We start from the raw sequence: 51273 nt of genomic DNA, 5'->3' as shown, positions 1-51273 counted from the left end.
CATTGTCACAAACGTGACGTTTTTAAAACATTGACGAGATATCATGTATCTCATTTATTTCGCTTGGCTTTTTGTTCAGTTTTCAAAGAACTTTTTGCTGTCACTAATGACAACTTCATAAATTCTACACTACATAACTCATTAAGTCAATAGTATATTTTATTTTGTTTCATGTGCTGTTTTTACGGTGTTTCCTCAGCGACAAGATTTATTATATCAATATATTTATTGTAATGCAATAGTTATTTTGAAAAGATTTTAATTGAGTATATCTGCAATATAAAGAGAAGACTGTGTACTTAAATTTATAATTTCTTCTGAGTTATTCAACTTGACCATTGGCCGTGTTAATTGCTGTTGATCAATAAAAATGATCTCACCTATTTCCCCATTATTAAGTCGAGCACTTGTCCCAATTAAATACTTTAATAATTCTTTTGTTAATGCTTGAATGACACTAGGTTGAAATCTTCCAAATTGCTCTTGATTTAACTCTTCAATTACTTTGAAAGGTGATTGTTTTGTGCGGTAATATCTTTCTGACACCATCGCATGATACACATCGGCTACTGCCACCATTTGACTGAAAGCATGTATTTTCTCAGCCTGAACTGCCATTGGATAACCTGTACCATCTTCTCGTTCATGATGCTGAAGTACAGCTAATAAAACAGCATCGGATACTCCCTTTAATCCTTTAAGCATTTTATAACTATTAATTGGGTGTTTTTTTACTTCCTCATATTCAGCTTGTAATAGAGGCCCATTTTTTGTAATCAATTGTTGAGGGAGTTTGGACATTCCAGCATCAGACATTAGTCCAGCTAATCCAACTTGGATCCATTCAGCTCTTGAAAATTGTAAGCTTTTTGCTATAAGCGCGGAAAAAATCCCAACAAATACAGCATGGTGATATTGATAGTTTTCTTTTGTGGAATAATGGTGAAGTTTTAATATATCTCCCTGATGATCCATTGCCTTTTCTAATAACGGTAAATACATTTTTCGTAACTGTACTATATCCACAGTTAACCCTGATTGCCAACCTTGAAAATATTTTTTATACGTTTGTACAGCTGAAAGATACATGTCTATAAAAGTATCTTCTTTTTCAAGTACCGGTTGAATATCTTCTTCTATTATTTCTTTTGGAGTAAATCTCTCACCAGTTACTAATTTATTCTCTACATCCACAACATCAACTAAAAATCGATTGATAATTGCTAGCAATTCAGTGGTCAGCACCGTATTTTTTTTCATAAATGGTTGGTTGGTTTGTAAAAATAGATCACTGGCAATGATACATCCTTCTTCTAATTGATTCCTCTTAACCTTCATAGTGTCCCCTCTATTTCCCAATACTGTTAATTCTATTATACGTTACTTTTATCAGGGTAATAAAGGGTTTTTTTTGAAAAACGACCGTTTTTATAGGACTTAAAAACTATAAGTTGGTACATCGATACACTCCTTTTATACCACGAAACTAATTACAATAGTATTGGTAATACTCATTAAAGAAAGGCGCAAGTGCCTGTTCAATGACGTACGGACTCGAACCCGCGATATGAAATAAAGGAAAAACGATGAACTCTAGTACGCAAAGGAGGTCAGCGAAGTTTCGCTAGTTGCTGGGTGCTGGCGCTCGACATCTTCAAATATAATGCTTGCTAAAAAAAATAAAAGGACCTTCCGACAAGAAAGGCCCTTTTACTATATTGTAACTTAAATAGAAGTAATCTCGGACTCTAATTATTCATTAGTGTCGTCTCGTTCTTCCACTTCTGGTTCTATTTCTGGTTCTAATTCATGATCTACTGCTGAAGGTTCTTCGCTGCTAACCGTATCAGCGTTAGTGTTCTCTTCTTCACCTTCACCGTCGTCTTCTCGTTCTTCAATGTCTTCATCATCAATATCTACTCGAGCAACCGTTGCTACTTCGCCATCGTCACCGACGCGGATTAGGGTTACACCTTGTGTATTTCTGCCCATTTGTGATATTTCACTTACATGCAGGCGAATGATAACGCCAGCTGTTGTAATAATCATAAGATCATGATCATTAGAAACAACGGTTAATGAAACAACTGGTCCATTTTTATCGGTGATGTTACATGTTTTAATACCTTTACCACCACGATGTTGAATACGGTAATCATCGATCGTCGTTCGCTTACCATACCCTTTTTCGGTAACAATTAATACGTCATGGTTGGCTTCTATAATATCCATTCCAACTACGCGATCATCATCAGATAAAGTAATTCCTTTAACACCCGTAGCTGTTCGGCCCATTAAACGAACATCATCTTCGTGGAAGCGAATAGCTAAACCGCTCTTTGTTCCAATGATAATCTCTTGATTTCCATCGGTTAAGCGTACCCCTAGCAATTCATCTTCTTCACGTAAATTAATAGCAAACAATCCGCCTCTGCGAATATTTGCAAAGTAAGATAATGGTGATCGTTTACATATTCCTTCTTTCGTCATAAAGAAAAGATTATGTTTATCATCAAACTCTTCGATTGGAATGACTGTACTAATGTACTCTTCTTTCTCAATTTGTAAAAGATTGATAATTGGAATTCCTTTTGCCGTTCTTCCCAGCTCAGGAATTTCATACCCCTTTAGACGATAAACTTTCCCTTTATTTGTAAAGAAGAGAATCGTATGATGTGAATTTGTCGTAAATAGATGTTGAACAAAGTCATCATCATTGGTGCCCATTCCTTGGATTCCTTTCCCGCCGCGTTTTTGGCTGCGGTAAGTCGAAATCGGCAAACGTTTAATATAGCCATTATGAGTCAACGTTATAACGATATTTTGGCGAGGAATGAGATCTTCATCTTCAAATGATTCTTCCCCAATGGAAATAATCGTACGACGCTCATCATTGAATTTTTCTCGAACTTCTTTTAGTTCTTCACGGATAATTTCTAATACTTTTTCTTCATCCGCTAAAATAGCTCTTAATTCTGCAATACGTTGAACGAGTTCAGCGTATTCAGCTTCGATTTTATCTCGCTCTAATCCTGTTAAACGTTGTAATCGCATATCCAAGATCGCTTGAGCTTGTTCGTAACTTAATTCAAATCGCTCCATTAATCCGTTTCTTGCAATTTCAGTCGTTTGTGAACTACGGATTAATGAAATAATTTCATCAATATGGTCTAAAGCAATACGCAGTCCTTCAAGGATATGGGCTCTTGCTTCTGCTTTTCTTAACTCAAACGCTGTGCGGCGGCGAATGACCACTTTTTGGTGCTCTAAGTAATGGTACAAGCACTCTTTTAGGTTTAACACTTTAGGTTGCCCGTCTACTAGCGCTAATAAGTTAATCCCATAACTTGTCTGAAGTGCTGTTTGCTTAAACAAATTATTTAATAACACATTCGCATTCGCATCACGACGAACTTCAATGACAATTCGCATCCCTGTACGGTCTGACTCATCACGTAGATCAGTAATGCCATCAATCTTTTTATCTCGTACAAGTTCTGCAATCTTTTCAATCAGCTTTGCTTTATTCACTTGGTACGGGATCTCTGTTACGATTATTCGCTGCTTACCATTTTGCATTTCCTCAATATGAGACTTAGCTCTTAGTGTGATAGAGCCTCTACCCGTTTGATAAGCCTTTCTAATTCCTGAAATCCCAACAATTTCTGCTCCTGTCGGGAAATCTGGACCAGGTATAAAATCCATTAATTCAGCAACACTAATTTCAGGATTATGGCTTAACTCCAACACACCATCAATTACTTCACCTAATTGATGAGGTGGAATATTCGTTGCCATTCCTACAGCAATACCTGAAGTACCATTGACTAAAAGATTTGGAAAACGCGATGGTAACACAATCGGTTCTCTTTCTGAACCATCATAGTTATCTTGGTAATCAATTGTATCCTTGTTGATATCTCGGATAAGCTCCATCGAAATTTTCGACATTCTTGCTTCTGTATAACGCATCGCTGCTGCTGCATCGCCATCAACCGATCCAAAGTTCCCATGACCATCAATAAGCATATAGCGATAACTAAAATTTTGCGCCATCCGTACCATCGTTTCATAAACCGCTGAGTCGCCGTGAGGGTGGTACTTACCAATAACCTCACCAACGATACGAGCTGATTTCTTATAGGCTTTATCAGATGTCATGCCAAGCTCATTCATAGCATATAAAATTCGTCTATGAACAGGCTTTAAGCCATCCCGAACATCAGGTAACGCACGGCTGACAATAACACTCATTGCGTAATCTAAGAAAGATGATTTCATCTCTTGGCTAATATTTATTTCTTTAACTCTTGAACGGTCTTGTTCTTCCATTTAGAAACCTCCAATATATCCGTTGCGAGCAAGGTTGAATACTATATATCTAAATTCTTAACATATTGAGCATTTTCTTGGATAAAATCTCGTCGTGGCTCTACCTTGTCTCCCATCAAGATTTCAAACACTTCATCGGCTTTCATTGCATCCTCTAATGTTACTTGCAAAACAGTCCTTGTCGATGGATCCATCGTTGTTTCCCACAATTGTTCAGGATTCATTTCTCCTAAACCTTTATAGCGCTGAATACCAGGTTTTGCTTTATCTGGGATTTCACTTAGAATTGCATCTAATTCTTTATCATTGTACGCATATTGTATATCGCGGCCTTGTTGTACTTTGTATAGCGGTGGTTGCGCAATATAGATATAGCCTTTTTCAATAATCGGACGCATATAACGATAGAAAAACGTTAAAATTAAGGTACGGATATGGGCACCATCAACATCGGCATCTGTCATAATAATGATCTTATGGTAACGTGCTTTTTCAATGTTAAAATCATCACCAATTCCTGTGCCTAGAGCCGTAATAATCGCACGAATTTCATTATTTGCTAGTATTTTATCCAGCCGGGCTTTTTCGACATTAATAATTTTTCCGCGTAATGGTAAAATAGCCTGGAAGTGACGATCACGACCTTGCTTTGCTGATCCACCCGCAGAATCACCCTCAACGATATAAATCTCACTAATTGTAGCATCTTTAGAGGAACAGTCAGCTAGTTTACCTGGTAATGAACTTACCTCTAACGCACTCTTTCTTCTTGTCAGCTCTCTAGCTTTTTTGGCTGCTTCACGTGCTCTTGAAGCCATTAACCCTTTTTCAACAATCTTCCTAGCTACCGTTGGGTTTTCAGATAAGAAACGAGCAAAGTGCTCAGAAAATAATGAATCAGTAATCGTTCTAGCTTCACTGTTTCCTAGCTTCGTCTTTGTTTGCCCTTCAAATTGTGGGTCAGGGATTTTCACTGAAATAATCGCAGTTAATCCTTCACGTACATCTTCACCTGTTAGGTTCGGATCATTTTCTTTAAATAAATTTTGCTTTCTAGCATAGTCATTAATTACACGCGTAAGTCCGGTTTTAAACCCAGATTCATGGGTTCCACCTTCATGTGTACTAATGTTATTAGCAAAAGAATAAATGTTACTTGTATAACCATCATTATACTGAACAGCAATCTCAACATTTAGTCCATCTTTTTCCCCTTCAATAAAAATCGGTTCTCCATGAAGAGTTTCTTTCGTTCGATTAAGGTGTTCTACAAACGAAGCAATTCCACCTTCATAGTGGAACTTTGCGGACTTTCCTTCAGGTCGATTGTCTGTAATTTCAAGCGTTAAACCACGATTTAAAAAGGCTAACTCTCGGACTCTTGTCGCTAACGTATCATACTCATAAACCGTTGTTTCTCTAAAAATTTCAATATCTGGCTTAAAATGAACCTTTGTTCCATGTTTTTCTGTCTCACCAATTACTTGGAGATCTCCTTGTGGAACACCACGTTCAAATCGTTGGTGATGTATTTTACCATCTCGAGAAACCGTTACCTCTAACCATGACGAAAGAGCATTTACAACCGAAGCACCTACACCGTGTAATCCACCAGATACTTTGTATCCACCGCCCCCAAACTTTCCGCCCGCATGAAGTACTGTCATAATAACTTCAACTGCAGGTCTACCCATCTTCTCATGAATACCAACAGGAATACCACGCCCGTTATCTACGACCGTAATACTATTGTCGTCTTCAATCGCGATTGAAATCGTGTCACAATAGCCAGCCATTGCTTCATCAATACTATTATCAACGATTTCCCATACTAAATGGTGTAAGCCTCGTACACTGGTAGAACCAATATACATCCCTGGACGTTTTCTAACAGCTTCTAAACCTTCTAACACCTGTATTTGACTTTCATCGTATGAATGTTGTTGTTCAATCGTCAATCTCTTCACCTTCACTTCTATCAGTGGTCTCCACTGTCAATTTTTATGTCGTCAATCAAGAAAAGCGTGAGTGCCCGTTCAAGCAGCAAAGGGGCTACAAATCCCCCTCAATGTTATACTTCTTATCTTTTTAAAGAACTAATCAGTATAACTTTCAAGCTCAGACACCACATGAGCTCTTCGTTTTAATGTCACAGATGAAATCGGAGAATAATAAACCTTTTCATGCGTAATGACAATCGACTTAATGATTTCTTCTGAAATCTGGACAACATAATTTGCTTTAAAATGGGCATTAATAAACTCTTTTGTTATTCCTGATGACTCTTTCATATCACTATTTAATATAGCTACAACATCTTTAGAGCGAATAACCGTATCTCCACCTAAATGAATAAACAAAAGACCACCTCAGTTCTTTTTCTCGACTTGACCTTGATTAACAAAGTACGTTGTCGCTTGTTTTAAAGTTTGATGATCAATTCCGTCTACACTTGTTGTTGTAACAAATGTTTGGACTTTTCCTTGGATTGTATTTAATAAATGCGATTGCCGGTAATCATCTAATTCTGAAAGAACATCATCTAATAGAAGAATAGGATACTCACCCACTTTAGAATAAATCAGTTCGATCTCTGCTAACTTTACTGACAAAGCTGTCGTCCGTTGTTGTCCTTGAGAACCATATGTTTGAACATCCATGTCATTTACTAAAAATCCGATATCATCCCGATGCGGGCCAACAAGGGTTGTTCCCCTTTGAATTTCTCTTTCCTTTACTTTTTCAAATCCGTTATAGAGTTCCTCTTCTATTTTCGACAATTCCATCTTTTCTGATACGTTAATAGATGGTTTATATTGGAGTTTTAACAACTCTTTTCCTCGACTGATCTCTTTATGGATAGCTTCTGCCCAATTTTGAAGCAACTCAATAAACTCAAATCGTTTTGCAATCACCCTAACGGCTTCCGCGACGAGCTGTGCAGTAATCACATCTAGCATCACTTTATTGCCTTTATTCTTTTGTAGTTCTTTGAGGAGGTGATTTCGTTGTTGAAGGATTTTTTGATATTTACCTAAGTGAAAAAGATAAAGTGGATTAATTTGACCTATTTCCATATCAATAAAACGTCTCCTCACTTGAGGAGCACCTTTTACTAGATTTAAGTCTTCCGGGGCAAACATCACTACATTTGCTGCACCAATGTATTCACTTAATTTTCGTTGTTCTAAACTATTTATTTTTACTTTTTTACCTTTTGAGGAAATAATGACTTCTAACGATAGCGGACCATTTCGTCTTTGAAGCTTCCCATCTATTTTTGCGAATTCTTCATTCCAATGAATTAATTCTTTATCACGAGCGGTTCGATGTGATTTGGCCATCGCAAGTACATAGATGGCTTCAATTAAATTCGTTTTTCCCTGCGCATTTTCACCAAGGATGACGTTTACTTGATCTTCAAATGTCAGGTTTACTTTTTCATAATTCCGGTAATTAGTTACCTCAAGTTCTTTAATGTGCAAAGGGTGATCCCCCTTAAGATCCGTTCACTATCTTAAAAGTACCTACTGTTGAAATGGTAATTTCATCGTTAGGATATAATTTTTTTCCGCGACGGTTTTCTAATTCATTATTTACAACAACTTCATGCTCGGATAAAAACCATTTGGCCATACCACCTGTATCAATGACCCCGACTTCTTTAAGCAGTTGACCTAAAGTAATATATTCAGAATTAATTACTACTTCTTCTGGCATAGAGAACCCTCACTTTCTAGTACAAAGATAAAACAGCAATCTTTTCGGCAATTGCTGTTATTCATCCGTTTCACCTTTTTTATTCCATCGATAATTAAGTTCTTATCTCTATTGTACTAAACTATTACTAGAACGCCAATAGCTGTGCCCTAACTTAGTAAAATCCCTTTATTCTAAACGTTTCCTTTTGTTTCTAAAAAGCTGCAGGCCATTGGCTTGCAGCTATACATGATTAGTAAGTACGAACGGGAGAGAATAGATGAAGTGCTAAATCATGTTCTGTTGGTCGAACAACGAAAGGACTCATGGCTCCAGTAAATACAATATGAATTTCATCGCTATCGACAACCTTCAGGGCATCAATGACATTTTTACCGTTAAAAGAAATTCTTAGATCCTCACCACTTAAATCACTACTCTTAATTTTCTCAGTAACTTTTCCGATTTCAGGCGTAATTGAAGTAATTTCAATTTCACCTTCTTCTAGTGTCTTTAAGTTAATCACATTATTTTTTCCTTCTCTTGAAAGTAATAATGCTCTCTCCAATGTTTGTAAAAATGGTTTGGTTTTAATTTTAAATTCCGTCTTTGAATGTGTCGGGATCATATTTTTAGTTACTGGATATTTGCCATCTAGCAATCTTGAGAAAAACAATAAATTATTTAAACGAAATAATACTTGGCTTTCAGTAACAACAACATCAATCAGTTGGTCCGTTTCCTCTAAAACTTTACTTAATTCACTTAAGCTTTTTCCTGGAATCACAACATTTTCAAAATGCAGCTCAGTATTATTCGTTTCGATCTTAGCTTTTCTCATCGCTAATCGGTGACTATCTGTTGCAGTACAGGTTAACTCTTCGTTCTCCACTGTCAAGTTTACACCTGTCAACACTGGACGTGTTTCCTGAGTGGACACCGCGAATCCTGTTTGTCGAATTATGTTTTTTAATAAGTCTTGCGGTAAACGAAAAACATGGTGTTCTTCGACTTGTGGTAAGCGCGGGTATTCTTCTGGATCAAGTCCGTTTAAATTAAAAACGGCTGAACCGGAACGGATCGTCGTTGCAAACTGATCTTGAACGGAAACTTCAATTTGACCTTCAGGTAGTTTTTTTACGATTTCCGCAAAGTATTTCGCTTGAAGTACGATACTTCCTTCTTCTAAAACTTCTACTAGAACTTTGTCATTTTCTTCTGTAGGAATAAAGCTCTCAATTGAAATATCAGAATCGCTCCCTGTTAATGTTACACCTTCTTTTGTTGCAACAATCTTAATTCCAGTAAGAATGGGAATCGTCGTTCGAGAAGAAACAGCTTTTGACACATGCTGGACACTATGTACGAAACGATCTCTATTAATTACAAATTGCATGTTTGATCACCTTTTAATTAATTATTTTTTATTTAAAAAAGTAATAGTAATAGTAATAGGTCTTGTGGATTTGTGGATAAGTCGAAAATAGTCGAAAGATAAAGCCTATACACATGTGGATAATGTGTGCATAGGCTAGGTTGAGTTATTCACATAAATCACAAATTTAATTTCTTAGTTGTTCGACAATGTCTTGAACTTTTTGTTGCAGCTCGTGATCGGTCGTTAACAATTTTGATATCTTTTCGTGAGCGTGAATGACCGTTGTGTGGTCGCGGCCCCCAAATTCACTTCCGATTTTAGGTAAAGATGCATCTGTCATTTCTCGAGATAAATACATAGCAATTTGACGTGGAAATGCTACAGATTTTGTTCGTTTTTTTGCTTTAAAATCATCTAATTTGACACTATAGTGTTCTCCAACTGCTTTTTGAATATCAACGATTGTCAGCACTTTCGGTTTTGAATTAGGAATAATATCTTTAAGTGCATCTGCTGCTAGGTCTGCATTCATATCTTGATTAATGAGCGACGAATAAGCAACAACGCGAATGAGAGCACCTTCTAATTCACGAATGTTTGTGTCAATTTGGTTTGCGATATATAACATAACTTCATTTGGGATATCTAAGTTCTCAGCTTTTGCTTTCTTTCTTAAAATAGCGATTCTCGTTTCTAAATCTGGTGGAGTAATATCAGTGATCAATCCCCACTCAAATCGAGAACGTAACCGGTCTTCTAACGTTGGAATTTCTTTAGGTGGACGGTCACTTGAAATGACAATTTGTTTGCTTTCCTCATGCAGAGCATTAAATGTATGGAAAAATTCTTCTTGTGTTTGTTCTTTTCCAGCTAAAAACTGAATATCATCTATTAAGAGCACGTCAACATTACGGTATTTATTACGAAAATGGACAGCTTTATTGTCACGGATTGCATTAATAAACTCATTCGTGAATTTCTCTGATGATAAATAAACTACTTTTGCATTCGGATTATGATCAATAACATAGTGACCGATCGCATGCATTAAGTGTGTTTTTCCAAGTCCAACTCCACCATAAATAAACAAAGGATTATAAGCTTTTGCTGGAGCTTCGGCAACGGCTAGTGATGCAGCATGAGCAAAACGATTTCCAGATCCAATAACAAAAGTATCGAATGTGTATTTTGGATTTAACATACTTTTTGGGATGTCACCGTTAGCTGGAAGCGGATCTTTCGGTAACTTCTTCACTTCTTGTTCAATTAAAAAGTCATCCTCTAATTGGTTTTTGGGAATAATAAATTTAACATTTAAATTAGATCCAGTAATATCTTCTAACGTCTCAGAAATAATACTCGAATAACGATTTTCTAACCAATCTCTCGCAAACTCATTAGGCGCAGTAATAATAATCGTATCACTCTCAATACTGTTTGCTTTTGTAGCTTTTAACCATGTTTCGAAGCTTGGTTTACTTACTTTCACTTCCATTGCAGCAAGAGCTCGGTCCCATAAGTCGTTTATGTTCTCCAATTATTGCTCCCTCCTTTTCTCTTAGGGATTAATTTCCGTACATAGAAATAATTAAATAAAAACTTGGCTTATATCCAAGTTTTTATAGGATAGTAGCTTTCTTCTACCTTTCTGTACAACGATTGTATAATGCAGTTTTTTATAAATGTATAAGTATGCAATACACATAATGTGTGGAGAAATGTATAATATAGTAGAAAAGCGTCGTAATATAAATTATAAACATCGTGTGGACAAGACTATAAACAACTTCTAATAACTGTCCACAGGTTTATTCACAGGTTGTGGATAAAGTTACTGTTAAAAGAATCTATCCACGGGTGAAAACAAATATATAATAGCAAAAAATGATAGGTGTTGCAACGCTTTTGTTGATTTATCCACAGAATACTAGCCCTTGTGTTTAGTTTTTGTCCACAACACAAGATGGTGTGTATATGTTGTAAATAATATTGAGGAAAAGTCAGATGCTGTCGATAAATGTTATCCACAGGTCGAAAAGTGTAATTACATATGAGATTTTGTCTATGGATCCAATGAGATGGTTATTATAGAAATTAGTAAGCTGGTGATTATGAAAGATTTAACAACATGACAAATCGAAAGGTGTACTTGACAATTGGTCGGTTCGTTCCTTATAATTTACAAGAATGTCTATGTTGAGTATATCCTCAGGGAGGTGTTATAGATGGGAAAACCAACGTTTCAACCAAATAACCGAAAGCGTAAGAAAGTTCACGGCTTCCGTGCACGTATGAGCACACCAAACGGTCGTAAAGTTTTAGCTCGTCGTCGTCGTAAAGGAAGAAAAGTATTATCTGCATAGGCCACTGGAATCTTCAGTGGTCTTTTTCACTAAAAAAGAGGTAGCGATGATGCTGCTCTATTAAGTAGTAGAATATTTAATTATAATTAGGATCGTTGGGGGTAACGGATGAAGAAAGCTTTTCGGATTAAGAAAAATGAAGAGTTCTCTATAGTATTTAAAAAAGGAAAATCCGTTGCTAACCGTCAATTTGTCTTGTATGCACTTCATAAAGAAGGACAACCTCATTTTCGAATCGGCTTATCGGTTAGTAAACGAGTTGGCAACGCCGTTATGCGTAATCGAATTAAAAGAGTCATACGTGAATGGTTCAATCAGTATGAAGATCAGTTGATGCAAGATAAAGACTATGTTGTTATTGCGAGAAAGCCGACAGCAGATATGGATTTTTCTGAGATGGAAAAAAGTTTAATCCATGTTTCTAAAAAAGCTGGTGTGTTTATAAAAGATCGTTTACATAGTGAAAAACAGGCGGGACCTAACCGTAAAAATAAAAGTAGATTTGGTGAATGACAAGGAGGAAATATAGGTGTCAAGAAAGCTTGGTTTAACCTTGTTGCTTATCAGTATGCTTGTACTTCTTACAGGGTGTTTTAACCTAGAAGAACCAATCAATGCTGAAAGTACTGGTGTTTGGGATCGCTACCTTGTATATCCATTATCTTGGTTAATCATTTATTTTGCAGACGTTTTTAATGATAGTTTTGGTATGGCTATAATAATAGTAACTATTTTACTAAGAACATTAATTTTACCATTAATGATCAAGCAAACGAAGAGTGCAAAGGCGATGCAAGCAATACAGCCGGAAATGCAAAAACTACGTGAAAAATATAGTGCAAAAGATCAAAAAACACAACAAAAGCTTCAACAAGAAACGATGAAAATGTTCCAGGAAAAAGGAGTTAATCCTTTAGCTGGATGTTTACCTTTATTTATTCAAATGCCAATATTACTTGCATTTTATCATGCAATTATGCGTACTGAAGAAATTGGCCATCAGCAATTCTTGTGGTTCTATCTTGATGTTCCTGATCCAATTTTACTTCCGTTGATTGCTGGTATTACGACTTTTATCCAGCAAAAGATGATGATGGTAACGGACAATCCGCAAATGAAAATCTTACTTTACATGATGCCGATCATGATTTTCGTCTTTGCGATGTTCTTCCCAGCAGCTTTAACATTGTACTGGGTAGTAGGTAACTTATTTATGATTATACAAACCTACTTTATTACAGGTCCTAATGTAGGAAAAAAAGATGAGCCAGCAAGTGCAGGAGGAAAGAAAAAGTGAAAAAAGTGACTGCATCTGGAAAAACGATTGAAGAAGCGATTGAAAAAGCGTTAGTGGAACTAAATACCACAAGAGAAAAAGTAGAAGTACAAGTGATAGATGAGCCTCAAAAAGGATTCTTCGGACTTTTCGGTGGAAAACCTGCAGTGGTTGAAGTTGAATTAAAACCTGATTCCATACAGGAAGCTATGGATTTTCTCAATGTTTTATTCGAAAAAATGGATGTCCAAGTGAATATCGTCTTAAAGACGGATAATCGGGAAACTATTTTTGACTTACAAGGTGAGCATATAGGAACTCTAATTGGAAGAAGAGGACAAACATTGGATTCGCTTCAGTACTTAGTGAATTTAGTGGCTAATCGCAACTCAGATGGCTTTTTACGTATTCGTTTAGATGCAGAAAACTACCGGGAACGCAGAAAGCAGTCGTTGGAGGAGTTAGCTGAACGACTAGCAAAAAAAGCAATCCAAACGAGAAAAACGGTCAAGCTAGAGCCTATGCAAGCTCATGAACGTAAAATCATTCACACTGCACTTCAAAATAGTAAGGGGATCGCAACATACTCTGAAGGGCAAGAGCCGAAACGATATATTGTGATTAACCCGAAATAAGGATCAACGGTAATATCTATAAGTGGCTGTGCATCTCAAAATTGAGGTGTACAGCTTCTTTTTTTACGTTAAGAAAGTACGAGTTGTCAGAAAAGAATTCATCAAATAGTGGATATTTTAGAAAATAAGAAGAAGTGCAAGTATACAGATGTCTCTGCCTAAACGTTTGAAACCACTGAGTGTTCTTAGCGCTTTAGGATTTAAATAGGATAGTGATGTTGATTTTAGCAAGAGGGAGTAAAAAATGCTTTTTTTTTTTTTTTTGATCGGAAAATGAATTATCCACATGTGGACAGTTTTTCTTCTGAGAATATAGGTTAAAATATTACGGAGGTTGTTGATATCTTTTTTTGAACGGGAATATGTGGTATTCTATTTTTTTAGGGAAGTATATTGGAACGAAAATATAATGGAAGTTATTTTATCATAAAAACAAAGGTCAGGAATTGAGGTGACACAATGGAGTTCGATACAATTGCTGCAATATCAACACCGATGGGAGAGGGAGCGATTGCCATCGTAAGACTTTCTGGTGATGATGCGATACAAATTGCGGACAAGGTATATAAAGGAAAACAACGATTAGGAGAAGTGGAAAGCCATACGATCCAATATGGATATATTACTGATCCTCAAACAGGAAATAAAGTAGAGGAAGTCATGGTCTCTGTATTAAGAGGTCCTAGAACCTTTACCCGTGAAAACATTGTAGAAATTAATTGCCACGGCGGCTTAGTTTCAGTTAATCGAGTTTTGCAACTGGTGTTAAATGAAGGAGCACGCCTAGCTGAACCCGGTGAATTTACTAAGCGAGCTTTTTTAAATGGAAGAATAGATTTATCTCAAGCTGAAGGTGTTATTGACTTAATTCGCGCCAAAACCGACCGTGCTATGAATGTCGCGCTAGGTCAATTAGATGGTCGACTTTCAAAAAAAATTAAAACATTACGCCAAGCTCTATTAGAAACGGTAGCACATGTAGAAGTAAATATTGACTATCCAGAGTATGATGCTGAAGAAATGACAAATCAACTCTTACTCGAAAAAGCTCAATTTGTGTACCGGGAAATAGAAAAGTTATTAGAAACAGCAGCACAAGGGAAAATATTAAGAGAAGGTTTAGCTACCGCGATTATTGGACGCCCAAACGTGGGGAAATCTTCATTATTAAACAGCTTAGTTCATGAAAACAAAGCCATTGTTACTGATATTCCAGGTACGACAAGAGATGTGATTGAGGAATATGTTAATGTAAGAGGTGTTCCTTTACGGTTAATTGATACGGCAGGAATACGTGAAACTGAAGATATTGTAGAAAAAATTGGTGTTGAGAGATCACGACAAGCATTAAAAGCTGCTCAACTAATTCTTTTAGTTTTGAATTATAGCGAAGAATTAACAAAAGAAGATGAAGCTTTAATGGAAGCCATAGAAAACATGGACGCCATTATTATCGTTAATAAAACAGATTTAGAACAGAAAATTGATCTAGAACGGGTAAAAGAACTGGCAAAAGATCGATCCATTGTAACAACATCCTTACTGCGAGACGAAGGTGTCGATGAACTGGAGGAAGCAATTAAAGAGCTGTTTTTTGTTGCGGGTATTGAAGGAGAAGATGTAACCTATGTCTCAAACTCCCGACACATTGCTCTTCTTAACCAAGCTAAAAAATCGGTTCAAGATGCGATACATGCCGTTGAAAATGGAATGCCGGTGGATATGGTACAAATAGATATAACTAGAACATGGGAATTACTAGGTGAAATTATTGGCGATAGTGTACATGAAAGCTTAATTGATCAACTGTTTTCTCAATTTTGTCTAGGTAAATAAGTAAAAGGAGCTGAAAACCACATGCAGTATCAAGGTGGTGAATTTGATGTTATCGTAATTGGTGCAGGTCATGCGGGCTGTGAGGCAGGCCTTGCAGCCGCTCGAATGGGAGCCCAAACGTTAATATTAACTTTAAATTTAGATGCAGTTGCGTATATGCCGTGTAACCCTTCAGTAGGAGGACCAGCCAAAGGGATAGTCGTGAGAGAAATTGATGCCCTTGGCGGGGAAATGGGTCGAAACATTGATAAGACCCATATTCAAATGCGTATGCTGAACACAGGTAAAGGTCCTGCAGTTCGCGCATTACGAGCACAAGCTGATAAGTTTATGTATCAGCATGAGATGAAAAATATAATTGAAGAAGAAGAAAACTTATTACTTCGTCAAGGCATGGTGGACCGTTTAATTGTTGAAGACGGAGTATGTAAAGGAGTAATTACAAATACAGGTGCAGAGTACCGTTCAAAAGCAGTCATTATTACAACGGGAACCTATTTAAGAGGGAAAATCATTCTCGGTGATTTAGCCTATGAAAGTGGTCCGAACAACATGCAGCCGTCTGTAAAGCTCTCGTATCACCTTCAAGAATTAGGGTTTGATATGGTTCGTTTTAAAACAGGAACACCGCCTCGTGTTAATAGCAGTACAATTGATTATTCCAAAACAGAAATTCAACCAGGTGATGATGTTCCACGAGCTTTTTCTTATGAAACAACAAAATACATTACCGATCAACTCCCTTGTTGGTTAACGTATACGAGCGAACAAACACATCATATTATTAATGATAACTTACATCGTTCACCTATGTACTCAGGTGTAATTGAGGGGACAGGACCGAGATATTGCCCTTCAATTGAGGATAAGGTGGTACGATTTAATGATAAACCGCGCCATCAAATCTTCTTAGAACCTGAAGGTAAAAATACAAAAGAAGTGTATGTTCAAGGATTTTCAACGAGCTTGCCAGAAGAAGTGCAATTAAAGATGTTAAAGACAATCCCTGGACTAGAAAACGTGAGAATGATGCGCCCGGGATATGCAATTGAGTATGATGCAATTGTTCCGACTCAATTATGGCCAACACTTGAAACGAAAAAAATCTCAGGGCTATTTACAGCAGGACAAATCAATGGAACATCTGGTTATGAAGAGGCTGCAGGGCAAGGTTTAATTGCAGGAATTAATGGAGCGAGATATTCCCAGGGAAAAGATGGACTTATTCTTGACCGTTCGCAAGCTTATATTGGTGTGTTAATTGATGACTTAGTAACAAAAGGTACAAATGAGCCTTACCGCTTACTGACTTCACGTGCAGAGCACCGCTTACTGCTGCGTCATGACAATGCTGATTTAAGGCTTACAGAAATTGGGCATAACATCGGTTTAATACCAGAAGAACGATATGAACGATTTAAAGAGAAAAAGCGACTAATCGAAGAAGAAAAGCAAAGGTTAGAAGAAGTGATGATCAAGCCGAATGAGGATGTTCAAGCATTGTTGGCCGATGCACAGTCTTCTCCATTAAGTGAGGCCGTTCGTGCAGTACACTTATTAAAGAGACCAGAAATTAAATATTCACTAATTGAAAAGATGGTTCCTGCAGATAAAGATATATCGGACGATGTTGCAGAACAAGTTGAAATTCAAGTGAAATATGAAGGTTATATTGAAAAACAATTACAGCAAGTAGAGCGAGCATTGAAAATGGAAGATAAAAAAATTCCGGAAGATCTCGATTATCATGCCATTTCAGGGTTAGCGACAGAAGCGAAGCAAAAATTAAGTCAAGTTCGTCCGTTATCCGTCGGTCAAGCTTCACGTGTTTCAGGTGTTAATCCAGCTGATATTTCCATCTTGCTTGTTTACTTAGAGCAAGGAAAGCTAGCAAAAGTAAAACCATCCTAATTGCATTTTGGAGGACCTATGAGTAAAGAACAATTTCAGCACATGTTAGAAGAGAAAGGGATTTCTCTTTCGCCGACACAACTTGAACAATTTGATCGGTATTTCCACACATTAGTCGAGTGGAATGAAAAAATGAACTTGACGGCAATAACAGAAGAGAATGAAGTGTACTTAAAGCACTTTTTTGACTCGATCTCCGCAGCTTTTTATTTTGATTTTTCGAAGCCATTTAAAATTATTGATGTAGGAGCAGGGGCAGGATTTCCGAGTATTCCATTAAAAATCTGCTTCCCGCATCTTCATGTGAGCATCGTTGATTCACTAAATAAACGAATCGGTTTTTTAAACCATTTAGCGGAAACACTGAACTTAGATAACGTATCTTTTTTCCATGACCGCGCTGAACTGTTTGGCAAAAATAAAGATCATCGTGAAAAATACGATATTGTCATGGCGAGAGCAGTAGCAAGAATGCCTGTACTTACTGAACTTTGTATGCCATTAGTTAAAGTGAATGGAACATTTATAGCGATGAAAGGCGCAGGGGCGAGTGAGGAATTGCAAGAGGGAAAAAAAGCAATCTCATTACTTGGCGGAAAGCTAGTGAAAGATGAGCGATTCCTCCTGCCGATCGAAGAAAGTGAACGTCATATTATAATAGTAGAAAAAGTAAAAACAACACCGAATAAGTATCCAAGAAAGCCAGGTACACCTAATAAACAACCACTAGTATGAGCAAGTCCGAAGGGGAGAGTTGTGGAAATAAAAGGTATAACACACAGCTCTTTTCTTTTAAGATTTATGCCAACTGATTTTGAAAGTGATGTTATAATTAATGTAGAAAAGAAAAAAGTTAAGTTATTATATTGAACGAAAGCTATCCAGTGTTTGTTTGCTTTATAAATTAATGATTAAAATATGGGCTTCAATATAGTTGGGAATATTTTACATATAATTATATTTAGTCAGTTTACTTGTTACGTATTCTCATAGATTAAGTGTTTCACGTGAAACACTTAATCTAGCAAGAAATACTTGACGTGAAGCTTCAAACCAAGATATAAAAGACTTATAGATATAAGCAGGAATATTGTATGATCTTATCGAAATAAATACTATAATAGACGGTATTATTCAGAAGGTGGTGTAAGGCGATGAAACAGCCGTTTTCACGCCTATTCGGCTTCGGAGAGAGAAATGAAGAAGAAGTGGAAACAGGTGAAAAAAAAGAAAGCGAAACTAATGAGGAAAGAGAAGAAGTAAAACAAATTCCTATTCATGAAATTGTTCCAAATCGGTTCCAACCACGTACTGTTTTTGATAATGAGAGAATTGAAGAATTAGCACAAACGATAAAAACACATGGTGTCATCCAACCCATTGTAGTAAGAAAAAGAGAAGATCAATATGAGTTAATTGCTGGAGAACGACGTTGGAGAGCGGTCACGAGTCTAGGATGGGAAACGATTCCCGCTATTGTTAAAGAATTTAATGATTCGCAAACAGCTTCAGTTGCATTGATTGAGAACCTACAACGTGAAGGTTTAACAGCTATTGAAGAAGCGATTGCCTATGCAAAGTTGCTTGAGTTACACGGATTAACTCAAGAAAGCCTAGCACAGAGATTAGGAAAAGGACAATCTACGATTGCAAATAAATTACGACTGCTTCATTTACCGCAGTCTGTTCAAGATGCAATTTTAGAGAGAAATATAACAGAGCGTCATGCAAGAGCTTTAATCTCATTAAAAAATGCGGAGTGGCAAGAACAGATCTTAGAAGAGATTATTGAAAAAGGCTTAAATGTAAAGCAGACGGAAGAACGGGTAAAAGCGAAATTAGAAGCTAGCGAGACTCCTAAAAAGAAAAAACCGAAACATAAATTGTATTCGAAAGATATGCGAATTGCGATGAATACGATTCGCCAGTCTGTCGATATGGTTATGAAAACAGGTTTAGACGTTGATACATCAGAAGAAGAAAATGATGAATTCTACCAATTTACGATAAGGATCCCTAAGAAATAATCTATCTAAACGATAGGTTATTTTTTTAGATTAAATGATGTCTAGCTTCAGGTGTCATGTGCTCGAAGTCGCTTCGCTCCATCCAAATTGACCAAAGCAGGTCGCTTATTGCTAGTCCCAAGCCTTTGTCACCAATAAGCGGACGCCTTTTGCTTTTCTTGTCCATAGCAGCACCCAGCGACTGCGAGACTTCGCCCACCTCCTTGTGATAAGTCAACATCAGCTCGTTATAGGAGAATTGAAGGAAAAAAGTAAAAATTTTAAATAAAAGAAAACAATAAAAACAATTCATGATAAAATAAAAAAATGAAGGGTGTTTTAGAGAAGAAAGAAGGTGTCAGGATGGGGAAGATCATTGCGGTGGCCAACCAGAAAGGTGGGGTTGGAAAAACGACAACAGCTGTGAATTTAAGCGCATGCTTAGCATATATCGGGAAGAAAGTTTTACTTGTAGACATCGATCCTCAAGGTAATGCTACGAGTGGTGCCGGGGTAGAAAAAGGCGATGTTGATCAATGTGTTTACGATATTTTAGTTGAAGATGTTCCTGCCAATGAAATAATAAAAGTAACGAATGTAGAAAATCTACATATTATTCCTTCAACCATACAGCTATCTGGTGCAGAAATTGAGTTGGTTCCAACTATCTCCAGAGAAGTTCGTTTAAAGCGAGCTTTAAACTCAGTAGCTGAAGAATATGATTATATGATTATTGATTGTCCACCTTCACTAGGCTTATTAACAATAAATGCATTAACTGCAGCTGACTCTGTACTAATTCCAGTTCAATGTGAGTACTATGCGCTAGAAGGGTTAAGTCAGTTATTAAATACAGTAAGACTGGTCCAAAAACATTTAAATACAGAATTAGAAATAGAAGGTGTCTTATTAACAATGTTAGACGCTAGAACAAATCTTGGAATCCAAGTCATTGATGAAGTGAAAAAATACTTCCGTGAGAAAGTTTTTCAAACGATTATTCCGCGAAATGTTCGGCTTGGTGAGGCACCTAGTCATGGACAACCTATCATTATATACGATCCGAAATCAAGAGGTGCCGAAGTCTATTTAGAATTAGCAAAGGAAGTGGTAGCTGATGGCCAAAGGGTTAGGTAAGGGGCTTCAAGCTTTTTTTCCCGAAGCAGCTAATGAAAAAGAAGAAAAGGTGCAAGAAATAAAGGTAAAAGATTTACGTCCGAATCCATATCAGCCACGTAAAAACTTTTCACAAAAGTCAATTGAAGAATTAAAAGAATCTATCCAAAATCATGGAATTCTTCAACCGCTAATTGCTAGAAAAAGTATAAAAGGATATGAAATTGTCGTCGGTGAAAGACGATATCGTGCAGCGATTGAAGCGGGGCTTGAAACGGTACCAGTTGTTATAAGAGATTTATCAGAAGAGAAAATGATGGAGTTAGCTCTTATTGAAAATTTACAACGGGAAGATTTAAATCCGATTGAAGAAGCGATTGCTTATGAAAAGTTAATGCAGCATATGCAAGTGACACAAGAGCAGCTAGCTATTCGATTAGGTAAAAGCCGTCCCCATGTAGCCAATCATCTTCGACTCCTGCAACTGCCAAATGTCGTGCAACAATTTATTCAAGACGGAAAACTGTCAATGGGACATGGTCGTGCCTTGCTAGGGTTAAAAGATAAAAGCTCACTATCACGGCTTTTAGAAAAAGTATTGCAGGAAAAGTTAAGTGTACGTGAGTTAGAAAAGCTTGTCCAAAGAATTAACGAAAATGTTTCACGTGAAACAAAGAAAGATAAAGACACAAAATCACCATTCTTAAAGTCAAAAGAGGAATCGCTTCGAAACTTTTTTGGTACATCGGTTACAATAAAAAAAGGCAAGCGAAAAGGAAAAATAGAAATTGATTTTTTCTCAGAAGACGATTTAGAGCGGATATTAGTTTTATTAGATAGAGAAACTGAATAATAGATAGTGGAAAGAGTCATCATCTACTGATGGCTTTTCTTTGTCTTTTTAAAACCGATATGGTAAGTAATAGATGGTAGAAACAAACACTATCTAAACTTATATAAGTGAACATCAGATTTAATAAAGTATATAGTAAGTAGGTGAAAATTATGAATTATATTTATTTTGATCAGGCAGCCTCATCTTTTCCAAAGCCCGATAAAGTAGGGCAAGCTGTTTTAGAAGCCATTAATGAATATGGTGCCAATCCGGGAAGGGGAGGGCATTCATTAGCCGTACGTGCCAATGATGTTATTTTTACCGCCCGAAAGAAAATCGCTGCTATGTTTGGGGAGAGAAATCCAGCGAATGTCTGTTTTTATTTAAATGCAACACAAGCGTTAAATCAGGCCATCCAAGGCATTTCATTTGAAGAAGGGGACCATGTTATCTCAACAAGTTTTGAGCATAACTCGGTTCGACGTCCGTTAGAAATGCTTAAAGAAACGAAAGGAATTGTTATTTCCTATATACAGCCAGATGGAAATGGCAGTACAATGTTAGAATTATTAGAAAACGAGATTAATAATAGAACAAAAGCAATAGTTGTTAGTCACGGCTCAAATGTGACTGGAAACATTTTTCCAATAGGTGAGTTTGGAAAACTTGCTAGTGAACGAAATCTATTGTTTGTGGTAGACGCTTCACAGACAGCAGGTGTACTTCCAATCGATATGAAAGAAATGAAAATTGACTTACTAGCTTTTCCAGGTCATAAAGGGTTAATGGGACCACAAGGAACAGGTGTCCTCATTATTAGAGATCATGTTGACTTACTTCCATTAATTTATGGGGGAACAGGAAGCCATTCTGAAGAAATTGGTCAACCGCTAAAAAGACCTGAGCGATATGAAAGTGGAACATTGAATACGCCTGGTATTGCAGGGCTTTTAGCTGGAGTAGAGGAAATTAATTTAGTCGGACTGGACCATATTTTCGAACATGAAGCGAAACTTACTACATATTGTTTAGAAAAGTTAACTCAAATTGATGGTATCCGTATATTAGGCCCGGAGGCAGGTATACCAAGGTTAGCGGTCATTTCGTTTACCATTGAGGGAATGGATGTTCATGAAGCAGCCATGATCCTTGATCAACATTACCAAATTGGGGTACGGTCTGGGTTGCATTGCTCACCACTTGCTCATTCCTTAATGGGTACTGGTGAAGTAGGAGCAATTCGTGTCAGTTTTGGGCTTTATAACACAATAGAAGAAATTGATCGGTTTATAGAAGCCATTAAAGAGATAAAATCTTTCTTTTAGAGGATGTTCAAAAAGTCTAGGAAAAATCTCTCGCGGTAGAAGATCTTCGACAAAGCCCCCACGTCCTGTGGAAGCTCGTTGGTTTGCGCTGCATTCCACAGGTATTAATACCATACGCTGTGGTACTCGCAGCTGCACCGCCTTGACCTGGATCTTTTTGTCCTCCTTTTTGAACACGCACTTTTAATTTTAATAAAGATAAAGAAAGAACAAAATAGAGGGTGGAGAAACGATGGTTTTATTAGGAACAATCGTCAATGGATTGGCGATTATACTTGGAGCAATTTTAGGATCAATGGTTAAAAATATTCCAGAAAAGGTCAAATCAACGGTCATGCAAGCTATATCCTTAGCTGTTATTGTTTTAGGTGTTAGTATGGGATTAAAAAGTGATCAGTTTTTAATTGTTATTGGTAGTTTAGTCGTGGGGGCATTACTCGGTGAGAGATGGGATTTAGAAGAGAAACTTAATCGTTTAGGCAAGTGGTTAGAAAAAAAAGTAGGGGCCAAAGAAAATGGAGGAATTGCCAAAGGGTTTGTGACCACAACTTTAATCTATGTAGTAGGGGCCATGGCAATCATCGGCGCCTTAGATAGCGGGTTACGCGGTGATCATTCTGTTTTATATACAAAGTCAATGCTCGATGGGTTTTCTGCCATCATCTTTACTTCAGCTCTAGGTATAGGAGTTATATTTTCAGCAATTCCTGTAATGATTTATCAAGGTGGAATTGCCTTATTTGCAACACAAATCGATCGCTTTATTCCCGCCGAATTAATGGATACTTTTATTGTGGAAATGACAGCAACGGGTGGAATTATGATTATAGCAATTGGTTTAAATATACTTGGTTTAACTCAAATTCGTGTAGCTAATTTACTACCTTCCATATTAGTTACAGCTTTATTAGTGACTTGCGTCTATTATTGGAACTCGATTATTGCGTTTTTATCTTTTTTTGGATAATAAGAAAAGCGCAAGGTGCCTGTTTATCGGCGACAAGCGCTGGAGGGCTAGCAATAAGTGTCTTGCTCTATAGACACGTTTGATGGACCGAAGCGACCTCGAGCTGATGGCACCTGGAGCTAGACTAGAAAGGCGTAAGGTGCCCGTTTATCGGCGACAAGCGCTGGAGGACCAGCAATAAGTGTCTAGCTCTATAGACACGTTTGAAGGACTGAAGCGACCTCGAGCCGATGGCACCTGGAGCTAGACATCTTCGAATTTTATGCTTTTTTATCACAATAAAGAAACTCATCTATTACAGATGAGTTTCTTTTCGTTCTCGGAGGAAAATACTAGGTTTTAATGATTGTAGAAGACTTGATTTTTGCTCGGTCCGTTCAGAGAGAGTATGATCGGTGAGGTGTAAGCTTGAAGCAACAAGATTGGCCATTTTCATGACGGTATGCAGTCGTGTGTTTTGAAGGACAAAGTATTCCATCATACCCCCGACATTAACGATACCGGTAATATGAATATTACCAACTTCCGGTAACTTCTTGTTTACAGCAGCACCTGGTTTAACAGGTCCCTTTGCCACTGTAATATGGCCAACACTAGTTAAACGTCCAAGACAAGCATCGATACCAATGATATAAGGATTTCTATGATTCTGGTCGATTTCTGCTAGTTTTTCTTCCAAGTTAACAGCATGAACAGGGTATTCGAGAGTGCCGTAAACAGTAAACTTAGATAGTCGTTTTTCTGCTAGTTTCGTACCAATTAAAGGCCCTAAGGAATCTCCTGTCGAACGATCTGTACCAATGCAAACAATGACAAGCTCCCGATGTGAATAGGGGCTTAATAGTTCAGCTAGTTGCTCTGAAATCGAAAGTCTTGCATTCGGCTCATCCATATGAAAACGAGAAGGAGGAGCTTTTTTAGGGAAAATATTTCGATTAAGAATCATATATCTCTCTCCTTTGCAATAGTAGTAACAGTATACGGATATTTTTTCCTTTCTATACATAAAGAGAAAAGAAAAGGTAGTAAAGATATAGAGGCATGGAAACTATCCTTTCTGTTTTGTTAAAAGTACAAGCATTGGAAGGAGAGACATTGAATTGGTAACGAATGGATTGAAATGGTTATTTTTGATTATTGGAACAATGATCGGAGCTGGATATGCATCAGGAAGGGAACTTTGGGAATTTTTTGGGAGTGAAAGTGGACTAGCAATTATATTATTTGCCATTTTGTTTATTGTGAGCTGTACGGTAATTTTAAAGATTAGCTACAAGTCTCAATCTTCACACTACATTCCTGTTTTACAAACGTTGATGGGAAAACAGTTTACTAAAGTATATGATGTAATGATTGTCCTTTATTTATTTTCTACAACGGTGATCATGCTTGCAGGTGGGGGAGCTACATTAGAAGTCATTCATCTACCGTATTGGTTTGGAATTGGTATTATTTGTGGATTGTTAATTTTGCTGTTTGTCTGGGATACAAAAGGAATGACTTCAATGAATGCATTTGTTATTCCAATCTTAATCATTTGTTTATTGTCGGTATTATTTGCTTTTCAATATATGAAAGGCTTCCCATTTGAAATGTCACTTAGTGAACAAAGAAACTGGCCAGCTGCCTTAACGTTTACCGCTTTAAACATATTGCCTCTTATTGCGGTTTTGTCAGCGATAGGAAAAGAAATTAAACACGAGGGAGAGATTTGGATTGCTAGTATTGGCAGCGGGGTTATTCTAGGAAGTATTTCATTCTTATATAATGAGTCGCTACTTCAGGTCGCTGGAGAAATTATTCTTTATGAAATTCCGCTTTTTGCCATTCTAAAGCATTATCCATACTTTATGGTTTTACTAATGTCAGGGTTGCTATGGATAGCAATTTATACAACAGCAGCTGCTGGTGTCTTCGGATTAGTATCGAGGTTTAGAGAGTATGTAAACTTACCGGTTTGGCTGCTTGCATTGCTACTCTTAATGACAATGGTTCCACTCACGACGTTTGGTTTCTCAACACTTATTTCAATTTTATACCCTTTGTATGGAATATTAAATTTATATGTTTTAGCCTCGATCCTCCTTTATCCTATTTTAAGAAAAGGAACATTTAGCAAATAATTAACAAACATTATTCCTTCTTTTCATTAAAGTAGTGTATAATAACGTAAAAATGGACGAACGTCTCTTAGGAGGAGTCGATTCATGAGCGATAAACAGTTTGAAATCAATGATGTTGTAGAGATGAAGAAAGCACATCCATGTGGAGAAAATCGTTGGAAAATCATTCGCATGGGAATGGATATCCGTATAAAATGCCAAGGTTGTAACCATAGTGTCATGTTACCGCGGAAAGAGTTCAGCCGAAAATTAAAAAAGATCATTGAAAAAGCGAACAATGATTAGAGGACAGGAAGTTGACTATCTGTAAAATGTAGAACCCTTGCGTATTGAGATCGACAGTGATTTACTAAATCTCAATACACGAGGGTCTGCTGATTGTCAGCTTCTTGTTTTTTTATGGAACTATCTCTATAATTGTGAAGGGTATAAGATGTAAATATAATGGGCGAAAATATGCAATTTTTTCACTTTATTAAGACTACCTTAATAGTGGAGTAAAGTATAAGAAAAGACATCGCCTTTCGCCATCTCTGGCGATAAGACGTGTCTTTCTAAAATCTAAAGGAAGTGATGACCGATGGCTTTAACAGCTGGCATTGTCGGCTTACCGAATGTTGGTAAATCGACATTATTTAATGCAATTACTCAAGCAGGAGCAGAATCAGCAAATTACCCTTTCTGTACGATTGATCCGAATGTAGGAATGGTTGAAGTACCAGATGTTCGTCTTAACCGATTAACAGAACTTGTTCAACCGAAAAAGACAGTCCCAACGACGTTTGAATTTACAGATATTGCAGGGATTGTTGAAGGAGCAAGTAAAGGTGAAGGGTTAGGAAATAAATTTTTATCTCACATTCGTCAAGTAGACGCGATTTGTCATGTTGTCCGTTGCTTTGAAGATGAGAACATTACTCACGTTGCCGGACGAGTAAACCCTATTAATGATATTGAAGTCATCAATTTAGAATTGATCTTAGCTGATTTAGAATCAGTTGATAAACGAATTGACCGCGTAGGAAAAATGGCGAGACAAAAAGATAAAGAAGCGATGTTAGAGCATGAGGCACTATTAAAGCTTAAAGAAGCATTTGAAAATGAAAAGCCAGCTCGTAGTGTTGAACTAACAGAAGCAGAAGAAAAAGTAGTATATGGACTTCATCTATTAACGATGAAACCGGTACTATATGTTGCTAATGTAAGTGAAGAAGACTTACTTGGCGGCGATAATGAGTATGTGAAAACAGTAAAAGAGTTTGCAGCTAACGAAAACTCAGAAGTTATCGTAGTGTGTGCAAAAATTGAATCAGAAATTGCTGAGCTAGACGGTGATGAAAAAGCGATGTTCCTAGAAGAGCTAGGAATTGAAGAATCTGGGTTAGATCAATTAATTCGTGCATCTTATCACCTTCTAGGCCTTCGTACGTACTTCACGGCTGGTGTACAAGAAGTTCGTGCATGGACAATTAAACAAGGAATGAAAGCACCACAAGCAGCTGGAGTTATTCATTCGGACTTTGAACGTGGATTTATTCGTGCCGAAGTTGTGGCTTACAATGACCTTGTTGAAGCCGGGTCTATGACAGTAGCAAAAGAAAAAGGGAAAGTTCGTTTAGAAGGAAAAGAGTATATTGTTGAAGATGGCGATGTTATTCATTTCCGTTTTAATGTTTAATAATATAAAGTAAGTATTCAAAAAGGAGGACAAAAAGAGCCGAGAAGATCGAGGAAGTGCAGCCTCCGAGCACCACAGCGTATGTAGGTAATACGTGAGGAGCGGAGGAGCAAGCTGACGAGCTACCACAGGATGTGGTGACTTCGACGTTCCCACAGGACGTGGGGCTCTTAGTCGAAGTTCATCTAATGACAGCTATTTTTCCCGGACTTTTTGAATATCCTTTTAAAAGCTTGTATAGTACAAGCTACTCTGGTATAATGATTCAATGTGAGTAAATGACATTAGTTTTTTGCTCCTTGCTCCACAAAGATGGAGCCGTTAGACCAAAAGGAGGTGACGAGGAATGCGTAAATACGAAATCATGTACATTATTGCGCCAAACCTTGATGAAGCTGCTACAAAGGAGCTTGTTGAGCGTTTCAATGGCGTTTTAACTACTAATGGTGCTGAGATCGAGAAGGTTGAAGAAAAAGGTAAGCGTCGTTTAGCTTACGAAATCAACGACTTCCGTGAAGGTTATTATGTTTTAATCAACGTAATGGCTAACCCAGAAGCGATTGCTGAATTCAACCGTCTAGTTAAGATCAACGAAAACATCATTCGTTTACTAATCGTTAAAGACGAACAATAATAGACGATAATAACGAGAGTACAGAAGGGTAACTTTTGACTCTCTCTAGAAGAAGTGAAATATTGGGAGGGGTTCTGATGATTAACCGTGTCGTCCTTGTCGGGCGTCTAACAAAAGACCCAGAGTTACGTTATACGCCTAATGGTGTAGCAGTAGCGAATTTTACCCTTGCTGTGAATCGACAGTTTTCGAATCAGCAAGGAGATCGAGAAGCTGACTTTATTAACTGTATCGTCTGGAGAAAGCCTGCTGAAAATGTAGCAAACTTCTTGAAAAAGGGTAGTCTTGCTGGAGTAGAAGGTCGTATTCAGACACGTAGCTATGATAATAATGAAGGTCGCCGAGTTTATGTGACAGAAGTTGTAGCTGATAGCGTACAATTTCTTGAGCCAAAAGGTTCAGGCGGTGGTGGCGGTGGCGGTTCTCAAGGCGGAAACGACTTTTATAGCCGTGGACCAGCACCAACTGGCCAAGGAGGATACGGTCAACAGAATCCTAATCGTAACCAATCTCGATTGGACGAGGATCCGTTTGCATCAGATGGTAGTAGCATCGACATTTCTGATGATGATTTACCATTCTAATCGTAAACAAATCTCCCGATGACTTGAAAAATATGGGTAGTATATATAAAAATCTAATAAAGAAGGAGGAATTACAATGGCTCGTAGAGGACGTGGACCAAAACGCCGTAAAGTTTGTTACTTTACAGTAAACAAAATCGAGAAAATCGATTACAAAGATACAGATCTTCTTAAGAAGTTCATCTCAGAGCGTGGTAAAATTTTACCTCGTCGTGTAACTGGAACTTCTGCAAAATACCAACGTCAATTAACTACTGCAATCAAGCGCGCTCGTCAAATCGCTTTATTACCGTACGTTAATGAAGTTAACTAATTAACTTAAAAGGCATGATAGAGATCACTCTCTGTCGTGCCTTTTCTTATTCTAGGCTGTAGGAAAGCCAATTGTTGGTGATTGAGGTGAATCGGGATGGAATTCATTTTACCTTATTGGACATAACAACATCGGAAGTTGTTAAAGGAGATCCTGTTTTAAATGCAAACGACCGAAGAAAAGAGGTACAATATAAAAAGGGTCATTAGAATAGGCTGTTTTCGCATAAATTGTTGCTATTTTGACCAAACTCTTAGAAGGTGCTAAAATACTGCCATAGGAGGGGTTTTAGGATGTGGAAAGACGTTTATGCCGATTTCTCGGATTTGCCAAAACACGAGCAACAGAAGTTGTTTAACCTTATAAAAGAAGAATTCTTCTCTAATGCGGATGAAGATATGAAAGATGCGTTTACATCTATTAGAGAAACGCGCTTCAATGAAGGGTTAGGTTGTGTTCATTGTGGAAGTGTGAAAGTGAAACGTAACGGCAAATACAGAAACAGACAAAGGTATCTTTGTCGCGATTGCGGTAAGTCTTTCAACGACTTAACGAACACCCCTATTTCGGGAACTCGGTACATCGGGAAGTGGTCAACCTTTTTTAACCTAATGGTTGAAGGATACACCTTACCAAAAATTGCTGAAAGACTTAGTATCCACATATCTACTGCATTCTACTGGCGACACAAGGTACTCTTCGCTCTTCGTTCATTAGGATTTCAGACTTTAAAAGGTATCGTTGAAAGCGACGAGACCTTCTTCAAGGAGTCTTTAAAAGGGAGTGAAGTGGTTGATAGAAAGCCAAGAAACGTGGAGGTAAAGATAAGAAGAGAGGGATTAGCAACCTTAAAATTGCTGTTGTGGTGGCACAAGACCGTAATGGACAAGTGGTTGCTCAAAAAGCTGGCACTGGGCGTGTTAGGGCTGAAGAAATTGATGCGGTTATTGGGGACTTTATCTCCCCATCTTCTTTGCTATGCACAGATACTGCAACGAATTATAAAAAGTTCGCTCTTATGAAGAACCTTAAACACGAAACTATTAACCTAAGCAAAGAGGGGTATGTTAAAAAAGGCATATACCATCTTCAACACGTCAACAGTTACCATAAACGTTTGAAAGATTGGATGCGACGGTTCCAAGGTGTGGCAACCAAGTATTTGGATAACTATCTTTACTGGTTTAGCTTCCTTCAACAGAGCAAGAAAATGGCGACCAATGAGCGAGTAAACCAAATGCTATTAAGCGCTTGCCAGAAATCCAATTTGATTACGGTCAATGACTTGCGTCAGATGTAAAAATAGCCACTCCCCAAAGGAAGCGGCTGTGCCCGTTATTGAACTAACGCTTTCGTTAGCTTAATTAGAATAGTTAAGTTACTTTAAATGTTTCGTACAGTTATACAAAATACAATCCCATTTTTCTTCTGTATTATTTAAAATAGTAATAGATGTATTATCGATATATGTCTTTTGGAATTTCTGTGGCAGTAATCGTTGTAATGTTAAACCGATTAAAGCACCGTGGCTGACTACCAATATTCGTTTCCCTTTATATGTACAAACTATTTCCTCTAAAAAATCTCTTCCTCTGTTAGATACGTCTTCAAATTTTTCCATTCCAAGTTCTAAATTACGCCACTTTCCACCCCATAGTTTAACCCTTTCTTCCTCTGTTGTTCCTTCAATTTCCCCACAATTTATTTCTCGAACCCTTTCATCAATATGACTAATAGGTAAATCTATTTTACTTCCAATAATTTTTGCTGTTTCAATCGCCCTCGATAAGTCACTTGTAATTATCATATCCCATTTTTCTTCTTGAGATAGCCTATCTCCAATATCAGATGCTTGCTTTCTTCCAATCTCATTTAAAGGAATATCTGATACTCCTTGTGCCTTTCCTAAAGAATTCCATTCAGTAATTCCGTGTCTAATTAGTCCTATTGTGGTCATTCTCCCACCCTTTTTTATATATCTATATTCAATTTAGGTTGTTCCACTAACCTGCTCCGTTAGTTGAAGAAGAGCTATACATCTAATAATACCATAAAATAGTAAATTTATCCCTTTTATATTCTAATAGCAACAAAGTTTACGAAAACAGCCTTAGAATAAAAACGGTCTTTCACTTTCTTTATCTTTAGTTGAAACTAGGGTAAAATAGATGAGATAAAAAGAGAGGTGAAAATGTGAAGAAAACAAAAGCCTTAACAGAAGGAGCATTACTAGCAGCACTGTTTGGCATCGGTGTAATCGCACTCATATTTATACCATTTGTTTCAATGGTACTCATTTGGTTTATGCCTGTTCCATTTATCATTTATGTCCTTCGACATGGTTTAAAACCTGGTATTTTATTTTGGACAGTAACGTTATTTATAACATTTATTATAGCTGGATTACCTGGGCTTCCCATTCCGTTATTGTTTGGATTAGGTGGTTTAGTAACAGGTGAATTGTACCGAAGAAATAAGTCTGGATTAGCAGTGTTACTAGGTGGTAGTTTAACGTATATTGTTAGTATTATCGTCCTTTTCATTATGAGTATTGCTTTGTTAGGAATACATCCATTACATACGACGCAAGAGTTAATGCGTCAATCGATCGAAACTGCTGAAAGTATGTTAGCAGGGATTGGCCAAGACCCTGGGGAACAATTAGAAGCTTTCCAAGATTTAATTGATATGCTTGGTCAATTAGGTCCATTATTAATTATATTAATGGGAGTAACGACAGCCTTATTAACACAACTATTTTCAAGACTCATTGTTAAACGGTTTTATCCAAAGGTTCCATCTCTTCCACCGTTTAGAGAGTGGACGTTTCCAAAGTCCTTTTTATGGTATTATTTAATTGTATCGATTCTGGTTTTAATAGGAGTACCTGAAACTTCATTTATTTACACTGTACTAATTAATCTGTTTCCTTTACTTACATTTGTTATGACCATTCAAGGGTTATCTTTTATCTTTTATTATTGTTATGTCAAAGGTGTTCCAAAAGTGGTCCCTATTTTAATTACTGTGTTTACCCTGCTCTTACCAATGTTTCTAGTGATGGTAAGAATATTAGGTATCATTGATTTAGGTTTTGAATTACGGAAACGAGTAAAAAAGTAAGGGTTAGGAATATAAAGTAGGAGTTGACAATATGCCTAAGTTCTTGATGAAACGGTGGCATGGTTATCACGTAGTTTCCTTGTTTACTGTAGCAGTGCTTTTTATTGGAATATTAACATACTATCAATGGCAACTCGGGATCATTGGCTTCTTTATGTTAGGTGTTTTACTTATTTATACGATTCAAGCGAGAATTTCTTTCGAAAAGCAACTTGAAGAGTACATCTCAACGCTTTCGTATCGAATAAATAAAGCAGGTGAAGAAGCAGTTGTAAACTTGCCAGTAGGAATATTACTTTATAATGAGGAACGCGTCGTGCAATGGGTTAATCCGTACATGAATCATGTATTCGGAGATACGTTCATTGGAAAGCCATTAGAAGACCTATCTGAACACCTTCTATCGATTATAGAAGAGGAAAAGGAAGAAGGTCTGATTTCACTTAAAGAACATTTTTTTCATGTCGAATATAAAAAAGATGAACGGCTGCTTTATTTCTTTGATGTAACTGAAACCGTACAAACAAAAGAGATGTACGAAGAAGATCAAACAGTGATTGGGCTCATCTATTTAGATAATTATGATGAAGTTACTCAAGGTATGGATGATCAAGTCCGAAGCAAATTGTCGAGTCAAGTCACGGCAACATTAAACAAATGGGCGAGTGAATACGAAATTTTACTTCGACGAACAGGTTCTGATCGGTTTTTAGCCATTTTTAATAAACAAACACTTAGTTTAATCGAAAAGACCAAATTTGGAATTCTTGATGAAATTAGGGACGTTACTGGAAAAGAAAAAATTCCAATTACTTTAAGTATAGGAATTGGTAGTGGTGATGGGACGATCCGCGAACTTGGAGCTCTTGCCCAATCGAGTTTAGATTTAGCACTCGGTCGTGGCGGGGATCAAGTAGCGATTAAAGAAAAGAACGGTAAAGTTCATTTCTATGGCGGAAAATCAAATGCGATGGAAAAGCGTACCCGTGTTAGAGCACGTGTAATCTCCCATGCTTTACGAGACTTTGTTGTGGAGAGTTCTAAAGTGATTATAATGGGACATAAAAACCCGGATATGGATGCAATTGGTGCTGCCATTGGAGTTTTAAAAATTGCTGAAGTTAATGGAAAAGATGGTTATGTCGTCTTAGACAGGGATGAAATACATTCAGATGTTCAAAAATTAATGGAAGAAATAGAAAAGCATGATCACCTTTGGTCGCATTTCATTACACCAGAAGAAGCTGTGGAAATGGCAAATGACCAAACACTTCTTGTTGTGGTTGATACTCATCGACCATCGCTTGTCATCGAGCCTAAACTTCTAGATCGTGTAGATCGAGTAATTGTCCTCGACCATCACAGGCGGGGTGAAGAGTTTGTCACGGATCCGGTTCTAGTGTACATGGAGCCCTATGCTTCTTCAACGGCTGAATTAGTTACCGAGTTACTAGAATATCAACCAAAGAAACTGAAAATGGATATTCTCGAAGCGACAGCCTTATTAGCTGGAATTATCGTTGACACAAAGAGCTTTGCTGTTAGAACAGGCTCACGTACATTCGATGCGGCTTCTTTCTTAAGAAGAAATGGAGCTGATACCGTTCTCGTCCAGAGACTGCTTAAAGAAGATATCGATCAATATGTACGACGAGCGAAGTTAATTGAGTCGGCGATTATTTACCAAGATGAAATAGCGATTGCAAAGGCGGCGGAAGATGAGGTTTATAGTCAAGTCTTAATCGCTCAAGCAGCAGATACTCTTTTGACGATGGATGGTATTACGGCGGCATTTGTGATTTCAGCGCGTCAAGATGGACGAATTGGGATTAGTGCTCGTTCATTAGGAGAAATAAATGTCCAGATCGTCATGGAGCAATTAAAAGGCGGCGGGCATCTAACGAATGCAGCTACACAATTAGATGACACTTCATTGGATGAAGCTGAAGATTTATTAAGAGCTGTATTAGACGAATATTTAAAAGGGGGAAGTTAATAATGAAAGTTATATTTCTTGCGGATGTAAAAGGTAAAGGGAAAAAAGGAGAAGTAAAAAATGTTGCTGAAGGGTATGCACGTAACTTCCTATTCCCACAAAACTTAGCTGTTGAAGCTTCACAAGGGAATGTTAAGAACCTTGAAGCACAAAAGAAAAGTGAGTCAAAAAAAGCTGCTGAGGAATTGGCAGATGCACAGAAATACAAAGAAGAACTTGAAAGCATCACTGTAGAAATTAAAGCGAAAAGCGGTGAAGGTGGTCGTTTATTTGGAGCTGTTTCTACTAAACAAATCGCTGAAGAACTTGCAAAAATGAAGAAAAAGGTAGATAAGCGTAAAATTATGCTAGATGAGCCAATTCGTGCATTAGGTTTTACGAATGTTCCAATTAAAATTCATCCTGAAGTTGTTGCTACTGTAAAGGTTCATGTAACTGGACAATAAAATTAAACTAAAATGACAAATACACAATATACAAAAATGGTTGATTTTAATAATCAACCATTTTTGTGTTTTATGGTAGAATATATGTCTAAGAAGAATAGAAAAAAGACGTTGCATAATAAATAAAAATTATAAAATAAAAATAGATAGATTTTTATAAGCGTTAAGTTCAGGAGAGGAGGATTTTAATGAGTGATTTATTTGCTGACCGTACCCCTCCCCAAAATATTGAAGCGGAGCAGGCAGTACTTGGGGCCATTTTTATAGAAGAACAGGCTCTAGTTACTGCCTCAGAACGGTTAATACCAGAAGATTTTTATCGATCTGCACATCAACGAATCTATGAGGTTATGCTCAGTCTCGCAGAAAAAGGAGAACCCGTTGATTTAATTACGGTTACCTCAGACTTACAAGATCGCAATTGGTTAGATGATGTAGGTGGAGTTTCTTATTTAAGTGATTTAGCGAATTCCGTTCCAACAGCAGCAAATATTGATTACTATAGTAGAATTGTCGAGGAAAAATCGCTATTAAGAAGACTAATTCGTGTGGCTACAAATATTGCTGCCGATGGATATACGAGTGAAGATGAAGTAGATGCGATCTTAGATACAGCAGAAAAAACGATTCTGGATGTCGCCCAGCGTAAAAATTCAGGAGCATTTATTGCTATAAAAGATGTACTTGTTGAAACGTATGATCGAATTGAAGCGCTTGAAAAGCAAAGTGGAGAAATTACCGGTATTCCTACAGGGTTCGTCGAACTCGATCGGATGACAGCCGGTTTCCAGCGTAACGATTTAATCATTGTTGCTGCCCGTCCCTCGGTAGGTAAAACCGCTTTCGCCTTAAACATTGCGCAAAATGTCGCGACAAAAACAGATGAGAATGTTGCAATCTTTAGTTTAGAGATGTCAGCTGGTCAGTTAGTTCAACGTATATTATGTGCGGAAGGAAACATTGATGCACAAAAGATGAGAACGGGACAGCTAGAACCTGAAGATTGGCAAAAGTTAACGATGGCGATGGGGAGTCTGTCTAAAGCAGGAATATATATTGATGATACACCTGGTGTTAAAGTTAATGACATTCGTGCGAAGTGTCGTCGTCTCAAGCAAGAGAAAGGCTTAGGAATGATCTTGATTGACTATTTGCAACTTATCCAAGGAAGTGGAAGAGGCGGCGAAAATCGTCAACAAGAAGTCTCTGAAATTTCTCGTACATTAAAGGCCATTGCCAGAGAATTAGAAGTTCCAGTAATCGCTCTTTCACAGTTATCACGTGGTGTAGAATCAAGACAAGATAAACGACCGATGATGAGTGATATTCGTGAATCGGGAAGTATCGAGCAGGATGCCGATATCGTTGCCTTCTTATATCGTGATGATTACTATGATAAGGAATCTGAGAATAAAAATATCATTGAAATTATTATAGCCAAGCAACGTAACGGTCCTGTTGGAACAGTCGAGCTTGCTTTCGTAAAAGAGTATAATAAATTCGTTACCTTAGATAGACGTCATGATGAAAGTAGTATTCCACCTGGAGCATAACGATTAAGGTTAACAATAATCAATGACACAAAACCCATGCTGAAACAGCATGGGTTTTGTAGTAGTGAGGAAAACTGAATTATGAGTAGACTGGCTTTAACTTGATGTTGTGGCTTCATTCTTCATTCCAAATGATCTTCACTAACGAATTTAACAAGTTTTAACGAACAAATTAATAAAAAATATTAAATAATGTTCGGGTTTTATTGACTTTAAGGATGTAAATTGATAAACTAGCTATGGTTTGAGTAAGATCATTAATATTTACACAACATATATAGAGGTGTAAAAGCAATTGTGGAGGTGCACATAATGTCATCAGTAGTAGTTGTTGGAACGCAATGGGGAGACGAAGGAAAGGGTAAAATTACAGACTATCTTTCTGAAAAAGCAGAAGTAGTTGCACGCTATCAAGGTGGAAACAACGCAGGACATACAATTGTTTTCGGTGGAGAGAAGTATAAACTACATTTGATTCCATCAGGAATTTTTTATAAAGACAAAATCTGTGTGATTGGGAACGGTATGGTTATCGACCCTAAAGCACTAGTCGAAGAACTAAAGTATTTACATGACCGAAATGTAGATACAAGCAACCTTCGAATTAGTAATAGAGCGCACGTCATTCTACCTTATCATCTGAAGTTAGATATCGTAGAAGAAGAGCGTAAAGGTGCAAATAAAATTGGAACAACAAAAAAAGGTATCGGACCTGCTTATATGGATAAGGCAGCGCGTATCGGTATCCGAATTGCAGATTTACTCGATCGTGAAGAATTTGAGCAAAAAGTGGAACGTAATTTAGAAGAGAAAAACCGTATGTTTGAGAAGTACTATGAAGTCGAAGGATTTAAAAAAGAAGACTTCCTGGATGAGTACTATGAATATGGACAACAAATTGCGCATTATGTTTGTGATACATCTGTTGTTTTAAACAATGCATTAGATGATGGTCGTCGTGTACTTTTTGAAGGTGCACAAGGAGTTATGCTTGATATTGACCAAGGTACATATCCTTTTGTTACTTCTTCTAACCCAATTGCTGGTGGGGTTACAATCGGTTCTGGTGTAGGTCCATCAAAAATTCATCATGTAGTAGGAGTTTCAAAAGCGTATACAACACGTGTAGGTGATGGTCCATTCCCAACGGAACTTCATGATGAAATTGGTCATCAAATTCGTGAAGTAGGTAATGAATATGGAACGACAACAGGTCGACCGCGCCGTGTCGGTTGGTTTGACAGTGTTGTCGTACGACATGCCCGTCGCGTAAGTGGTCTTACGGACTTATCACTGAATTCAATTGATGTTCTAACAGGAATTAAAACGTTAAAAATTTGTACAGCCTATAAATATAAAGGTGAAATTATTGACGAATTTCCAGCTAGCTTAAAAGTTCTAGCGGAATGTGAGCCTGTATATGAAGAGTTACCAGGATGGGAAGAAGATATTACAGGTGTTCGTTCATTAGACGAACTACCTCCTAATGCGCGTCATTATATTGAACGTGTATCTCAATTAACAGGTATTCCTTTAGCAATCTTCTCAGTAGGTCCAGATCGTAATCAAACAAACTTAATTCGTGGTGTGTTTGTTTAAATTTTATAACTTTAGGCAAGAATAAGTAAAAGCTTGTTCTTGCCTTTATTTTTATAAATAAATCGGCTCTACAGCAATCAAAATATGAAAATAGCCTTTGAAGATAACTGCCATTGGCTAGCTTTTTAGCGAAGACAGAGGTGTAGTTGTCTTATACTTAATTCCTAAAATTGTTTACTACGTCAGTCGAGTCTACTTCTTTACCGAGAATTTATAATTGTAAACGAACAAAAAAGACTTGAAAATGAACGAGTTTTACAGTATTCTATTAAAGGTTGTTCAAGTGCTTGTCCAAGTAATAAAAAAAGAAAAAACTTTTTTTAAAAAACTACTTGAAAACGATAAATACTTATGTTAATATAATTCTTGTCGTTAAGAAACATTAACAAATATGAGAGCCATTAGCTCAGTTGGTAGAGCAACGAGCATAGGCATCTTCGAACTACTACGAGTTGTTTCGACGCATCAATCTTCAAAGAAATACTGGTAGAGGAAGAAACATCAATTTGAATAATCATCCTTAATCTAGGAGCCATTAGCTCAGTTGGTAGAGCATCTGACTTTTAATCAGAGGGTCGAAGGTTCGAGTCCTTCATGGCTCACCACTTTAAATTAAAGTGGCCCGTTGGTCAAGCGGTTAAGACACCGCCCTTTCACGGCGGTAACACGGGTTCGAATCCCGTACGGGTCACCAATTACATTGAAAATTAAATATTATTATGGTCCCGTGGTGTAGCGGTTAACATGCCTGCCTGTCACGCAGGAGATCGCGGGTTCGATTCCCGTCGGGACCGCCATAATAAAAAGTTTGGTGATGATGGCAAAGAGGTCACACCCGTTCCCATGCCGAACACGGAAGTTAAGCTCTTTAGCGCCGATGGTAGTTGGGGGCTTCCCCCTGTGAGAGTAGGACGTCGCCAAGCTTTTTATTTTTAGGCTCGGTAGCTCAGTCGGTAGAGCAATGGACTGAAAATCCATGTGTCGGCGGTTCGATTCCGTCCCGAGCCACCATTTACTTTAGTAAGTTGCTAATACCTTAAATATGTATGCCGGTGTAGCTCAATTGGTAGAGCAACTGACTTGTAATCAGTAGGTTGGGGGTTCAAGTCCTCTCGCCGGCACCATTTATTTTATTCTTCGGAATAAATATTAAAGATTTACCATAATCATATATATCGAGTAACGACAAATACACCGTTTAGATGGTGTTTTTTTTTTGCCTTTAACAGGAGAAATAGAAAAGACCACCTTCCTTTAGGAAAAGCTATTTCGTGTAGGATTATTACATAAACATTTCATTTTCAATTATCTGACACATTTTAAATCGCTTTATGTTAAAATGATAAAAGTTGTCTAAGTTTGTCTAATAGAGCAACTTTGGATGTAAGAGAGTTTTAGGAGGATCTTATGAATCTGTTTAAATCGACAAGTGCCGATGAAAGTAATAGGTTTAGGCACAGTAATTTACTAGAAAAATGTAAGAGCTTTGTACATAATTCCATACATAATGTAAAACTTGCGACTAGTGTAGCAGCATGTTCAGCTTTATTGTTAACAGCGCCTGCAGTGCTAGCTAATGAAAATAGCGATAGTTCATTACAAACGATCTATCACGTGTATGTAGATGGTGAAAGAATTGGTTCTATTAATGATACGGAAGACTATCAAAGACTAGTGGATCAAAAGATTAACCAATACACTAAACAATATGAATCATTTAATCTAATGATTGGCCAAGATGTTAAGCTTATTCCAGAACGAGTATTCCAAGCAAGAACAAAAACAGAAGAAACGGTGGAAAAACTAGATGAGCTTTTAACCATAAAAGCTGAAGCTGTAGCGATGCGTTTTGACGATGAGACCGTTTTATTCGTTGAAGAACAAGAAACAGCAGAACAGGTCTTACGGGATTTTAAATTACAGTATGTATCAGAAGATGAGTTAGTGTCTTATGAAGAGGATAAAGAAGATGTAGAGCACTCGGTAGAACCAAGTGTAGGAGAAACAGAAATTCAGGAGATTTCTTTATCATCGGAAGTAGAGTACGAATACAGCCTAGCTCGTCCAAGTGATATTTTATCAAAAAACGAAGCGATTAAAATGCTAAAACTCGGTACGCTAACTGAGGAAACGTATTCCGTTGATGTAGGGGATGTTCTTGGGTCCATTGCGAGTAAGCATAACTTATCAACGAACGAGTTACTAGAGCTAAATCCTGATATCACTGAGGATACACTTCTACAAATTGGGCAAAAAGTCAATGTAACAGCCTATAAACCTACTATTACTGTTCTAGTCGAGAAGGTAACAAAAGTCGAAGAAGAAATTACTTTCCAAACAGAAACGAAAGAAGATTCGTCGATGTGGAAAGGCGATACGAAAATTGTGCAAGAAGGAAAACCAGGAAAACGGATTGTAAGCTATGAAATCGTAGAGCGAAATGGTCAAACGGTTAAGCGAAAAATCCGTGAAGAGGAAGTTGTAGAAGAAGCAGTTAATCGTATTGTAGTTAAGGGAACAAAACAATCGACTTCGCGTGGAACGGGTAATCTAGGTTGGCCGGCTGTTGGTGGTTATATTTCAAGTTACCAAGGAAACCGTTGGGGCCGTTTCCATAAAGGAATTGATATTGCACGTCCTAGTAACTACAATATTTTAGCTGCAGACAATGGAACGATTGTTTCAGCAGGATGGCAAGGTGGATACGGGAATACGATCCGCATCAATCATAACAATGGAGTTGAAACATTATATGCACATTTAGCTTCTATTGACGTTCGAGTAGGTCAAACAGTTGCTAAAGGTCAAAAAATAGGTGTAATGGGGACCACAGGAAATTCAACAGGAATTCACCTCCATTTTGAAGTGTATCATAACGGTAAGCTTCAAAACCCAATGGACTATTTAAATCGTTAACATATACGGAGGCTGACTCATGGGTCAGCCTCTTTTTTTATACTCTACAAGAAAGAGGTAGTTCTTATCCCAATAATTACAGATTCATAGTTTAGTATGCATAATAGATGGAAAAATGCTCGAGTATACAAAATTAGCGGACTCAGAAGCTCTTATTTATGTAATAACTACCTTTTTTAGCCATAAACGGAATGAGAGGCCCTTATTTAATGGTTTTTGTGTTCATTTTGGGTGATTTTTATCAAATAGAGGTACCTGAGTCCGCCAAGCACAAAAAATAAAGGATTTTGTTAAAATAGGGGCCTCTCAGTCCGTAAAAAGGATAAACTCCTTCTTTAGCACACCAAAAGTAGCTCTGTGTATATCTAATATCTCAAATGGAAGGCTTCAGTCTATATGCCACCGTTAAACAATGGCCGTCACTTGGGTTGAGTAACTTTAACAATTAATGTCTAGTGCGATACTCCCACCCTTCCGCTTTTGAATTATGGAACATCTGGGTAAAAGCTATATATCTACTTTTGTGAACAGTTAATATGTTAAAATATGAAGATAAGTAAACGTAAACTAGGTTAGGGGCGATTAGAATGGATAACCGCATTCTTGTAGTAGATGATGAGAAACCAATTGCAGATATCTTGAAGTTTAGTTTAGAAAAAGAAGGCTTCAATGTCACTTGTGCACATGATGGTAATGAAGCAATTGAATTAGCTCTTAAAGAAGTACCTGATTTGATTTTACTTGATATTATGCTGCCGTATAAAGATGGAATGGAAGTTTGCCGAGAAATTCGTAAAAGTCATGATATGCCAATTATTATGTTAACGGCAAAAGACTCTGAAATAGATAAAGTATTAGGCCTAGAACTAGGTGCTGATGACTATGTAACGAAACCGTTTAGTACGCGTGAGTTGATCGCGCGAGTAAAGGCTAATTTAAGACGTCATAGTATAAAACCAGATGAACAAAAGCAGATGAAGGAGATTGTTGTGGGTGATTTAGTCATTAAGCCTGACGCTTACTTAGTCAAACGCCGCGGTGAAGAAATTGAACTGACTCACCGTGAATTTGAGCTCATTCATTACTTGGCCAATCATCTCGGGCAGGTTATGACGAGAGAACATTTACTGCAAGCCGTTTGGGGATACGATTATTTTGGAGATGTGAGAACCGTTGATGTTACGGTAAGACGACTTCGTGAAAAAGTAGAAGATAATCCTAGTTATCCAACTTGGATTATTACGCGTAGAGGAGTCGGATATTATTTACGTCTTCCAGGGCAGGAGAATTAAGAATGGACAACAAGGTCGGTTTTTTTAAATCGATTCAATTTAAGTTGATTATTATTTATGTATTGTTGCTCTTTATCGCCATACAAATTACCGGGGTTTACTTTATTCGTCAATTAGAAGAGCAACTCGTTAATAACTATCAAGAAATGCTAGATGAAAGAGCAAACTTACTAGCCTATAGTATCGAACAAGAGTTGACGAAAACGAGAGATGATAACTCTTCACTTGCTAGAGATATTAATGTGCTCCTAAGAGAGTTTTTCCCTGTAGAAAATTCGGAAGCCCAAGTCGTTGATATCAATAAGGTGGTTTTAGCAACTTCTAATGCTCAAAACCGCCATATTGTTGGGCAACAAAGCACTGAGGTAAGGGTTAAGCGGGCGCTTCTCGGTTCAAAAGATGGAGCGACCTTACGTGATCCTGAGACAGGCCATCGGATGCGTGTCATCGGAATGCCCGTGCAGTCAAAAGAAGGAACGATTGGTGCCATTTATATTGAAGCCTCAATGGAAGAAATTTATGATCAAATCAAGCAAATTAATAATATTCTTGCCAAGGGGACCGTCATTGCCATATTTATTACGGCAATCCTTGTTATATTAATTGCACGAACGATTACAACACCAATTATAGAAATGAAGAAACAAGCGAAACGAATGGGAGAAGGAGATTTTTCAAGGCAAGTTCAAGTTTACGGACGAGATGAAATCGGACAACTCGCCATGTCGTTTAATGATCTAACGTTAAAGTTGAAAGAAGCTAATGCCTCAACCGATCGAGAAAAGAAAAAATTAAGCTCTGTCTTAACGCATATGACCGATGGCGTGATTGCAACCGACCAGCACGGTAATATTATTTTAATGAACCAACGCGCAGAACAATTGTTGGAAACAACGAGTGAAGAAGCCTATTCTCAACCACTTCCAGAAGTGCTAAGACTTTCTGAGACGTTTGCAGCAAACGAATTAGATGACTATAGTGAGTCGATTTTGCTTGATTTTAGTACAGAAGAACAAGAATTTTTATTGCAAGCGAGCTTTTCAGTCATTCAAAAAGAGAATGGACCGATTACGGGGATCATTACCGTACTTCACGATGTGACGGAACGAGAAAAAATTGAACAAGAACGAAGGGAGTTTGTAGCGAATGTATCTCATGAACTGCGAACACCGTTAACAACAATGAAAAGCTATCTAGAAGCTCTAGAAGATGGAGCGATTGAAGATATAGAGCTGGCGTCAAAGTTTTTAAATGTGACGCAAAATGAGACAGAACGAATGATTCGACTTGTAAATGATCTGTTACAGTTATCTAAAATGGACAGTAAAGATTATCGATTCACATTTGAAGAAGTTGATTTCAATCATTTTCTTCACAATATAGTCGATCGGTTTGAAATGATTGCTAGTGAAAAAAACATTCATTTTGCCCGCAGTATACCTAAAGAGCAAATGTTTGTTCATATTGATAAAGATAAAATTACTCAAGTTATTGATAATATTATTTCCAACGGAATAAAGTACTCACCGGACGGCGGAACAATCGCTATTCACTTGCTTCATCAAGGAAATAACCTTCGCCTCAGCATATCTGACCAAGGTGTAGGAATACCTCGTGAAAGTCAGAAGAAAATCTTTGATCGGTTTTATCGTGTAGATAAAGCGAGGGCGAGAAATATTGGTGGAACAGGCTTAGGATTAGCTATTGCAAAAGAATTCGTCCATGCACACCGTGGCGAAATTTGGGTTGAAAGTGAGTATGGTGAAGGAACAACGATTTATTTCACACTACCGTACTCAGTTTTTAAGAGAGGAGAGTCCGATTATGTATGAGAACATTAAATCCGGGACACTTACTTTTCTCGTATTACTGAGCCTTGTGTTGACATGGCAAATTTGGACTTTCCAACCAAACTATGCACTGCTTCAAGATGCGGACTACGTGAATAATCCAAACTTAAATGAAGAAAGAAAGTTATCACAAGTGATAGTACCAGAACTATTGGTAATCCATGTTAATGGTGAACATTTTTTACTGAATAATAGAGAGTCGTTCTTTCTCGAGTTCTATGAACAATGGTTTACGAGTCGAGTGGAAGAAATATCGCTGATGTCGAATATTACACTTAGCCAAGTGTTAGAAGAATCAATCGAGCTTGTTTTTCCAACAAAGATCCCAGGTGATGTATTTTTAAGTTTATTTGAAAATGTCGAAGAAGACTTCGTATTGCCCATTAATCATGTGGAGCGAGTCCTTGTTTATATAAATCGCGAAACAGAGAAAGTTCATTATCGTGTCGTTTCAAATAAAGAGCAGCGATTTCTAGATATTGAAACGTCATTTTCAACTAGTGATTTTGAGGAAAATTACATGGCACACACCGATGAATTGATGAGAGCTTTCGATTATTCAGTAGGTTCACAAATGGGCCAGTGGCGAAAATCTCTATATCTACCTGAAGAAAATGTTAGTGTAGAAACGATTTCTTATACGGTCACCCCGGTTTCAGTCGATGTATTTAAGCAGTTACTTTTTAACGATCCGCTGTCAGCTAAATACTTTCGCCAAGCGAATGGCGATGAGTCGTACACGGATGGAAACCGTCTCATTAATATTATTAATAATGGCAATTTCATGGATTATATCAATCCGATTTATAGTGAAAACCCCGAGCGAGGAAGTCGAAACGTTATTGTAAGCAGCATCGATTTTATTAATGGACATGGTGGTTGGACCGATCCCTATCTATTAGACGATTGGGTTTCAGATGAAGGGAAGGAAGAAGCCAAATATCGACTATGGCTTAACGGACACCCGGTGATTTCATTAGGTGGTTATGACGTGATGAGTCTGCATGTGTTTAGAACCGGCAATCAAACTTCAAGATATATACGTCCTTTGTTTGATTTAGACCAACAACCGATGGAATATGCAAGAACGATCGTAGATTTACCATCAGGACATGATGTGATTCATCAACTTGAACAGAGAGAGTATTTTGATCGAACGCTACTACAGAAAATAACGATAGGCTATGAAATGAAAAAATGGAACGCGTTTGTAACGATAGAACCGCATTGGTATATTTTCTATGATAACGTGTGGCAAAAAATATCGTTGGATGATGGAAAAGAACGTGAGGGAGACGATTATGGATTGGAGTAGAGCGAAAACAATTTTTATCATTACGTTTATCCTGCTAAACAGCTTTCTTTTTTATCAGTTGCGAGAGCTCAATCATCATAATCAAATTACAATGATTATAGAAGCGACCCTCCAAGAACGTCTAAACGAGATGAATATTGTAATTGAAGACCCGCTCGATGAAGAAATACAATCTGGATTTTTAATTGTCGGTAAAAATATTGTGATCTCAGAAGAAGAGATTAATGGATTAAAAGGACAAGAAGTTACTTTTGTGAATGAAACAACGATTATATCAAGACTAAAAGAACCGTATCCTTTAGAGCAAGGCTCAATGAGTCAACAAGTAAAAAGTTTCCTCGAGGAATATGTTCTAAAGGGAGAGATGTATCGCTTTAGTCAACAAGAAGAAGAACGGAATCAGTTGCAGTTTATGCAACAATACGATAATAAAATCATGTACTCTTTCGATGAGGCACCGCTTATACTTCAATTAAATGATCAAAATGAAATCGTCGCTTATCAACAAATGATTTATGAGGTCGATGAAACAGGGAGAGAGCAAGAGTTTCTTTCAGGGTTAAAAGCAATTGAACGCTTGTTAAATGAACAGTTAATTACCGCCAATCAAACGATAACCCAAGTTGATTTTGGGTATTATAGTTTTTTTAAACAAGTAGGCGATGTCCAAGTATTTGCTCCCATGTGGAGAATATCTGTAGATGGAGAGGACTACTTGATCAATGCGATCGATGGTTCTGTACAGGACGTTTTTTAAATGAATAATCGAAGAAATTACTGGAGTGAAAAAATATGACTTTGCAATACAGCGTCTTAGCTAGTGGGAGTTCAGGAAATGCACTTTATGTCGCTACTGAAAACCAGCGGATCCTGATTGATGCTGGCTTAAGTGGGAAAAAAATGGACGAGCTCCTTAAAACGATTGGCTGTCAGCCTAAAGAACTAGATGCCATTCTTGTGACACATGAACACAGTGATCATATTAAAGGAGTAGGAATACTTGCTAGGAAATATAATCTTCCCGTTTATGCAAATGCAAAGACATGGCAAGCGATGGAGAAAGATTTAGGGACACTGTCTTCCGAGCAAAAGTTCCATTTTGAACGAGAAGAAGTCAAACAATTTGGGGACCTTGAAGTCGAGTCGTTCGGGGTTTCTCATGATGCGGCAGAGCCGATGTTTTATGTGTTTCACCATTCAGGGAAAAAATTAGTACTAGCAACGGATATGGGCTATGTCAGTGAGAGAATTAAGGGGACGATCAAAAATGCTGATGCGTATATTTTTGAATCGAACCATGATATCAATATGCTTCGAATGGGACGTTATCCATGGAGTGTCAAACGGCGAATTCTTAGTGACGTAGGACATGTATCCAATGAAGATGCAGCGCATGCTTTAGCTGATGTCGTCGGGGAACAAACATCGCGCGTTTATTTGGCTCATTTAAGTAAAGATAATAACATGAAAGACTTAGCAAGAATGACGGTCAGTCAAATTTTAGATGAACGGGACTGTGGTCATGGTCATCAATTTTCATTGTATGATACCGACCCAGACAAACCAACCGAATTGACGGCTGTGTAAGTAAGTATTTGGAACTTAGGATAAATGAACGATTACAGGAGTGTAGACGACTTAATGTCTCACTCCTGTTTTTCGTAATAAAGGAAATTTTTCTGAAGTCTATCATCCTTGGCTATATCGTAAAAAGCTTCAACTAAAGGCGTTTAATTATGGTTTGATGACGCTGATTTTTGGGAAATCTAGTAGATAGTATGTGAAATAATCAAAAGTATTGCTCTCATGTAGACTTTTTACTCAGGGCAAATATAATAAAATTAAAAGGACTTAATTTTACTTACTATCGATAAAAGGATGGTGGCAGACATGGGATATTACGATGAACACTATTCTACCGAAACGAGACAGAACCGACGCAATGGAAAAGGACTAGGTCTGTCAGCGTTTATTGGTGCAGTAATTGGAGGATTGATGGTTCTTTTTTCAATTCCCGTTCTCTCACAAATGGGACTTCTTCCATACGAAGTAGAACGAGTAAATGAACCGGTCAATGAAGTTATCGAAAGAACACCAGATGGTTTAGAACAAACGGTCAATGTTTCTGTCAATACGGATATTACCGATGCCGTTGAAATGGTATCTGATGCAGTGGTTGGTGTGATTAACCTTCAACAATCCAACTTTTGGTCTGAAGATATAAATGAGGGTACAGGATCTGGTGTGATCTATAAAAAAGCAGATGGAAAAGCATTCGTCGTAACGAACCATCATGTAATTGACGGTGCTAGACAAATAGAGGTTAGTTTGGCAGATGGAACTCGCGTAGAAGCGAGACTGCTAGGAGCTGACGTAATTACCGATTTAGCCGTACTTGAAATTGACGATGATGGAGTAACGACAGTAGCTGAATTTGGTAATTCAGAAACGCTGCGTGCTGGAGAGCCAGCCATTGCGATCGGAAACCCACTAGGCCTTCGTTTTTCAAGCTCAGTTACGCAAGGAATTATTAGTGCAAAAGAAAGAAGCATTCCTGTTGACCTAACTGGAAATGGACAAATCGATTGGCATGCGGAAGTTCTACAAACGGATGCTGCGATTAATCCAGGAAATAGTGGAGGAGCATTAATTAATATCAAAGGGCAAGTAATTGGAATTAACTCGATGAAAATTAACCAGAGTGCTGTAGAGGGGATCGGGTTTGCAATCCCAACAGCCGTTGCAGTACCTGTAATTGAAGACCTTGAACGATTTGGTGAGGTACAACGTCCGCAAATGGGTGTCGGTATTCGATCATTATCAGAAATTCCAGGGTACCACTGGCAAGAAACATTAAAGTTACCAGCAGAGGTGAAAGCAGGTGTATTTATTACAAGCATTGCACCAATGTCACCAGCGGAGCGAGCTGGGCTTAAGGAATATGATGTCATAGTTGATATTGATGGTACCGAAATCGAGAATAGTCACGATTTACGAAAATATCTATATTCGCAAACAAGAATTGGTGACGAAATTGAAGTAACCTTCTATCGACAAGGTGAAAAAGAAACAACACAATTACAATTAGCAGAACAACAAAGTTTTTAATTGAATAAATAATGAACAATAAAAAGGCATTCGTTGGGAATGCCTTTTTACTTTGGAGACTAGTTTTTTACTAAGTGCCCAGCTTTCCCTTTTAAAAAGTCCGGTTTAGCAAAACTCGGGTTGGGATATGTATAAAAGCCTTCTCCTGATTCTCTTCCTAATTTTCCTTTATCGAGATATTCCGTTTTTATAAAGTCAGCAAGTTTTTTTAGTTCCTCATTACCTGTTGCTTGCGCTCTGGCATTGGTAATATTATAAGCGGTAGTCACACCAACCACGTCTAAAATTGCAAATGGACCTATAGGGGCTCCAGTTCCAATCATCCATGTTTTATCGATTGTTTCTATGTCTGACACTTCATTGGATAGGAGCATTTGGGCAGCTTCTAAGAATGGTACTAATAAAGAGTTTATGATATAACCAGGTTGTTCTTTATATAGTGGAAGGCCAATCATTCCAATTTCTTCAGCAAATTGAAGTACTTCATCAAATACTTTCATATCCGTACCTGGGTGCTTCATCACTTCTGCTGTGTTGTTTTTCCAAATCGTATTAGCAAAATGAAGAGCTAAGAACTTTTCTGGTCTTCCTGTAGTTTCTGCAAATTGACTAGGTAGGAACGTTGAAGAGTTAGTAACAAAGACAGTTTTTTCAGGTGCAACTTGTCCTAATTTCTCATAAAACTCTGTTTTGATAGTAACGACTTCGGGAACAGCTTCAATCACGAGATCCGTATCTATTGTTGCTTGCGATAAATCAGTATAAAAAGAAATTCGGTCGTATGCAGCATTCACTTCTTCGTCAGAAGCTCCTAAGTCTTTTTGATAATGGCGTTTTAATTTTGAAATTCTATTCTTTCCTTGTTCAATTGCTTCATCATTAATGTCGTATACAGATACATTAAAACCTTTGAATGCCGTTTGATAGGCGATTTGACTGCCTAACACACCACTACCTGCAACAGTAATATTAGTAAAATTCATAATCTCGCTCCTTCAATTTTTAGAGTGGTTTGAATAAATAGATTGATTTATATAAATATTACCATTTAATTGTTATTTGGTGTACACAATAATAGTAAGAGAGTTAAAAGTTTATCCACAAGTAACGTGATATAGGATGGGGTATGTTATAATAAAAAGCCAAAAAGTTAATGAGCGGATTGAAGGGAGTAACAATATGAAATACTATACTTGTGAAGAACACGTAGAACTAGCGATGGACCACATTATTGACGAGTGTGAGGCAGCACCAAACATGGAAATTTTATCAGATGAACAAAAATTATCCACAGCCTGTACCTTCTGTGAAAAGCAGCCTACATATGTTATTACAGATTAATGGGAACAAGTGTGTGGATATGTGGATAAGTTTTGTGGATAACTTTGTTGAAGTGGGGAGAAGTAACCTGTGAATATCTCAATTGTGACTGTAGGAAAGCTAAAAGAGAAATATTTAACGTTGGGGATAAATGAATATTTAAAAAGATTAAGTGCCTATGCGAAGATAGAAGTCATTGAAGTACCGGACGAAAAGGCCCCGGAACAATTAAGTGAAACAGAAATGGAACAAATTAAACAAAAAGAGGGCGAACGAATTCTTGCCAAAGTGCATCCCGATGCGCACGTAATTGCACTTGCGATTCAAGGAAAGCAAATGTCATCAGAACAGTTAGCATCGGAGTTGGACAAGCTGGCCACATACGGTAAAAGTAAAATTGCATTTATTATCGGAGGATCGCTAGGATTAAGTGATGAAGTGTTAAAACGATCCAATGCGCAGCTGTCGTTTTCCAAGATGACGTTCCCCCATCAGCTCATGCGGTTGATCTTGGTGGAGCAGGTTTATCGGGCGTTCAGGATTAATCGGGGGGAACCGTACCATAAGTAGATGAGACTATATTAATTACTAAGCAGTAGTCTAGATTGTAACATCTCTTGTTATACTTTCCTCATTGGGAAAGTACTCTCCTTATTTACAGAAATAGAAAAGAAATAGGAAAAACGATATGTTCTTAGTGAAGAACATATCGTTTTAATCATTTATGGTAAGTGATATTTTAATTCAATTCTATTCTTTGACCTAAACCAATACTGAGATTTTCGATAGCTCCAGCTGGCAGCTCTAAAACTGATTGAGCTCCGCGAACAGGAGCAATAAACTTCCATGGGCTTAAATTATGGACGATCTTAACCACTTGATGTTTCTTATCTAAAAACACAACATCAATAGGGAAAAACATAAAGCACATATGAATAGAATTACAAGGTGTAATATGTAACCCCTCCTCTTTCAAAGGCTTCCTTCTAAACATTAATCCCCTAAGACGTGTGCCAAAAGTATTAGCTTCCTTAATGGTATAAGGCAGTTTTCTCTTTTTTTCAACAAGTAATTTTTGAACCATAGGTGCGTAACCTCCTTAATTTATAGGCTTTATTAAACATATAACATAAACAAAATGTTCTCAATAGCGAAAAATGTCGAACTCTTTTTTTTAAAAAATTAGGTAAAACTGTTTACACGTTCTTTATAATGAACTATTATTAACTCACACAAGTTCACTATATAGAACAAAAAGAAAGATCAAAGAACTATGTAGAGAACAAATTAGTTAATCTAGTACGCGAATGGATAAATAAAGTGCACTAGAGACCTAGTTACTTTTTAGTCTATTCGATACAGGAAAAAATTTAATTTTATTTAAGGAGGAAGAAGCATGGTAGAAAAAATGAAGAATTTATTGGTGGAAGAAGAAGGACAAGGGTTGTCGGAGTATGGGATATTACTGGCAGGAGTAGTGGCAGTGGTAATAGGAGCAGTAACACTATTTAGAGGGCAATTGACAACATTATTTACAGGCATCTTTAATGAGGTTGATTTCTAAGAGTCAAATAAAGAATAAGAAATCGCTAAATGAGTTGGGGAAATTATAAATAGTTAGGAGGAAGAAAAATGATTGAAAAAATAAAAAACTTAGTGGTAGAAGAAAAAGGGCAAGGATTATCAGAGTATGGAGTATTGCTGGCAGGAGTAGTGGCAGTGGTAATAGGAGCAGTAACACTAT

At 37.4% G+C, this 51273-nt stretch carries 47 protein-coding genes, 5 tRNA genes, 1 rRNA gene and 1 pseudogene; 40 read left to right on the top strand and 14 right to left on the bottom strand.

The window, feature by feature from the left end:
• Positions 1-258: 258 nt before the first annotated feature.
• The 8 genes from AC2VNP_RS11405 to dnaA form a co-directional block, all read right to left on the bottom strand.
• Positions 259-1338: an HD-GYP domain-containing protein gene (locus AC2VNP_RS11405; protein WP_486917440.1), complete on the bottom strand. Its 1080-nt coding sequence runs from the start codon at positions 1336-1338 to the stop codon at positions 259-261.
• A 414-nt stretch (positions 1339-1752) separates the two neighbouring features.
• Positions 1753-4332 carry a DNA gyrase subunit A gene (gyrA, locus tag AC2VNP_RS11400; RefSeq protein ID WP_486917439.1) on the bottom strand — a complete coding sequence of 860 codons (2580 nt, stop codon included), beginning with the start codon at positions 4330-4332 and terminating at the stop codon, positions 1753-1755.
• 41 nt (positions 4333-4373) lie between these two features.
• Complete coding sequence (gene gyrB / locus AC2VNP_RS11395; protein WP_486917438.1) at positions 4374-6290, bottom strand: DNA topoisomerase (ATP-hydrolyzing) subunit B; 1917 nt, start codon at positions 6288-6290, stop codon at positions 4374-4376.
• Between the two features lie 138 nt (positions 6291-6428).
• The gene (gene remB, locus AC2VNP_RS11390; RefSeq protein WP_486917437.1) at positions 6429-6692 is read right to left on the bottom strand and encodes an extracellular matrix regulator RemB; all 264 of its coding nucleotides are present in this window, start codon (positions 6690-6692) and stop codon (positions 6429-6431) included.
• 9 nt (positions 6693-6701) lie between these two features.
• A complete protein-coding gene (recF, locus tag AC2VNP_RS11385) occupies positions 6702-7817 on the bottom strand; it encodes a DNA replication/repair protein RecF (RefSeq protein ID WP_486917436.1) in 1116 nt (371 codons plus the stop codon).
• A 13-nt stretch (positions 7818-7830) separates the two neighbouring features.
• Entirely contained in the window at positions 7831-8052 is a 222-nt protein-coding gene (gene yaaA / locus AC2VNP_RS11380; protein WP_486917435.1) for a S4 domain-containing protein YaaA, read from the bottom strand.
• Between the two features lie 232 nt (positions 8053-8284).
• Positions 8285-9427 (bottom strand): DNA polymerase III subunit beta, encoded by a 1143-nt coding sequence (gene dnaN, locus AC2VNP_RS11375; protein WP_486917434.1) that lies wholly within the window; start codon positions 9425-9427, stop codon positions 8285-8287.
• A 166-nt stretch (positions 9428-9593) separates the two neighbouring features.
• Positions 9594-10946, bottom strand: a complete 1353-nt coding sequence (gene dnaA, locus AC2VNP_RS11370) for a chromosomal replication initiator protein DnaA (protein WP_486917433.1) — start codon at positions 10944-10946, stop codon at positions 9594-9596.
• 688 nt (positions 10947-11634) lie between these two features.
• Here dnaA and rpmH point away from each other — a divergent pair.
• From rpmH to noc, 8 genes are all read left to right on the top strand, one after another.
• Complete coding sequence (rpmH, locus tag AC2VNP_RS11365) at positions 11635-11772, top strand: 50S ribosomal protein L34 (RefSeq protein ID WP_209125223.1); 138 nt, start codon at positions 11635-11637, stop codon at positions 11770-11772.
• A 108-nt stretch (positions 11773-11880) separates the two neighbouring features.
• Positions 11881-12285, top strand: a complete 405-nt coding sequence (gene rnpA, locus AC2VNP_RS11360; protein WP_486917432.1) for a ribonuclease P protein component — start codon at positions 11881-11883, stop codon at positions 12283-12285.
• 16 nt (positions 12286-12301) lie between these two features.
• Complete coding sequence (gene spoIIIJ / locus AC2VNP_RS11355; RefSeq protein ID WP_486917431.1) at positions 12302-13069, top strand: YidC family membrane integrase SpoIIIJ; 768 nt, start codon at positions 12302-12304, stop codon at positions 13067-13069.
• Complete coding sequence (gene jag / locus AC2VNP_RS11350; protein WP_486917430.1) at positions 13066-13683, top strand: RNA-binding cell elongation regulator Jag/EloR; 618 nt, start codon at positions 13066-13068, stop codon at positions 13681-13683. The genes spoIIIJ and jag overlap by 4 nt, the downstream gene beginning before the upstream one ends.
• A gap of 459 nt (positions 13684-14142) precedes the next feature.
• Complete coding sequence (mnmE, locus tag AC2VNP_RS11345; RefSeq protein WP_486917429.1) at positions 14143-15519, top strand: tRNA uridine-5-carboxymethylaminomethyl(34) synthesis GTPase MnmE; 1377 nt, start codon at positions 14143-14145, stop codon at positions 15517-15519.
• Positions 15520-15540: 21 nt separating this feature from the next.
• Positions 15541-17430 (top strand): tRNA uridine-5-carboxymethylaminomethyl(34) synthesis enzyme MnmG, encoded by a 1890-nt coding sequence (gene mnmG, locus AC2VNP_RS11340; protein WP_486917428.1) that lies wholly within the window; start codon positions 15541-15543, stop codon positions 17428-17430.
• Positions 17431-17448: 18 nt separating this feature from the next.
• Entirely contained in the window at positions 17449-18165 is a 717-nt protein-coding gene (rsmG, locus tag AC2VNP_RS11335) for a 16S rRNA (guanine(527)-N(7))-methyltransferase RsmG (protein ID WP_486917427.1), read from the top strand.
• 419 nt (positions 18166-18584) lie between these two features.
• The gene (noc, locus tag AC2VNP_RS11330) at positions 18585-19457 is read left to right on the top strand and encodes a nucleoid occlusion protein (protein ID WP_486917426.1); all 873 of its coding nucleotides are present in this window, start codon (positions 18585-18587) and stop codon (positions 19455-19457) included.
• A gap of 25 nt (positions 19458-19482) precedes the next feature.
• Here noc and AC2VNP_RS11325 read toward each other — a convergent pair whose 3' ends face one another.
• Positions 19483-19623 (bottom strand): hypothetical protein, encoded by a 141-nt coding sequence (locus AC2VNP_RS11325; RefSeq protein ID WP_486917425.1) that lies wholly within the window; start codon positions 19621-19623, stop codon positions 19483-19485.
• 176 nt (positions 19624-19799) lie between these two features.
• Between AC2VNP_RS11325 and AC2VNP_RS11320 the strand changes: the two genes are divergently transcribed.
• The 3 genes from AC2VNP_RS11320 to AC2VNP_RS11310 all read left to right on the top strand — a co-directional run bounded on the left by AC2VNP_RS11320 (position 19800) and on the right by AC2VNP_RS11310 (position 22712).
• Positions 19800-20573 (top strand): ParA family protein, encoded by a 774-nt coding sequence (locus AC2VNP_RS11320; protein ID WP_486917441.1) that lies wholly within the window; start codon positions 19800-19802, stop codon positions 20571-20573.
• Complete coding sequence (locus AC2VNP_RS11315; RefSeq protein ID WP_486917424.1) at positions 20554-21405, top strand: ParB/RepB/Spo0J family partition protein; 852 nt, start codon at positions 20554-20556, stop codon at positions 21403-21405. Before AC2VNP_RS11320 ends, AC2VNP_RS11315 begins: the two co-directional genes overlap by 20 nt.
• A 152-nt stretch (positions 21406-21557) precedes the next feature.
• Positions 21558-22712, top strand: coding sequence for an aminotransferase class V-fold PLP-dependent enzyme (locus AC2VNP_RS11310; RefSeq protein WP_486917423.1), 1155 nt, complete (start codon positions 21558-21560; stop codon positions 22710-22712).
• A gap of 16 nt (positions 22713-22728) precedes the next feature.
• Here AC2VNP_RS11310 and AC2VNP_RS11305 read toward each other — a convergent pair whose 3' ends face one another.
• Complete coding sequence (locus AC2VNP_RS11305) at positions 22729-22893, bottom strand: hypothetical protein (protein ID WP_486917422.1); 165 nt, start codon at positions 22891-22893, stop codon at positions 22729-22731.
• A gap of 51 nt (positions 22894-22944) precedes the next feature.
• Between AC2VNP_RS11305 and AC2VNP_RS11300 the strand changes: the two genes are divergently transcribed.
• Positions 22945-23679 carry a DUF554 domain-containing protein gene (locus tag AC2VNP_RS11300; RefSeq protein ID WP_486917421.1) on the top strand — a complete coding sequence of 245 codons (735 nt, stop codon included), beginning with the start codon at positions 22945-22947 and terminating at the stop codon, positions 23677-23679.
• Positions 23680-23974: 295 nt separating this feature from the next.
• On the opposite strand, the gene yyaC is transcribed toward AC2VNP_RS11300, so the two are convergent.
• On the bottom strand, positions 23975-24625 hold the full coding sequence (yyaC, locus tag AC2VNP_RS11295) for a spore protease YyaC (RefSeq protein ID WP_486917420.1): 651 nt from the start codon (positions 24623-24625) through the stop codon (positions 23975-23977).
• Between the two features lie 154 nt (positions 24626-24779).
• Here yyaC and AC2VNP_RS11290 point away from each other — a divergent pair, with 154 nt between their 5' ends.
• The 7 genes and pseudogenes from AC2VNP_RS11290 to AC2VNP_RS11260 all read left to right on the top strand — a co-directional run bounded on the left by AC2VNP_RS11290 (position 24780) and on the right by AC2VNP_RS11260 (position 30311).
• Entirely contained in the window at positions 24780-25802 is a 1023-nt protein-coding gene (locus AC2VNP_RS11290) for a YkvI family membrane protein (RefSeq protein ID WP_486917419.1), read from the top strand.
• Positions 25803-25886: 84 nt separating this feature from the next.
• On the top strand, positions 25887-26087 hold the full coding sequence (locus AC2VNP_RS11285; RefSeq protein WP_486917418.1) for a DUF951 domain-containing protein: 201 nt from the start codon (positions 25887-25889) through the stop codon (positions 26085-26087).
• Between the two features lie 295 nt (positions 26088-26382).
• Positions 26383-27480 carry a redox-regulated ATPase YchF gene (gene ychF, locus AC2VNP_RS11280; RefSeq protein ID WP_486917417.1) on the top strand — a complete coding sequence of 366 codons (1098 nt, stop codon included), beginning with the start codon at positions 26383-26385 and terminating at the stop codon, positions 27478-27480.
• A 346-nt stretch (positions 27481-27826) separates the two neighbouring features.
• Complete coding sequence (gene rpsF, locus AC2VNP_RS11275; protein WP_275118759.1) at positions 27827-28114, top strand: 30S ribosomal protein S6; 288 nt, start codon at positions 27827-27829, stop codon at positions 28112-28114.
• Positions 28115-28191: 77 nt separating this feature from the next.
• Positions 28192-28698 carry a single-stranded DNA-binding protein gene (ssb, locus tag AC2VNP_RS11270; RefSeq protein WP_486917416.1) on the top strand — a complete coding sequence of 169 codons (507 nt, stop codon included), beginning with the start codon at positions 28192-28194 and terminating at the stop codon, positions 28696-28698.
• Positions 28699-28774: 76 nt separating this feature from the next.
• On the top strand, positions 28775-29011 hold the full coding sequence (gene rpsR, locus AC2VNP_RS11265; RefSeq protein WP_209125205.1) for a 30S ribosomal protein S18: 237 nt from the start codon (positions 28775-28777) through the stop codon (positions 29009-29011).
• A gap of 293 nt (positions 29012-29304) precedes the next feature.
• A pseudogene (locus tag AC2VNP_RS11260) lies at positions 29305-30311 on the top strand (IS1595 family transposase).
• Between the two features lie 78 nt (positions 30312-30389).
• On the opposite strand, the gene AC2VNP_RS11255 reads toward AC2VNP_RS11260, so the two are convergent.
• Complete coding sequence (locus AC2VNP_RS11255; protein ID WP_486917415.1) at positions 30390-30968, bottom strand: histidine phosphatase family protein; 579 nt, start codon at positions 30966-30968, stop codon at positions 30390-30392.
• A gap of 236 nt (positions 30969-31204) precedes the next feature.
• On the opposite strand from AC2VNP_RS11255, the gene AC2VNP_RS11250 reads away from it, so the two are divergent.
• From AC2VNP_RS11250 to AC2VNP_RS11165, 18 genes are all read left to right on the top strand, one after another.
• A complete protein-coding gene (locus AC2VNP_RS11250) occupies positions 31205-32134 on the top strand; it encodes a YybS family protein (RefSeq protein ID WP_486917414.1) in 930 nt (309 codons plus the stop codon).
• A gap of 31 nt (positions 32135-32165) precedes the next feature.
• Positions 32166-34130, top strand: a complete 1965-nt coding sequence (locus AC2VNP_RS11245; protein WP_486917413.1) for a DHH family phosphoesterase — start codon at positions 32166-32168, stop codon at positions 34128-34130.
• 2 nt (positions 34131-34132) lie between these two features.
• Entirely contained in the window at positions 34133-34576 is a 444-nt protein-coding gene (rplI, locus tag AC2VNP_RS11240) for a 50S ribosomal protein L9 (RefSeq protein WP_486917412.1), read from the top strand.
• Positions 34577-34764: 188 nt separating this feature from the next.
• Positions 34765-36129 (top strand): replicative DNA helicase, encoded by a 1365-nt coding sequence (dnaB, locus tag AC2VNP_RS11235; RefSeq protein ID WP_486917411.1) that lies wholly within the window; start codon positions 34765-34767, stop codon positions 36127-36129.
• Between the two features lie 312 nt (positions 36130-36441).
• On the top strand, positions 36442-37728 hold the full coding sequence (locus AC2VNP_RS11230) for an adenylosuccinate synthase (RefSeq protein ID WP_486917410.1): 1287 nt from the start codon (positions 36442-36444) through the stop codon (positions 37726-37728).
• 529 nt (positions 37729-38257) lie between these two features.
• Positions 38258-38333 (top strand) — tRNA-Lys (locus AC2VNP_RS11225).
• Positions 38334-38347: 14 nt separating this feature from the next.
• Positions 38348-38422: transfer RNA gene (locus AC2VNP_RS11220), tRNA-Glu, on the top strand.
• 27 nt (positions 38423-38449) lie between these two features.
• Positions 38450-38525 (top strand) — tRNA-Asp (locus AC2VNP_RS11215).
• 10 nt (positions 38526-38535) lie between these two features.
• Positions 38536-38651, top strand: a 5S ribosomal RNA gene (rrf, locus tag AC2VNP_RS11210).
• A gap of 12 nt (positions 38652-38663) precedes the next feature.
• A tRNA-Phe gene (locus AC2VNP_RS11205) sits at positions 38664-38739 on the top strand.
• 37 nt (positions 38740-38776) lie between these two features.
• A tRNA-Thr gene (locus tag AC2VNP_RS11200) sits at positions 38777-38852 on the top strand.
• Between the two features lie 283 nt (positions 38853-39135).
• Complete coding sequence (locus AC2VNP_RS11195) at positions 39136-40644, top strand: peptidoglycan DD-metalloendopeptidase family protein (protein ID WP_486917409.1); 1509 nt, start codon at positions 39136-39138, stop codon at positions 40642-40644.
• Positions 40645-41231: 587 nt separating this feature from the next.
• Entirely contained in the window at positions 41232-41936 is a 705-nt protein-coding gene (yycF, locus tag AC2VNP_RS11190) for a response regulator YycF (protein ID WP_486917408.1), read from the top strand.
• A 2-nt stretch (positions 41937-41938) separates the two neighbouring features.
• A complete protein-coding gene (walK, locus tag AC2VNP_RS11185; RefSeq protein WP_486917407.1) occupies positions 41939-43768 on the top strand; it encodes a cell wall metabolism sensor histidine kinase WalK in 1830 nt (609 codons plus the stop codon).
• On the top strand, positions 43761-45101 hold the full coding sequence (locus AC2VNP_RS11180) for a YycH family regulatory protein (protein WP_486917406.1): 1341 nt from the start codon (positions 43761-43763) through the stop codon (positions 45099-45101). Before walK ends, AC2VNP_RS11180 begins: the two co-directional genes overlap by 8 nt.
• The gene (locus tag AC2VNP_RS11175; protein ID WP_486917405.1) at positions 45088-45858 is read left to right on the top strand and encodes a two-component system regulatory protein YycI; all 771 of its coding nucleotides are present in this window, start codon (positions 45088-45090) and stop codon (positions 45856-45858) included. Before AC2VNP_RS11180 ends, AC2VNP_RS11175 begins: the two co-directional genes overlap by 14 nt.
• A 35-nt stretch (positions 45859-45893) precedes the next feature.
• A complete protein-coding gene (locus AC2VNP_RS11170; protein ID WP_486917404.1) occupies positions 45894-46688 on the top strand; it encodes an MBL fold metallo-hydrolase in 795 nt (264 codons plus the stop codon).
• A 303-nt stretch (positions 46689-46991) separates the two neighbouring features.
• Complete coding sequence (locus AC2VNP_RS11165) at positions 46992-48209, top strand: S1C family serine protease (RefSeq protein WP_486917403.1); 1218 nt, start codon at positions 46992-46994, stop codon at positions 48207-48209.
• Between the two features lie 59 nt (positions 48210-48268).
• On the opposite strand, the gene AC2VNP_RS11160 is transcribed toward AC2VNP_RS11165, so the two are convergent.
• Entirely contained in the window at positions 48269-49192 is a 924-nt protein-coding gene (locus AC2VNP_RS11160; RefSeq protein WP_486917402.1) for a 3-hydroxyacyl-CoA dehydrogenase, read from the bottom strand.
• 196 nt (positions 49193-49388) lie between these two features.
• On the opposite strand from AC2VNP_RS11160, the gene AC2VNP_RS11155 reads away from it, so the two are divergent.
• Complete coding sequence (locus AC2VNP_RS11155; RefSeq protein ID WP_486917401.1) at positions 49389-49550, top strand: CxxH/CxxC protein; 162 nt, start codon at positions 49389-49391, stop codon at positions 49548-49550.
• A 69-nt stretch (positions 49551-49619) separates the two neighbouring features.
• Positions 49620-50099, top strand: a complete 480-nt coding sequence (rlmH, locus tag AC2VNP_RS11150) for a 23S rRNA (pseudouridine(1915)-N(3))-methyltransferase RlmH (RefSeq protein WP_275118742.1) — start codon at positions 49620-49622, stop codon at positions 50097-50099.
• Between the two features lie 169 nt (positions 50100-50268).
• Here rlmH and AC2VNP_RS11145 read toward each other — a convergent pair whose 3' ends face one another.
• The gene (locus tag AC2VNP_RS11145; RefSeq protein WP_486917400.1) at positions 50269-50613 is read right to left on the bottom strand and encodes a DUF192 domain-containing protein; all 345 of its coding nucleotides are present in this window, start codon (positions 50611-50613) and stop codon (positions 50269-50271) included.
• A 312-nt stretch (positions 50614-50925) separates the two neighbouring features.
• On the opposite strand from AC2VNP_RS11145, the gene AC2VNP_RS11140 reads away from it, so the two are divergent.
• Positions 50926-51093 (top strand): Flp family type IVb pilin, encoded by a 168-nt coding sequence (locus tag AC2VNP_RS11140; RefSeq protein WP_486917399.1) that lies wholly within the window; start codon positions 50926-50928, stop codon positions 51091-51093.
• Positions 51094-51273 lie beyond the last annotated feature (180 nt).

It is taken from the genome of Alkalihalobacterium sp. TH-98, from assembly GCF_057473385.1.
Note: the sequence above shows the minus strand (reverse complement) of the source record. Positions and strands in the feature narration are given on the sequence as shown.

Excerpts from the sequence above, each read along its gene's own strand:
- AC2VNP_RS11405 (WP_486917440.1), bottom strand. The coding sequence starts at position 1,338 with ATGAAGGTTAAGAGGAATCAATTAGAAGAAGGATGTATCATTGCCAGT.
- gyrA (WP_486917439.1), bottom strand. The coding sequence starts at position 4,332 with ATGGAAGAACAAGACCGTTCAAGAGTTAAAGAAATAAATATTAGCCAA.
- yaaA (WP_486917435.1), bottom strand. The coding sequence starts at position 8,052 with ATGCCAGAAGAAGTAGTAATTAATTCTGAATATATTACTTTAGGTCAA.
- dnaN (WP_486917434.1), bottom strand. The coding sequence starts at position 9,427 with ATGCAATTTGTAATTAATAGAGATCGTTTCGTACATAGTGTCCAGCAT.
- rpmH (WP_209125223.1), top strand. The coding sequence starts at position 11,635 with ATGGGAAAACCAACGTTTCAACCAAATAACCGAAAGCGTAAGAAAGTT.
- rnpA (WP_486917432.1), top strand. The coding sequence starts at position 11,881 with ATGAAGAAAGCTTTTCGGATTAAGAAAAATGAAGAGTTCTCTATAGTA.
- mnmE (WP_486917429.1), top strand. The coding sequence starts at position 14,143 with ATGGAGTTCGATACAATTGCTGCAATATCAACACCGATGGGAGAGGGA.
- mnmG (WP_486917428.1), top strand. The coding sequence starts at position 15,541 with ATGCAGTATCAAGGTGGTGAATTTGATGTTATCGTAATTGGTGCAGGT.
- rsmG (WP_486917427.1), top strand. The coding sequence starts at position 17,449 with ATGAGTAAAGAACAATTTCAGCACATGTTAGAAGAGAAAGGGATTTCT.
- noc (WP_486917426.1), top strand. The coding sequence starts at position 18,585 with ATGAAACAGCCGTTTTCACGCCTATTCGGCTTCGGAGAGAGAAATGAA.
- AC2VNP_RS11325 (WP_486917425.1), bottom strand. The coding sequence starts at position 19,623 with ATGGACAAGAAAAGCAAAAGGCGTCCGCTTATTGGTGACAAAGGCTTG.
- AC2VNP_RS11320 (WP_486917441.1), top strand. The coding sequence starts at position 19,800 with ATGGGGAAGATCATTGCGGTGGCCAACCAGAAAGGTGGGGTTGGAAAA.
- AC2VNP_RS11315 (WP_486917424.1), top strand. The coding sequence starts at position 20,554 with ATGGCCAAAGGGTTAGGTAAGGGGCTTCAAGCTTTTTTTCCCGAAGCA.
- AC2VNP_RS11310 (WP_486917423.1), top strand. The coding sequence starts at position 21,558 with ATGAATTATATTTATTTTGATCAGGCAGCCTCATCTTTTCCAAAGCCC.
- AC2VNP_RS11300 (WP_486917421.1), top strand. The coding sequence starts at position 22,945 with ATGGTTTTATTAGGAACAATCGTCAATGGATTGGCGATTATACTTGGA.
- yyaC (WP_486917420.1), bottom strand. The coding sequence starts at position 24,625 with ATGATTCTTAATCGAAATATTTTCCCTAAAAAAGCTCCTCCTTCTCGT.
- AC2VNP_RS11285 (WP_486917418.1), top strand. The coding sequence starts at position 25,887 with ATGAGCGATAAACAGTTTGAAATCAATGATGTTGTAGAGATGAAGAAA.
- ychF (WP_486917417.1), top strand. The coding sequence starts at position 26,383 with ATGGCTTTAACAGCTGGCATTGTCGGCTTACCGAATGTTGGTAAATCG.
- rpsF (WP_275118759.1), top strand. The coding sequence starts at position 27,827 with ATGCGTAAATACGAAATCATGTACATTATTGCGCCAAACCTTGATGAA.
- ssb (WP_486917416.1), top strand. The coding sequence starts at position 28,192 with ATGATTAACCGTGTCGTCCTTGTCGGGCGTCTAACAAAAGACCCAGAG.
- rpsR (WP_209125205.1), top strand. The coding sequence starts at position 28,775 with ATGGCTCGTAGAGGACGTGGACCAAAACGCCGTAAAGTTTGTTACTTT.
- AC2VNP_RS11255 (WP_486917415.1), bottom strand. The coding sequence starts at position 30,968 with ATGACCACAATAGGACTAATTAGACACGGAATTACTGAATGGAATTCT.
- AC2VNP_RS11245 (WP_486917413.1), top strand. The coding sequence starts at position 32,166 with ATGCCTAAGTTCTTGATGAAACGGTGGCATGGTTATCACGTAGTTTCC.
- rplI (WP_486917412.1), top strand. The coding sequence starts at position 34,133 with ATGAAAGTTATATTTCTTGCGGATGTAAAAGGTAAAGGGAAAAAAGGA.
- dnaB (WP_486917411.1), top strand. The coding sequence starts at position 34,765 with ATGAGTGATTTATTTGCTGACCGTACCCCTCCCCAAAATATTGAAGCG.
- AC2VNP_RS11230 (WP_486917410.1), top strand. The coding sequence starts at position 36,442 with ATGTCATCAGTAGTAGTTGTTGGAACGCAATGGGGAGACGAAGGAAAG.
- AC2VNP_RS11195 (WP_486917409.1), top strand. The coding sequence starts at position 39,136 with ATGAATCTGTTTAAATCGACAAGTGCCGATGAAAGTAATAGGTTTAGG.
- yycF (WP_486917408.1), top strand. The coding sequence starts at position 41,232 with ATGGATAACCGCATTCTTGTAGTAGATGATGAGAAACCAATTGCAGAT.
- walK (WP_486917407.1), top strand. The coding sequence starts at position 41,939 with ATGGACAACAAGGTCGGTTTTTTTAAATCGATTCAATTTAAGTTGATT.
- AC2VNP_RS11180 (WP_486917406.1), top strand. The coding sequence starts at position 43,761 with ATGTATGAGAACATTAAATCCGGGACACTTACTTTTCTCGTATTACTG.
- AC2VNP_RS11175 (WP_486917405.1), top strand. The coding sequence starts at position 45,088 with ATGGATTGGAGTAGAGCGAAAACAATTTTTATCATTACGTTTATCCTG.
- AC2VNP_RS11170 (WP_486917404.1), top strand. The coding sequence starts at position 45,894 with ATGACTTTGCAATACAGCGTCTTAGCTAGTGGGAGTTCAGGAAATGCA.
- AC2VNP_RS11165 (WP_486917403.1), top strand. The coding sequence starts at position 46,992 with ATGGGATATTACGATGAACACTATTCTACCGAAACGAGACAGAACCGA.
- AC2VNP_RS11160 (WP_486917402.1), bottom strand. The coding sequence starts at position 49,192 with ATGAATTTTACTAATATTACTGTTGCAGGTAGTGGTGTGTTAGGCAGT.
- AC2VNP_RS11155 (WP_486917401.1), top strand. The coding sequence starts at position 49,389 with ATGAAATACTATACTTGTGAAGAACACGTAGAACTAGCGATGGACCAC.
- AC2VNP_RS11145 (WP_486917400.1), bottom strand. The coding sequence starts at position 50,613 with ATGGTTCAAAAATTACTTGTTGAAAAAAAGAGAAAACTGCCTTATACC.
- AC2VNP_RS11140 (WP_486917399.1), top strand. The coding sequence starts at position 50,926 with ATGGTAGAAAAAATGAAGAATTTATTGGTGGAAGAAGAAGGACAAGGG.